50 protein-coding genes are annotated in these 54,884 nt (G+C 60.4%); 31 read left to right on the forward strand and 19 right to left on the reverse strand.

The window, feature by feature from the left end; genetic code table 11:
* Positions 1-363: 363 nt before the first annotated feature.
* The 8 genes from ACIQ39_RS02100 (at position 364) to ACIQ39_RS02135 (ending at position 6,935) form a co-directional block, all read left to right on the forward strand.
* Entirely contained in the window at positions 364-1,095 is a 732-nt protein-coding gene (locus tag ACIQ39_RS02100; RefSeq protein WP_396432955.1) for a hypothetical protein, read from the forward strand.
* Between the two features lie 442 nt (positions 1,096-1,537).
* A complete protein-coding gene (locus ACIQ39_RS02105) occupies positions 1,538-1,756 on the forward strand; it encodes a DUF433 domain-containing protein (RefSeq protein ID WP_396432956.1) in 219 nt (72 codons plus the stop codon).
* On the forward strand, positions 1,740-2,066 hold the full coding sequence (locus ACIQ39_RS02110) for a hypothetical protein (RefSeq protein ID WP_396432957.1): 327 nt from the start codon (positions 1,740-1,742) through the stop codon (positions 2,064-2,066). The genes ACIQ39_RS02105 and ACIQ39_RS02110 overlap by 17 nt, the downstream gene beginning before the upstream one ends.
* A 309-nt stretch (positions 2,067-2,375) precedes the next feature.
* A complete protein-coding gene (locus ACIQ39_RS02115) occupies positions 2,376-2,657 on the forward strand; it encodes a BrnT family toxin (RefSeq protein WP_396432958.1) in 282 nt (93 codons plus the stop codon).
* Between the two features lie 37 nt (positions 2,658-2,694).
* Complete coding sequence (locus ACIQ39_RS02120; protein WP_396432959.1) at positions 2,695-2,889, forward strand: BrnA antitoxin family protein; 195 nt, start codon at positions 2,695-2,697, stop codon at positions 2,887-2,889.
* The gene (locus tag ACIQ39_RS02125) at positions 2,867-3,280 is read left to right on the forward strand and encodes a DUF2784 domain-containing protein (protein ID WP_396432960.1); all 414 of its coding nucleotides are present in this window, start codon (positions 2,867-2,869) and stop codon (positions 3,278-3,280) included. The genes ACIQ39_RS02120 and ACIQ39_RS02125 overlap by 23 nt, the downstream gene beginning before the upstream one ends.
* Before the next feature lie 108 nt (positions 3,281-3,388).
* Complete coding sequence (locus ACIQ39_RS02130) at positions 3,389-6,412, forward strand: UvrD-helicase domain-containing protein (protein ID WP_396432961.1); 3,024 nt, start codon at positions 3,389-3,391, stop codon at positions 6,410-6,412.
* A 46-nt stretch (positions 6,413-6,458) separates the two neighbouring features.
* Complete coding sequence (locus tag ACIQ39_RS02135) at positions 6,459-6,935, forward strand: peptidylprolyl isomerase (protein ID WP_396432962.1); 477 nt, start codon at positions 6,459-6,461, stop codon at positions 6,933-6,935.
* Between the two features lie 13 nt (positions 6,936-6,948).
* Here ACIQ39_RS02135 and ACIQ39_RS02140 read toward each other — a convergent pair whose 3' ends face one another.
* Together ACIQ39_RS02140 and ACIQ39_RS02145 are read right to left on the reverse strand one after the other, a co-directional pair.
* Positions 6,949-7,749 (reverse strand): BPSS1780 family membrane protein, encoded by an 801-nt coding sequence (locus ACIQ39_RS02140; protein WP_396432963.1) that lies wholly within the window; start codon positions 7,747-7,749, stop codon positions 6,949-6,951.
* 5 nt (positions 7,750-7,754) lie between these two features.
* Positions 7,755-8,717, reverse strand: a complete 963-nt coding sequence (locus tag ACIQ39_RS02145; RefSeq protein ID WP_396432964.1) for a homoserine kinase — start codon at positions 8,715-8,717, stop codon at positions 7,755-7,757.
* Positions 8,718-9,053: 336 nt separating this feature from the next.
* Between ACIQ39_RS02145 and polA the strand changes: the two genes are divergently transcribed.
* The 6 genes from polA to ACIQ39_RS02175 all read left to right on the forward strand — a co-directional run bounded on the left by polA (position 9,054) and on the right by ACIQ39_RS02175 (position 21,887).
* Positions 9,054-11,945 carry a DNA polymerase I gene (polA, locus tag ACIQ39_RS02150; RefSeq protein ID WP_396432965.1) on the forward strand — a complete coding sequence of 964 codons (2,892 nt, stop codon included), beginning with the start codon at positions 9,054-9,056 and terminating at the stop codon, positions 11,943-11,945.
* Between the two features lie 596 nt (positions 11,946-12,541).
* A complete protein-coding gene (locus tag ACIQ39_RS02155) occupies positions 12,542-15,742 on the forward strand; it encodes a helicase-related protein (protein WP_396432966.1) in 3,201 nt (1,066 codons plus the stop codon).
* A 160-nt stretch (positions 15,743-15,902) separates the two neighbouring features.
* A complete protein-coding gene (locus ACIQ39_RS02160) occupies positions 15,903-19,349 on the forward strand; it encodes an Eco57I restriction-modification methylase domain-containing protein (RefSeq protein WP_396432967.1) in 3,447 nt (1,148 codons plus the stop codon).
* Positions 19,346-20,476: an AAA family ATPase gene (locus ACIQ39_RS02165; RefSeq protein WP_396432968.1), complete on the forward strand. Its 1,131-nt coding sequence runs from the start codon at positions 19,346-19,348 to the stop codon at positions 20,474-20,476. The genes ACIQ39_RS02160 and ACIQ39_RS02165 overlap by 4 nt, the downstream gene beginning before the upstream one ends.
* Positions 20,473-21,063: a hypothetical protein gene (locus tag ACIQ39_RS02170; protein WP_396432969.1), complete on the forward strand. Its 591-nt coding sequence runs from the start codon at positions 20,473-20,475 to the stop codon at positions 21,061-21,063. Before ACIQ39_RS02165 ends, ACIQ39_RS02170 begins: the two co-directional genes overlap by 4 nt.
* 323 nt (positions 21,064-21,386) lie before the next feature.
* Entirely contained in the window at positions 21,387-21,887 is a 501-nt protein-coding gene (locus ACIQ39_RS02175) for a DNA-processing protein DprA (protein WP_396432970.1), read from the forward strand.
* A gap of 271 nt (positions 21,888-22,158) precedes the next feature.
* Here ACIQ39_RS02175 and kynA read toward each other — a convergent pair whose 3' ends face one another.
* The 6 genes from kynA to ACIQ39_RS02205 form a co-directional block, all read right to left on the reverse strand.
* On the reverse strand, positions 22,159-23,046 hold the full coding sequence (gene kynA, locus ACIQ39_RS02180; RefSeq protein WP_396432971.1) for a tryptophan 2,3-dioxygenase: 888 nt from the start codon (positions 23,044-23,046) through the stop codon (positions 22,159-22,161).
* Between the two features lie 10 nt (positions 23,047-23,056).
* The gene (kynU, locus tag ACIQ39_RS02185; protein WP_396432972.1) at positions 23,057-24,343 is read right to left on the reverse strand and encodes a kynureninase; all 1,287 of its coding nucleotides are present in this window, start codon (positions 24,341-24,343) and stop codon (positions 23,057-23,059) included.
* A gap of 23 nt (positions 24,344-24,366) precedes the next feature.
* A complete protein-coding gene (kynB, locus tag ACIQ39_RS02190) occupies positions 24,367-25,005 on the reverse strand; it encodes an arylformamidase (protein WP_396432973.1) in 639 nt (212 codons plus the stop codon).
* Between the two features lie 68 nt (positions 25,006-25,073).
* Entirely contained in the window at positions 25,074-25,382 is a 309-nt protein-coding gene (locus ACIQ39_RS02195; RefSeq protein WP_396432974.1) for a YkgJ family cysteine cluster protein, read from the reverse strand.
* A gap of 14 nt (positions 25,383-25,396) precedes the next feature.
* Complete coding sequence (argF, locus tag ACIQ39_RS02200; protein WP_396432975.1) at positions 25,397-26,332, reverse strand: ornithine carbamoyltransferase; 936 nt, start codon at positions 26,330-26,332, stop codon at positions 25,397-25,399.
* Complete coding sequence (locus ACIQ39_RS02205) at positions 26,329-27,531, reverse strand: aspartate aminotransferase family protein (protein WP_396432976.1); 1,203 nt, start codon at positions 27,529-27,531, stop codon at positions 26,329-26,331. The genes argF and ACIQ39_RS02205 overlap by 4 nt, the downstream gene beginning before the upstream one ends.
* Positions 27,532-27,741: 210 nt before the next feature.
* Here ACIQ39_RS02205 and ACIQ39_RS02210 point away from each other — a divergent pair, with 210 nt between their 5' ends.
* Positions 27,742-28,062 carry a DUF3579 domain-containing protein gene (locus ACIQ39_RS02210; protein ID WP_396432977.1) on the forward strand — a complete coding sequence of 107 codons (321 nt, stop codon included), beginning with the start codon at positions 27,742-27,744 and terminating at the stop codon, positions 28,060-28,062.
* Positions 28,063-28,359: 297 nt separating this feature from the next.
* Here ACIQ39_RS02210 and rpsT read toward each other — a convergent pair whose 3' ends face one another.
* Complete coding sequence (gene rpsT / locus ACIQ39_RS02215; RefSeq protein WP_396432978.1) at positions 28,360-28,674, reverse strand: 30S ribosomal protein S20; 315 nt, start codon at positions 28,672-28,674, stop codon at positions 28,360-28,362.
* Positions 28,675-28,896: 222 nt separating this feature from the next.
* On the opposite strand from rpsT, the gene murJ reads away from it, so the two are divergent.
* On the forward strand, positions 28,897-30,462 hold the full coding sequence (gene murJ / locus ACIQ39_RS02220) for a murein biosynthesis integral membrane protein MurJ (protein ID WP_396432979.1): 1,566 nt from the start codon (positions 28,897-28,899) through the stop codon (positions 30,460-30,462).
* Positions 30,463-30,472: 10 nt separating this feature from the next.
* A complete protein-coding gene (locus tag ACIQ39_RS02225; RefSeq protein WP_396432980.1) occupies positions 30,473-31,333 on the forward strand; it encodes a SirB1 family protein in 861 nt (286 codons plus the stop codon).
* An 82-nt stretch (positions 31,334-31,415) separates the two neighbouring features.
* Here the strand turns inward: ACIQ39_RS02225 and purM are convergent, their stop codons facing one another.
* Positions 31,416-32,471, reverse strand: coding sequence for a phosphoribosylformylglycinamidine cyclo-ligase (gene purM / locus ACIQ39_RS02230; RefSeq protein WP_396432981.1), 1,056 nt, complete (start codon positions 32,469-32,471; stop codon positions 31,416-31,418).
* Between the two features lie 154 nt (positions 32,472-32,625).
* Here purM and ACIQ39_RS02235 point away from each other — a divergent pair, with 154 nt between their 5' ends.
* The 5 genes from ACIQ39_RS02235 to folK are packed head-to-tail and all read left to right on the forward strand — an operon-like array spanning position 32,626 to position 37,169.
* Complete coding sequence (locus ACIQ39_RS02235) at positions 32,626-33,717, forward strand: AI-2E family transporter (protein ID WP_396432982.1); 1,092 nt, start codon at positions 32,626-32,628, stop codon at positions 33,715-33,717.
* Positions 33,714-34,400, forward strand: a complete 687-nt coding sequence (hda, locus tag ACIQ39_RS02240) for a DnaA regulatory inactivator Hda (RefSeq protein ID WP_396432983.1) — start codon at positions 33,714-33,716, stop codon at positions 34,398-34,400. The genes ACIQ39_RS02235 and hda overlap by 4 nt, the downstream gene beginning before the upstream one ends.
* Complete coding sequence (locus ACIQ39_RS02245; protein WP_396432984.1) at positions 34,397-35,065, forward strand: HAD family hydrolase; 669 nt, start codon at positions 34,397-34,399, stop codon at positions 35,063-35,065. Before hda ends, ACIQ39_RS02245 begins: the two co-directional genes overlap by 4 nt.
* Positions 35,062-36,630, forward strand: a complete 1,569-nt coding sequence (gene pcnB, locus ACIQ39_RS02250) for a polynucleotide adenylyltransferase PcnB (protein ID WP_396432985.1) — start codon at positions 35,062-35,064, stop codon at positions 36,628-36,630. The genes ACIQ39_RS02245 and pcnB overlap by 4 nt, the downstream gene beginning before the upstream one ends.
* Positions 36,631-36,650: 20 nt before the next feature.
* On the forward strand, positions 36,651-37,169 hold the full coding sequence (folK, locus tag ACIQ39_RS02255; RefSeq protein WP_396432986.1) for a 2-amino-4-hydroxy-6-hydroxymethyldihydropteridine diphosphokinase: 519 nt from the start codon (positions 36,651-36,653) through the stop codon (positions 37,167-37,169).
* Positions 37,170-37,264: 95 nt separating this feature from the next.
* Here folK and ACIQ39_RS02260 read toward each other — a convergent pair whose 3' ends face one another.
* Entirely contained in the window at positions 37,265-37,711 is a 447-nt protein-coding gene (locus ACIQ39_RS02260) for a hypothetical protein (RefSeq protein WP_396432987.1), read from the reverse strand.
* Between the two features lie 8 nt (positions 37,712-37,719).
* Positions 37,720-38,241, reverse strand: a complete 522-nt coding sequence (locus tag ACIQ39_RS02265) for a GNAT family N-acetyltransferase (protein WP_396432988.1) — start codon at positions 38,239-38,241, stop codon at positions 37,720-37,722.
* A gap of 138 nt (positions 38,242-38,379) precedes the next feature.
* Here ACIQ39_RS02265 and rpsP point away from each other — a divergent pair, with 138 nt between their 5' ends.
* The 4 genes from rpsP (at position 38,380) to rplS (ending at position 40,598) form a co-directional block, all read left to right on the forward strand.
* Positions 38,380-38,631: a 30S ribosomal protein S16 gene (gene rpsP / locus ACIQ39_RS02270; RefSeq protein ID WP_396432989.1), complete on the forward strand. Its 252-nt coding sequence runs from the start codon at positions 38,380-38,382 to the stop codon at positions 38,629-38,631.
* 11 nt (positions 38,632-38,642) lie between these two features.
* Positions 38,643-39,257, forward strand: a complete 615-nt coding sequence (gene rimM, locus ACIQ39_RS02275; protein WP_396432990.1) for a ribosome maturation factor RimM — start codon at positions 38,643-38,645, stop codon at positions 39,255-39,257.
* A gap of 29 nt (positions 39,258-39,286) precedes the next feature.
* On the forward strand, positions 39,287-40,036 hold the full coding sequence (trmD, locus tag ACIQ39_RS02280; RefSeq protein ID WP_396432991.1) for a tRNA (guanosine(37)-N1)-methyltransferase TrmD: 750 nt from the start codon (positions 39,287-39,289) through the stop codon (positions 40,034-40,036).
* A 178-nt stretch (positions 40,037-40,214) separates the two neighbouring features.
* Positions 40,215-40,598 (forward strand): 50S ribosomal protein L19, encoded by a 384-nt coding sequence (rplS, locus tag ACIQ39_RS02285; protein ID WP_396432992.1) that lies wholly within the window; start codon positions 40,215-40,217, stop codon positions 40,596-40,598.
* Positions 40,599-40,845: 247 nt separating this feature from the next.
* Here rplS and ACIQ39_RS02290 read toward each other — a convergent pair whose 3' ends face one another.
* Together ACIQ39_RS02290 and orn are read right to left on the reverse strand one after the other, a co-directional pair.
* A complete protein-coding gene (locus tag ACIQ39_RS02290) occupies positions 40,846-43,047 on the reverse strand; it encodes a DEAD/DEAH box helicase (RefSeq protein WP_396432993.1) in 2,202 nt (733 codons plus the stop codon).
* A 257-nt stretch (positions 43,048-43,304) separates the two neighbouring features.
* Positions 43,305-43,895, reverse strand: a complete 591-nt coding sequence (gene orn, locus ACIQ39_RS02295) for an oligoribonuclease (RefSeq protein ID WP_396432994.1) — start codon at positions 43,893-43,895, stop codon at positions 43,305-43,307.
* A gap of 132 nt (positions 43,896-44,027) precedes the next feature.
* Between orn and ACIQ39_RS02300 the strand changes: the two genes are divergently transcribed.
* Genes ACIQ39_RS02300 through rsgA form a run of 3 tightly spaced genes read left to right on the forward strand, consistent with a single transcriptional unit; the run spans position 44,028 to position 46,593 of the window.
* A complete protein-coding gene (locus ACIQ39_RS02300) occupies positions 44,028-45,287 on the forward strand; it encodes a M48 family metallopeptidase (RefSeq protein WP_396432995.1) in 1,260 nt (419 codons plus the stop codon).
* Positions 45,284-45,595 carry a 4a-hydroxytetrahydrobiopterin dehydratase gene (locus tag ACIQ39_RS02305; protein ID WP_396432996.1) on the forward strand — a complete coding sequence of 104 codons (312 nt, stop codon included), beginning with the start codon at positions 45,284-45,286 and terminating at the stop codon, positions 45,593-45,595. Before ACIQ39_RS02300 ends, ACIQ39_RS02305 begins: the two co-directional genes overlap by 4 nt.
* A 5-nt stretch (positions 45,596-45,600) precedes the next feature.
* Positions 45,601-46,593: a ribosome small subunit-dependent GTPase A gene (gene rsgA / locus ACIQ39_RS02310; protein ID WP_396432997.1), complete on the forward strand. Its 993-nt coding sequence runs from the start codon at positions 45,601-45,603 to the stop codon at positions 46,591-46,593.
* Between the two features lie 13 nt (positions 46,594-46,606).
* Here rsgA and ACIQ39_RS02315 read toward each other — a convergent pair whose 3' ends face one another.
* Together ACIQ39_RS02315 and ACIQ39_RS02320 are read right to left on the reverse strand one after the other, a co-directional pair.
* Positions 46,607-47,572: a CobD/CbiB family protein gene (locus ACIQ39_RS02315; protein ID WP_396432998.1), complete on the reverse strand. Its 966-nt coding sequence runs from the start codon at positions 47,570-47,572 to the stop codon at positions 46,607-46,609.
* 7 nt (positions 47,573-47,579) lie between these two features.
* Positions 47,580-48,314, reverse strand: a complete 735-nt coding sequence (locus ACIQ39_RS02320; RefSeq protein ID WP_396432999.1) for a CoA pyrophosphatase — start codon at positions 48,312-48,314, stop codon at positions 47,580-47,582.
* 308 nt (positions 48,315-48,622) lie between these two features.
* Here ACIQ39_RS02320 and ACIQ39_RS02325 point away from each other — a divergent pair, with 308 nt between their 5' ends.
* Both ACIQ39_RS02325 and ACIQ39_RS02330 read left to right on the forward strand, forming a co-directional pair.
* Complete coding sequence (locus ACIQ39_RS02325) at positions 48,623-49,519, forward strand: hypothetical protein (RefSeq protein WP_396433000.1); 897 nt, start codon at positions 48,623-48,625, stop codon at positions 49,517-49,519.
* A 286-nt stretch (positions 49,520-49,805) separates the two neighbouring features.
* Positions 49,806-50,054, forward strand: coding sequence for a hypothetical protein (locus tag ACIQ39_RS02330; RefSeq protein ID WP_396433001.1), 249 nt, complete (start codon positions 49,806-49,808; stop codon positions 50,052-50,054).
* Between the two features lie 291 nt (positions 50,055-50,345).
* Here the strand turns inward: ACIQ39_RS02330 and ACIQ39_RS02335 are convergent, their stop codons facing one another.
* From ACIQ39_RS02335 to ACIQ39_RS02345, 3 genes are all read right to left on the reverse strand, one after another.
* The gene (locus ACIQ39_RS02335; RefSeq protein ID WP_396433002.1) at positions 50,346-51,377 is read right to left on the reverse strand and encodes a class 1 fructose-bisphosphatase; all 1,032 of its coding nucleotides are present in this window, start codon (positions 51,375-51,377) and stop codon (positions 50,346-50,348) included.
* Positions 51,378-51,421: 44 nt separating this feature from the next.
* Positions 51,422-54,133, reverse strand: a complete 2,712-nt coding sequence (pepN, locus tag ACIQ39_RS02340) for an aminopeptidase N (RefSeq protein WP_396433003.1) — start codon at positions 54,131-54,133, stop codon at positions 51,422-51,424.
* Between the two features lie 135 nt (positions 54,134-54,268).
* Positions 54,269-54,884: peptide chain release factor-like protein (locus ACIQ39_RS02345; protein WP_396433004.1), on the reverse strand; the 616-nt coding region annotated here is incomplete at its 5' end.

Here is a 54,884-nt window from a genome sequence, read left to right on the forward strand (position 1 = left end):
CATGCAAAGCGCACCAGCAGATTCAGGCCCCAGCGAACATGGCCCGATCACGGGTCAGGGGTGGATACGCGCACTTGTGGGCAAGCTATGGCAAAAGCAGGCGTGCCAGCGAAGCACGCGCCCATGGCAGCGCCAAGACCTTGGGCGTTCATCAAAAAATAGGGTCCAAAGAATTCAAAAATTGGTCTATCGAGCCAAGACATGGGCATAATGAAACCCATGGCGGGGGTTTGAAATATCAATCCCCTATAGCGAAACCCACACACCACCGCCCCTGAGGCGGCTTAGCTCAACATGGTTCATCCGCCGCGAATGACACTGCTGGCCTTGGCTTGGCGCATTGGCGCGGTGGATAAACGCTAAGTGTTGGGCCTCACATTGGAACCCCTGACCAAGAACCTTCCCATTGCATCAGCTGCACTACTCGTGATGTCAGTGGTGCACGACTACTTCTACCTCCAGGCGTTGGGCCTCGAATTTAGTGAGTTACCAACGACTATCTCCGATCATCTTCGCTCCGCGATAGTTTGGCTACCCGGACTCGGGATTGCCATGGCTGTCGGCTTTCTCTTTGGGGCGACCGGTCCGCTACCCTCCGATCGTCCGAAGCTCTCGTTGGAGTCTTTGACCGTAGACCTCATGGCATTTGCCTCGCTCATCGGCGTAGCGATCGCATCAACGCATTTGCAATGGCAGTACACCGCCTGGGCTCTAGCCACCTTCGTTTCACTCGGCATCTTTCGATTTCAGGAAGGCGCCGAGAACATAGACGCTCGGTTTGGAGCGGGAAGCGCAAAGTTGTTATTGCTCATCCCGGCCTTTGCGGTACTAGTTGGTGGGTTCGGGTGGAGAAATGCAGAACAGACAATGGGAGCCAAGAGCGCTCTTGTAAGCGTTCAACTAAAGGTCGGAGCTGATATGCGAACTGTGCAAGTCAACGGCATCCGAAGATTCGAGAGCGCGGCCATCCTGATCAAGCCAAACCGAGTCATTGAGATGGTTCAAACCGCTGACCTGGTCAGCGCGAGGCACACGTCACACAAGAGTGAGCCGGTTCTTTGCCTACTGTTTGGCTACAAGTGCAGTGACGCCTAACGAGTAAGGACAGGTCGCGCGAAGCCACTTTTCTGTCTGTTTTGATCGAGCCCGGTTCCGGGTGGTGGTTTGAGCCCTACAGAAAACATCTTTTTTGTCTTGCCTGTGCGATTGAGCATTCACATGGCTCAAGCGATCTGACGGCAGTGCGCCTTGTGCCATTGCGGCACTTTTGGGCAGTGTGTGGCTGTTTTTGGTCGCGCACATGCTCAGTGCTTTTGGGGCACTGTTGCGCGAGCCTCAAGCTGAGATCGGGATTGTTACTGCTTCGTGGTGGCCTGACTGTGTTGCGGTGGCGGCGCATTGGTCGATGGCAAGATTCGGCGGCGCAGCGCCCTCATGGCACCGGCGCAGCACGCGCACTTGGGGCACTTTCACTGGGGGTTCCTTCAAACACCACCACTGACGGCCACCCCGGGTAAACTCGTTGTTGGAGGTGTTCATGAACGCAAACCTTGTCAGCCGCGACCCCGAGATCATGAGCGGGGCTTTGTGCTTCACGGGCACCCGTGTGCCTGTGAAGAACCTCTTCGACTACCTCGAAGGATCCTCCTCGCTCGAAGAGTTCCTTGAGGACTTCCCTTCAATCTCTCGCGAACGAGCGGTGGCCGTCCTTGAGGCTGCCCGCGAACGCCTTGCTGCAGATGCGCCTGCTGCTTGACGAATGCGTGCCGACGCGGCTGCGCAGGTCGTTGCCCGCGCACCAGGTCTCGACTGTCGTCTGCGAAGTTTGGTCGGGCATCAAGAACGGCAAGCTGCTTGCACTCGCCGCTGAGAGGTTCGACGCTTTCATCACCGTCGACAAGAACCTGCCGTATCAGCAGAACACAGCCGCATTGCCGGTGGCGGTTCTTGTGCTGGACGCAGTGTCGAATGAGTTGCCTTTCCTCTTGCCACTGGTCCCAACGCTGGAGCGTGAGCTGAGTTCTCTCAAGCGAGGAACTTACGTGCGCATCTCAGTTGATGCCTAAGGAGCAAGGTGGGTCGCGGACCGCAGCCTGATCCGTTTGTTGGACAAGCCCGGTTCCGGGCGGTGGTTTGAGCCCTTTTGAAAACTTCTTTTTTGTCTTCCCTGAGAGATTGGGCATTCATTTGGCCTAAGGGGTACGAGGGCGATGCATCGGGTGCCATGGCGGCACTTTTTGAGCTCTGTGTCGCTGTTCTTGGCCGAAATGGGGTGTCGTTCAATGCGTGCTTTGGGACTTGCTACATGTCAACGCGCCCCTGGATTTTCGCTAAATTCAACTTTGTGTTCTATTATTTTGTAGATACTATTCAGTGTGCTCACATGCCACGAACCCAAGCGCAAGCTGAACCTCAAGAATCACGGGCTTGACTTTGTTGGATGCGATGCAATCGGTGACCACTTTACAGCGAGCCGCGAGGATAAGCGGCAAGACTACGGCCAAGAGCGCTTGGTCTGTTTTGCTCTTCTTAAGTTAGAAGCGCTTGTGATGTTTGACACTGAGCGCTCGAAAGGGCCTCAGGTGATTTTGTTGCGAAAGGCAGAAAAACATGGAGCACGCTACGACCGCCAAGTTGCCAAAGAAAACCTCGGCTGAGGTCAACGACCCAGACAATAGCGCATGGACGGAGGGCATGCTGGGTGCGCCAGTGCTGAAGCGGGGCCGTGGGCCGCAGACGACACCCACAAAGGCTCTCACCTCTGTCCGTTTGGATGCGGACATTTTGGCGTTCTTCAAGTCGAAGGGGGCTGGCTATCAGTCGCGGCTTGACTTGGACTTTTTTCGTCGCATAAACCGCTACAGCGATGTTGCATCAACTTGCCGCTGATCTTGTACTGCTGACGCACTTCGCCATCGTGCTGTTCGTCCTGCTCGGCTTACCAGTCATCTTTATCGGAAATGCGCGCGCTTGGCCATGGGTTAACAGCCCTTGGTGGCGCCTACCTCATCTGGCGGCAATCGCAACTGTTGTTGCGCAAGCATGGCTGGGTAAGTACTGCATGCTCACTCATTGGGAATCGAGCCTGCGCACAAAAGCTGGGCAAGTGGGTTACGAATCAAGCTTCATCCAACACTGGGTGCAGGCGCTGCTTTACTTTGATGTGCCGCTTTGGGTCTTTGCATGTGTTTACACCGCATTTGGCGCACTGGTCCTGTGGGCCTGCTGGCGCTATCCTCCGAGGATACGCAAGCACACTGCCGTCACAGGCACCGCTTAGCTCGAAACCCACGCCGCTTTCCCGGCCTGGCAATTTCATACAAGCAGCGCAGCAGTCCCAAATGGGGTGTTGTTCAAGGCGCGGTTTGGGACTTCCTACAATCTACCCATGCCTTTTGAACCATCACTGTCCCCCGATTCCCCCTTGGCCCCATCCAACCCGCTGCTCGCCCAGCTCAACGACGAGCAGCACCGGGCGGTGGCCCTGCCCGCCGAGCACGCTTTGATTTTGGCGGGAGCAGGTTCAGGCAAGACACGGGTGCTGACCACGCGCATTGCATGGCTGCTGCAAACTGGGCAGGTCTCGCCCGGTGGCATTTTGGCGGTGACCTTCACCAACAAGGCGGCCAAAGAGATGAAGCTGCGCTTGCAGTCCATGCTGCCGGTGAACGTGAACGCGATGTGGATTGGCACCTTCCACGGTTTGTGCAACCGGTTTTTGCGGGCGCATCACCAATTGGCGGGCTTGCCGCAGACCTTTCAGATTTTGGACACACAAGACCAGCTCTCGGCCGTCAAGCGCCTGTGCAAGCAGTTCAACGTGGACGAGGACCGTTTTCCGCCGAAGCAGGTGCAGTATTTCATCGCGGGCTGCAAAGAAGACGGCCAGCGCCCGGGTGATGTGCCGGTGCGCGACGAAGAGACCCGCCGCAAGGTGGAGCTGTACCAGCTCTACGAAGCGCAATGCCAGCGCGAAGGTGTGGTGGATTTTGGCGAGCTGATGCTGCGTTCCTACGAGCTGCTGCGCGACAACGTGCATGTGCGCGAGCACTACCGCCGCCGTTTTCGGCACATTTTGGTGGACGAGTTTCAGGACACCAACAAGCTGCAATACGCCTGGCTCAAGCAGCTGGCGGGGCTGCCGGGGGAGGCGGGTCAAGCACCAAGCGGCGGCGCGGTTTTGGCCGTGGGCGACGATGACCAGAGCATCTACGCCTTTCGCGGTGCCCGCGTGGGCAATATGGCCGATTTTGTGCGCGAGTTCCAGGTGCAGCACCAAATCAAGCTGGAGCAAAACTACCGCAGCTTCAGCAACATCCTCGACTCGGCCAACCACCTGATCGGCCACAACAAAACCCGTTTGGGCAAAACCCTGCGCACAGACCAAGGCGCGGGCGAGCCGGTGCGGGTGGTGGAGTCGCCGTCTGACTTTGCCGAGGCGCAATGGCTGATCGAGGAGCTGCGCCAGTTGGTCAAGCAAGACGGTTTTGAGCGCAAAGAGGTGGCCCTGCTGTACCGCAGCAATGCGCAAAGCCGGGTGCTGGAGACCGCGCTGTTCAATGCCGGCTTTCCGTACCGCGTGTATGGGGGCTTGCGCTTTTTTGAGCGGGCCGAGGTCAAGCACGCGCTGGCCTATTTGCGCCTGATGGAGAACCCCAACGACGACACCAGTTTTTTGCGGGTGGTCAACTTTCCGCCGCGTGGCATTGGTGCGCGCAGCATCGAGCAACTGCAAGACGCGGCGCGTGCCGCAGGCTGTTCGCTGCACGACGCCGTGAGCGCTACCACCGGCAAGGCGGGGGCTAACCTTGCCGCTTTTGTGGCCATGGTCGATGTGTTGCGCGAGCAGACTGAAGGGCTCACTCTGCGCGAAATCATCGACTTGGTGCTGGACAAAACTGGCTTGGTGAACCATTACCGCGCCGAAAAAGAGGGCGCGGACCGGGTGGAGAACTTGGAAGAATTGGTCAACGCCGCCGAGAGCTTTGTCACGCAAGAAGGCTTTGGCCGCAGCGCGGTGGCCCTGCCGCAAGCTTTGTCGCAAAGCCCGGCCAGCCAGGGCTTGACGGCAGCAGGAGATGGATCGCCACGCTTCGCTCGCGATGACGACGGCTTATTTGCTGGTGATGACGACGGCTTATTTGCCGGCGATGACGACGAGCGGTTTGTGGGCTTCGCTGGCGATGACGACGCGCGGACACGAGGCGTCGTTGGTGGTGAGGATGATGCCGTCACTGCGAGCCAAGCGCGGCAGTCCATTTTTGGATCATCAAGCGGCGCTCGCGATGCCCAAGAGGCTGTCACTGCGAGCCAAGCGCGGCAGTCCATTCCTGGCGCATCAAGCGGCGCTCGCGATGCCCAAGAGGCTGTCACTGCGAGCCAAGCGCGGCAGTCCATTCCTGGCGCATCAAGCGGCGCTCGCGATGCCCAAGAGGATGTCACTGCGAGCCAAGCGCGGCAGTCCATTCCTGGCGCATCAAGCGGCGCTCGCGATGCCAAAGAGGCTGTCACTGCGAGCGAAGCGCGGCAGTCCATTTTTGGATCGCCACGTCCCTTCGGTCCTCGCGATGACGGAGAAGACGGCGATGACGGAGAAGAGGGAGAAGACGGCGATGACGGAGAAGAGGGAGAAGACGGCGATGACGGAGAAGAGGGAGAAGACGGCGATGACGGCGTCGCGTTCAGCGAAGACGGCGTGACCATGAGCCCGCTGGCGGCCTTCCTCACCCACGCCTCTTTGGAGGCGGGCGACAACCAAGCGCAAGCGGGCGAAGACGCGGTGCAGCTGATGACGGTGCACGCCAGCAAGGGCCTGGAGTTTGACGCGGTGTTCATCACCGGCCTGGAAGAGGGCCTGTTCCCGCATGAAAACGCCATGAACGACTTGGATGGCCTGGAGGAAGAGCGCCGCCTGATGTATGTGGCCATCACCCGCGCCCGCAAGCGCTTGTACCTGAGCCATTCGCAAACCCGCATGCTGCACGGGCAGACGCGCTACAACTTGAAGAGCCGCTTTTTGGAAGAGTTACCCGATGAATGCCTGAAGTGGGTCACGCCCAAAAACGGCGGCTTCTCGAATTTGGGCAATGCAGGTGCAGGTGGCGCTGGTGGGGCAGGCGCTGGAACGGGTGGCGCTTGGCCACAAACCCCGGCCTTCAATCGCCATATCCGCCCGGCCTGGGGCCAAAGCAGCTTGAGCACCGAGACCTACAAAAGCCCGCCTGTGCCGGTGCAAAAAGCCGCGCCCGAGCACGGCATCACGGTGGGCAAAAACGTGTTCCACACCAAGTTTGGTGAGGGTAAAGTGTTGGCGGTCGAGGGCGTGGGGCTTGACGCTCGGGCCCAAGTCAGCTTCCCGCGCCACGGCGTGAAATGGCTGGCCCTGAGCGTGGCCAAGCTCACCTTGGTGTAAAACGCCAGCAGCCCGCGATTCCCATTTCCTTTTCTGAAAGAAGCCCATGAAAATAACGCAAAACACCGTGGTCACCATGCACCACAAAGTCATGAACGCGCAAGGCCAGTTGCTGGACAAAACGCAAGAGCCCACGTCTTACCTGCACGGCGGCTACAACAACACCTTCCCCAAAATCGAGACCGCGCTGGAGGGCCAAGAAGTGGGTTTCAGCACCACCTTGAAACTGGCCCCGGCCGATGCCTTTGGCGAGCGCGATGAAAGCCTGGTGCAGACCATCCCCAAAAGCGAATTCCCCCCGGGCGTGAAAGTGGGCGGGCAGTTGCAGGGGCGCACCCCCGATGGCCAGGAAAAGGTTTTTAAGGTGTTGAAAATCAAGGGTGATCAAGTCATCTTGGACGCCAACCACCCTTGGGCTGGCCAGCACCTGACCTTGAGTTTGACGGTGCAAGAGGTGCGGGCCGCTTCCGCCGAAGAGGTCACGCATCGCCATGCGCATGGCGCGCACGGCCACCACCATTGAGCCGCTGAGGCCTTCAGTCGGGCTGCGCGCCCTGGGGGCTCGACTCGTCGGTCAGGTCGGTGGCGAAGCAATCGCGCACTGAAAACAGCATGGACGTGAAGAACATGGCCGCCACCATGAGGGCCAAAGGTATAAAGGTTGCCGTGGTCAAACCGGGGTTGCCCAGCAGGCTGGAAATCAACAAGGCCAAGACTCCGGTCAACATGAAAATAACGCCCCATGCAAAAACAAACACGGTGAAAGCCTTGAGGTTTCGCCAGCAGGCGATGAAGCTGAAAAACAAGCTTTTGATGGCGGGCATGCTGTACCAATGCACCAAGGCGGGGGCGTGCCAAAACATCATGGACATCGGCACATAAAACAACATGGACACCCACAAGGCTGTTTGAAAAGACTCGGCCTTGACCACCTCGGGTGTCATGGGCGCGCCGCCAAAGTAAACTTTGGCGAAGGTGCCACCATCGGCCAATGTGGAGACCAGCATCACAGTCAAAAACGTCACGGCATAAAGACCGCCCAAGTGCAGCATGGCTTTGCGCTGCGGCCCAGCTTTGAAAGCCACAAACAGCACGCTGGGCATCGGTAATTTGCCCTCAGAGGCCATCTGCGTGGCCGCCATCATGCCCAAAGTCAAGGCCGGTAAGACCATTAGGGCCAAGACACTGCCCAGCACGGGCACGATCGAGACAATCGACACCCCGGCCATGAACAAAAAGAACAAACCAGACAGGGCCAGCGGTTGACGCCAAAAAGTCGCCATGCCTTGACGCACCCATTTGAGGCCAGTGCTGGCGGGAACAATTTTCAAATTCATGGTGGTCAGTCGAGGTCGTACAGGGTCATGGGGTGGTGGGAGCGTTCGCGCAAAACGCGTTCGAAATGGGTCGGGTCGTGCGGTTTGAGCATGGATGCTTGTCTGGGCAGATGGTAGTCCCACAGCCGGGAAATCCAGAACCGCAAAGCCCCGGCCCGCAAAAGGGCGGGCAATAAAGCGCGCTCTGGGGCCGTCAAGGGGCGCTCTTGAGCATAGGCGTGCAGCATGGCCCCGGCGCGTTCGGCGACGTGGCTGCCCGTGGGCAAGTCGATGCACCAGTCGTTCAGGCACACCGCGAGGTCAAACAACCAAGTGTCGACACCCGCAAAGTAAAAATCAAAAAAACCCGTGACTTGCGCACCCTCAAACATCACGTTGTCGCGAAACAGGTCGGCGTGCACCGGGCCACGGGGCAAGGCGGCATAGGCAGCGCTTTGGGTGATGTGGTTTTGGTAAGCCAGCTCGCTGCGCAGCAAGGCCGCTTGCGCTGCGTCAATATGGGGCAGGACCACCGGGACGGTGTCGTTCCACCAGGGCAGGCCGCGCAAATTGGGCTGGCTGCGCGGGTAGTCGGCCCCTGCCAGGTGCATGCGCGCCAGCATTTGGCCTACAGCGGCGCAGTGCGCGGCCTGTGGCTGCAATTGGCTTTTGCCCGCCAGTTTGTTGACCACGGCGGCCGGTTTGCCGTTCAAGGTGTGCAGCACATCGCCATCGCGGTTGGCGGCCGGATCGGGCACCGGGATGCCACGGTTTGCCAAGAATTTCATCAAGAGCAGGTAAAAGGGCAGTTGTTCGTGGGTCAGGCGCTCAAACAAGGTGAGCACATACTCACCTTGGGTGGTGGTGGCGAAGTAGTTGGTGTTTTCAATGCCACCTTCGATGCCGCGCAAGGCCGTGAGCTGGCCCAGGTTCAGGGCTTGCATCAGGTCGTTGGCCTGGGTTTCGGTGACTTCGGTGAATACCGCCATGGGGGAGAAAACCGTCAAAGCGCCAGAGGGGGGCTGGCTGGATGAAAAAGAACGATTGTAGAGGCCGAAAAGCCAACAATGACCCACAAAGGGCTGACTGCGCGGGGCCGATGTGGCAAAGCGAAGCGCCTCTGAGGCCCCGCGCAGTCAGCCCTTTGCGGGTCTGCCTTCGCCAGAGAGCGATGGTGTGTGGGGCCTGCGCTGAGGTTGGGGGGACCGGGGGCGGGGCCTGTGCCAGGGTTCAGAGGCGCTTCGCTTTGCCACATCACCCTGACACAGGCCCAGCCCCCGGTCCTTCTTGGTCACTTGGGTGTGAAGCCGGTACACAATTGGGGGATGATCGAAAACACCCCTGACACCGACACCACCCCCGCCCCTGTTCAGCCCAGCCTCTTGCTGGTCGACGGCTCCAGCTACCTGTACCGCGCTTTTCACGCCATGCCCGACCTGCGGGCCGTGCCGGGGGACCCGACGAGCCCCGCCACGGGCGCCATTCGCGGCATGATCAACATGATGGAGCGGCTGCGCAAGGATGTGCCCGCTGTCTATGCCGCCTGCGTGTTCGACGCCAAAGGTCCGACATTTCGCGACGAACTGTACCCCGCGTACAAAGCCAACCGCAGCCCCATGCCGGACGATTTGCGCAGCCAAATTGAGCCGATCCATGAGTTGGTGCGCCTGATGGGTTGGACCGTGCTGGACGTGCCCGGCGTGGAGGCCGACGACGTCATCGCCACGCTGGCCCATGTGGCCGCGCAGCAAGGCATCACCGTGACGGTCTCCAGCGGCGACAAAGACCTGAGCCAGTTGGTCAATGCGCACATCACCATCATCGACACCATGAACGGCAAGGTGCGCGATGTGGCAGGTGTCGAGGCCGAGTTTGGTGTGCCGCCCGCGCTCATGATCGACTACCAAACCCTGGTGGGCGACACGGTGGACAACGTGCCCGGTGTGGCCAAAGTGGGCCCCAAGACCGCTGCCAAGTGGTTGATGGAATACGGCTCGCTCGACAAGCTCATGCAAAACGCCCACGACATCAAAGGCGTGGCGGGCGAGAACCTGCGCCAGGCGGTGGACTGGCTGCCCCAAGGCCGCGCGTTGGTGACCATGAAAACCGATTGCGACCTGACCGCCTGGGTGCCCGATTTGCCGTCCTTGGCCGCTTTGCATTTGCACGAGCCGAACAAAGACAAGCTGCTGGCTTTCTACCAAACCTATGGTTTCAAAGGGCTGGTGCAGGCACTCGGCGGGGCTGTGCCAGCGCCTGTGACAAAAAAGGTCACCAAGCCGCAAAGTCGGGTGGACACCGGCATGGGCGACTTGTTTGGCGAGCCCAGCGCCACGCTGACTGAGGCGGTCATTGCGAGCGAAGCGCGGCAATCTACAGAACATCCAGACTTACAGCATCGCCATGACGTGCTGGTGTTGAACTACGTCACGATCAATGACTGGCCCACTTTCGAGCAGTGGCTCGCGCGCATCGAGCAAGCCCCACTCACCGCCATCGACACCGAAACCACGTCTTTGGACGCCATGCGTGCCGAGATCGTGGGCATTTCGCTCAGCGTCAAGCCCGGCGAGGCTGCATACATTCCGCTGGCCCACAACGGCCCGGGTGCGCCCGCGCAACTGCCCTTGGCCGAGGTGTTGGCCCGGCTCAAGCCCTGGCTCGAAAACCCGGCCCGCCACAAGCTGGGCCAGAACATTAAATACGACCGCCATGTGTTGGCCAACCATGGCATCGAGGTGCAGGGCTACGCGCACGACACCATGCTGCAAAGCTATGTGCTCGAAGTGCACAAGCCGCACGGCCTCTCTAGCCTCGCCGAACGCCATGTGGGCCGCCGGGGCGTGACCTATGAAGACCTGTGCGGCAAGGGCGCGCACCAGATCCCGTTTGCGCAAGTGGACGTGGACAAGGCCGCGCACTATGCGTGCGAAGACTCGGACCAATGCCTGGACGTGCATCTGGCCTTGTGGCCGCAGATCGAGGCGCATGCGGGTCTCAAGTACGTTTATGAACTGGAAATCCAGACCAGCGAAGCGCTCTACCGCATCGAGCGCAACGGCGTGCTGATCGACGCGCCCACGCTGGCCGCGCAAAGCCAAGCTTTGGGCGAGCGCATCGTGCAGCTCGAAACCGAAGCCTACGAGATCGCCGGCCAGCCCTTCAACCTGGCCAGCCCCAAGCAGCTGGGCGAGATCTTTTTTGACAAGCTGGGCCTGCCCGTCATCAAGAAAACCGCTACGGGTGCGCGCAGCACCGACGAAGAGGTGCTGGAAAAACTGGCCGAAGACTACCCGCTGCCCGCCCGCATCCTGGAGCACCGCAGCCTCTCCAAACTCAAAGGCACTTACACCGACAAACTGGCCCAGCTGGCCTTGCCGCGCACGGGCCGGGTGCACACGCATTACGCGCAGGCGGTGGCGGTGACCGGTCGCTTGTCAAGCAACGAGCCCAACCTGCAAAACATCCCGGTGCGCACCTTGGAGGGGCGCAAGGTGCGCGAGGCCTTTGTGGCCCCCGCAGGCTGCGTGATTGCCAGCGCCGATTACAGTCAGATCGAGCTGCGCATCATGGCCCACCTGAGCGACGACCCGGCCTTGCTCAAGGCTTTCCACGAAGGCCTGGACGTGCACAAGGCCACGGCCGCCGAGGTGTTTGGGGGGTCGCCCGACACGGTGAGCAGTGAGCAGCGCCGTTACGCCAAGACCATCAACTTTGGTCTGATCTACGGCATGAGCGCCTTTGGCCTGGCCAAGGCGCTCTCCATCGACAACACCGCCGCCAAAAACTACATCACCCGCTACTTTGAGCGTTTTGCCGGGGTCAAGCACTACATGGACGCGACCCGCGAACAGGCCAAGGCCATGGGTTATGTCGAGACCGTGTTTGGCCGCCGCTTGGTGCTGCCCGAGATCAACAGCCCCAACGGCCCGCGCCGCGCCGGGGCCGAGCGCGCCGCCATCAACGCGCCCATGCAGGGCACAGCGGCCGACCTGATCAAGCTGAGCATGGTGGCGGTTCAAAAAACGCTGGACGAACAGGGCAAGGCCACCAAAGTCATCATGCAGGTGCACGACGAACTGGTGTTCGAGGTGCCCGCATCAGAAGTGGAATGGCTGCGCACCGAGGTGCCGCGCATCATGGCCGGTGTGGCCGACCTGAAGGTGCCGCTGCTGGCCGAAGTGGGCTTTGGGCCGAACTGGGAGCAGGCGCACTGAAACGCATTGGGGTGCATTGGGGCGCCCTCAGGCGCTTCAAAGCTGCGTGCGCAAGCTCCAAATTTCTGGGAACAGCACGGTGTCTAAAGCGCCTTAGGCATTACTTCAGCTCCTGGGCCGCCGCTGTGGCATGGCGACTATCAACGCATCAGTTGGCGAGGGGGGTACAGCGAGATGGCTATTGCGGGGTGCCTACATGCCTCTGGCACTCCTCAAAAAATATAAATGTTGTCAATGTCAGCACATCTCATGCAGTTGCATGGATTGTCGGCGGTCTCTCAGGTATCGGTGCCTTCGCCGACTTCGTTGGCGCACAAGATCAGGCAGTGCCGTTCCACGGGGCAATTCCTCAAGCCCTGGCATTTTGTCAAGGCACAATGCATAACAGAGGAAGAACCCGCAGAAAGCGCTCAATGTCCCGCATTTTCGACAACATCCAACAAGAACTGCTTCAGGCCCTTCGGGCAACGCTTGAAGTCTCCAAACGTGCTGACTTCTGCATCGGTTACCTTAACCTACGGGGTTGGCAGGCTATCGATGAAACTATTTCTAAATGGGACCCAGCCAGAGAGCAAGTGTGCCGAGTTCTGGTTGGAATGCAGCGCCCACCCCACGATGAAATTCGAGCACTGTACCGACAGTCTAACGAAGAAGGGTTGATCGACAACGCCACCGCCAGTCGTCTCAAGTCCCAGTTTGCCGCCCACTTGCGTGAGCAAATCACGCTGGGAATTCCCACCGGTCAAGACGAAGCCGGGTTGCGCCGCCTGGCCAAACAGCTTCGAGCGGGTCAGGTCGTCGTCAAGTTGTTTCTGCCGTACCCGTTGCATGCCAAGTTGTATTTGTTGTTTCGGGACGATGCCAATAACCCCATCACCGGGTTTGTCGGCAGTAGTAACCTCACCCTTGCAGGTTTGTCCAAACACGGCGAGTTGAACGTTGATGTGCTGGACCACTTGGGCACTGAAAAACTCGCGGGTTGGTTTGCAGACCGCTGGGACGAGCGCTGGGCCTTGAATGTATCTGCCGATCTGGCAGCCATCATTGAGGGCAGCTGGGCGCGTGAAGAGGCCATACCTCCGTACCACATCTACCTGAATATGGCTTACCACCTCAGCACGGAAGCGCGGGCAGGGTTGAGTCAGTTCCGTTTGCCAGGCCGCTTTGAACAGGAGCTGTTTGAGTTCCAAAAGAGCGCCGTCAAGATCGCTGCGCGTCACCTTCACCGCCGGGGCGGCGTGATGATCGGTGACGTCGTCGGCCTGGGCAAGACCATGATGGCCACGGCCTTGGCCCGTATGTTTGAAGACGATCTGGGCTACGAGACGCTGATCATTTGCCCCAAGAATCTGGAGCCCATGTGGGAGCGCTACCGAACCGAATACGGGCTGCGCGGTATGGTGTTGCCCGTGTCACAGGTGACAAAAAAGTTGCCCAGCCTCAAGCGTTACCGCTTGGTGTTGATCGACGAAAGCCATAACCTGCGCAATCGTGAAGGCAGGCGTTACAAAGCCATCTCGGAATACATCAAGAGCTGCGACGCCAAGGTCATCCTGCTCACTGCCACCCCCTACAACAAGACGAAACACGACCTTTCGGCTCAGCTTCGCCTGTTCATAGACGAAAAGACCAACATCGGCATTCGTCCCGAGCGACACATGCGCAAGTTTGGCATCAGCGAGGCCGAGTTCGAGCGCAAGCACCAGTGCCGCGTCAACTCCATCCTGGCCATTGAAAAGAGCGAAGAATTCGACGACTGGCGCGAGCTGATCCGCCTGTACATGGTGCGCCGAACGCGCAGCTTCATCCTCCAGCACTACACCGAGGCAGACAACCACGGCCGCCGCTTCATAGCGGGCAGCGACGGCGAGAAGCGCTATTTCCCCTTGCGCAAACCGTTGTCAGTTACCTTCGCGGTGGACGAAAATGACCCTTCCGACCGCTATGCCCGTCTTTACTCAAGCGATGTGGTCAACCAGATCAACGGCCTTCACGTGCCCCGCTATGGACTGGGTCTGTACGTCAACCCTCAAGAAGAGAAGCAAGCAACGCCTGCCGAGCGCAAGCTGATCGATAACTTGGGCAAAGCCGGTAAACGCCTGATGGGTTTTTGCCGCACTAACCTGTTTAAACGTCTCGAATCCAATGGCTTCTCGTTTCTTCAGTCGATTGACCGGCACATCTTGCGCAACCAGATTTACCTCTATGCCATCGAAAACGGGCTGGACCTGCCCATTGGCGTGCTTGACGCTGGCTTGCTCGACATAGAGCGGGTGGACGAAGACGCAGAGGGCATTGAAGGCGAAACAGAAGACCTGCTGGACGGCATGTTTGAAGCCATCGCAGAAGAAGATGGCCTGCCCGTCGGCATGGCCCGCGCCAAGACGGTGTACGACCAGTACGACAAGGAGTATCGCAAGCGTTTCAAGTGGGTTCGTCCCACGCTTTTCAAGGCCAAACTGGCCGAAGACTTGGCACAAGACACGCAAACGCTTTCCGAGCTGCTGAACAGCCAGGGTGCCTGGGAGGCAGAGAAAGACCACAAGTGGCAGGCGCTGCACAAGCTGATTTCGCAGGCCCACGGCAAAGACAAAGTGCTCGTTTTTACCCAGTTCGCCGACACGGCCCGCTACCTTACTCGAGAGGCGCGCAAAGCCGGCATCACCCAAGTTGAAATGGCCTCGGGTGCCAGCGCCGACCCTTACAGCCTTGCCTGCCGCTTCAGCCCCAAGTCCAACGGCAAAGTTGTTTCCAAGGCCGACGAGGTACGTGTGCTGATTTGTACCGATGTGCTCTCTGAAGGCCAGAACCTGCAAGACAGCAACGTAGTCGTCAACTTCGACCTGCCTTGGGCCATCATCCGCCTCATCCAACGCGCGGGCCGAGTGGACCGCATAGGGCAGCGCGCTGAAGAGATCCACTGCTACTCATTCTTGCCTGCCGACGGTGTGGAGCAACTCATCCAGCTGCGCTCGCGCATCCGCCAGCGGCTGCAAGAAAACGCAGAAGTCGTGGGCACCGACGAAGCCTTCTTCGAAGACGACGAAGCGGCCACCATCCGCGACCTTTACACCGAAAAACAAGGTGTGCTTGATGACAGCGACGAAGAAGTAGATTTGGCCTCATACGCTTGGCAAATCTGGAAGCAGGCCACGCAAGACAACCCAGACCTTGCCCGAGCGGTGGAAGCGCTTCCGCCCGTGGTCTATTCGGCCAAAGCGTTCCAGTTGGACGAGAGCCGCTTACCGCTGCTGGGCGCAGATGCTGCCAAGGGTGGCGCTCTGGTGTACGTGAAGTCCCCCGAAGGCAACGACCACTTGGCCTGGGTGGGTGCCAATGGTAAGACCGTAACTGAATCGCAATTCACCGTGCTGCGCGCCGCTGAATGCGAGCCCGAAACCCAAGCCGTGCAGCGCTTACCACAACACCACGAACTGGTTGCTACCGGTTTGCAACTCGCTGTGAGCCAAGACAAAGCCGTGGGTGGCGGCCTGGGCCGCCCCAGCAGCCCGCGCCGGCGCACCTACGAGCGCCTCAAGGCTTATGCGACCGAACAGATGCAAACCTTGTTCCGCGACGAAGAATTGGAGCGCGGTCTGGACGACATGTACCAGCGCCCTCTTCTGGATACAGCGGGCGATCTGCTCAACCGTCTGATGCGCAGTGGAGTGAACGACACCGAGCTGGCTGACGCAGTAAAGTCGCTGCGCGAAGAGGGTCGGTTGACCTACGCCGAAGACGACAGCGCGTTGCGGGAGCCGCGCGTGGTGTGCTCCATGGGATTGATTGCAGAATAATGAAGCTATGACCCCACTCGATTTCTCCGCCTTTGAAACTCACCTCAAGGCCTTCGACTTCCAGCGCCTTTTCCTGGACGTGCTGGGCTGGAACGGGCCTGTAGCGGGCCGCGACTGGCAGGCGACCCAAGCCGGCTACACCGCCTACAGCCACCGCACCGTGGCCGAGCTGGGCGGTGTGGTCGCTATCCAGGTGGTGGTGGACGGCGGCTGGCCAGACGAAGCCCAGCGCCTGCGGGTGTGGAAACACGTGGCCCACAGCCACGCTGAAAACCTGCTCATCTTCACCAACCAGCAGACCAACGCCAGCCAAAGCCAGTGGTACTGGGTCAAGCGCGACAAGCACCCCGGGACAGGCAAGCCCCGCCTCACCTCGCGCCGCCACGACTACTTCAAAGGCCAGCCGGTTGACCTGTTCGCCTCCAAGCTGCAGGCCATGGTGGTCGAACTGTCCGAGCTGGACACCGCGGGTCGCCTGCCCGTGCTGGAAGCGGCGCGGCGCATCCAGGCCGCGCTGGACGTGGAAAAAACCACCAAGAAATTCTTCACCGCCTACCAGCAGCAACACTTGGAGCTGCTGGGCCACATCCAGGGCATTGAAAACGAACGCGACAAACGCTGGTACGCCAGCGTGCTGCTCAACCGGCTCATGTTTGTCTGGTTCATGCAGAAGAAATTTTTTCTGGACGGTGGCAATGCCGACTACCTGCGCACCAAACTGATTGAGAGCCAGCAACGCGGAAATGACCGGTTCTTTGGCGAGTTCCTCAATGCTCTGTTTTTTTCTGCCTTCGCCAAACCCGAGGCCGACCGCAGCCCTGTAGCCAAGGCTCTGACCGGCCAGGTGCCTTACCTGAATGGTGGCCTGTTCCTGCACCACAAGCTGGAGTTGGACGCCAACCACACCCCACGTGTGGGCACCACCCTGCGCGTGGCCGACGCCGCGTTTGAAGGCGTCTTCAAGCTCTTTGCCAGTTTCTCCTGGCATCTGGACGACACGCCCGGCGGCACTGCCGACGAGATCAATCCCGACGTGCTGGGCTACATCTTCGAAAAGTACATCAACCAGAAGGCCTTCGGCGCCTACTACACCCGGCCCGAAATCACCGGCTACCTGGCCGAGCGCAGCATCCACAAGCTGATCCTGGAGCGCATCCACGAGCCTGCCATGCCCGAGCTGGGCCTGAAGGAGGTGAATTTCGACAGCGTGCCCGACCTGCTCGCCAAGATGGACGCGCGCACCGCCTTGAAGTTGGTGGGCGAGGTGCTGCCCAGCATCACCATTCTCGACCCCGCCGTAGGCTCGGGCGCCTTTCTGGTGGCCGCGCTCAAGTGCCTCATCAACGTGTATTACGCCGTGGTGGGCCGCGCCGAAATGGGTGCCAGCAGCGAGCTAAAGGCTTGGCTGACGGGCATCCAGAAAAACCATCCCAGCGTCGGCTACTACATCAAGCGCCGCATCGTCACCGACAACCTGCACGGCGTGGACATCATGGAAGAAGCGTGCGAAATCGCCAAGCTGCGCTTGTTCCTTTCAATGGTTTCAAGCGTGCGGCGGGTGCAAGACCTGGAGCCCCTGCCCAACATCGACTTCAACATCCTGCCGGGCAACTCGCTTGTCGGGCTGATGCGCGTGAACGAGGTGGAGTTCAATCACAAGGAGGACGATCTTTTCAAGCCGCCATATCGCAAGCTGGTGGAAGAAAAGAACCGCTTGCTCACGCTCTACCGAGACACCGCGATGGACCTGGGCCGCGAAATGAGCCTGCGCGAGCTGCGCGACAAGATTGACACCGAAATGACGCACGCCAACGGTGTGATGAACGAGCTGATGCGCGATCAGTTCGAAGCCCTGGGGGTGAAGTTTGAAGAAGCCACATGGGACGTTGCCAAGAAAGACCTGGGCAAACCCAAGAAACGGCGCATCGAGCGAAAAGACCTCGACGCTCAAACGCCTTTCCACTGGGGCTACGTGTTTGACGACATCGTGCAGCGGCGCGGCGGTTTTGACATCATTTTGGCCAACCCGCCTTGGGAGGTGCTCAAGCCGCAAGCCAAAGAGTTCTTTGCCGAACACTCTGCGTTGGTCAGCAAGAACAAGATGACCATCAAGGAGTTTGAAAAAGAACAAAGCAAGCTGCTGAAAGACCCAGAGATACGGACGGCCTGGTTGGCTTACGAAAGCCGTTTTCCGCACCTGAGCGGTTGGTTTCGCGCGGCACCGGAATACAAGAACCAGAGCGCCATCGTGGCTGGCAAGAAGACGGGCAGCGACCTCAACCTCTACAAGTTGTTTGTCGAGCGTTGCTTTCACCTGTTGCGCGCGGGCGGCCACTGCGGCATCGTCATTCCCAGCGGCATCTACACTGATCTGGGGGCCAAGGGCCTGCGTGACTTGCTGTTTGGGCATACGCAGATTGAAGGCCTGTTTTGCTTCGAGAACCGTAAAGAGATTTTTGAAGGCGTACACCGCAGCTTCAAGTTCGTCGTGCTAACTTTCGAGAAGGCGGCAGCTGCCCGACTGCAAGCAGTGGGTGAGTGCAACGCCAGTGCGCCACCAGATGACTTGCTGGCCGCTCAGGCAGTCGAGGCGCAAGGCGGATCCACGGGCACCACGCGCTTCCCGGCAGCGTTTATGCGGCACGACGTGGCAGAGCTTTCGCGCTTTCCTGAAGAGGGTGCGTTATGGCTGGAGGTGGAACTTATCAAACGCCTCACACCTGATAGCCATTCGGTGATGGAGTTCAAAAGTGCGCTGGATGTGCAGATCGCTGAGAAGATGCTGAAGTTCCCGCTACTGGGGGAGCGGATACCGAACTCGTGGAACGCGAAAATGATGCGTGAGTTTGATCACACTGCGGAAGACGTGCGGGATTTTTTACTCAGCAAAACAGCTGATAAAACTGTACCGCTTTTGGAAGGCAAGATGATTTGGCAGTTCGATGCAAATTACGCTGGACCTCAGTATTGGTTGCCTGAAACCAAGGCGCTTGCTTGGCTGAAGAAGAAAAAATCGGATAAAAACGGGCGCCCATACGCCGACACATATCGAGTGGCGTTTCGTAGGCAGTCGGCCAGTACTAATGAGAGAACACTTATTGCGACTGTCATACCAAAACGTTTACATGACGACAATTTGGCAACTTTTATGCCTAGAGATGATAGCGGTCTAAGTTTATCGAGCGAGAAAGAACGCGTTTACTTGTGTGCACTCCTTAATAGCTACTGCATTGATTTTTGCATTCGCTCCCGCGTCACCACTAATTTGAATTTCTTTTTTCTGGAGCAATTGTCTGTTCCCCGACTTTCCGAATTCCACCCTCAGTTTAGTCCGATCGTCAGGCGCGCCGCCCGCCTCATCTGCACCACCCCCGAATTCGACGACCTCGCCCAGTCCGTGGGCCTCAAGGGCTACCACGACGGAGCGACCGACCCCCACGAACGAGCCCAACTGCGCGCCGAGCTGGACGGGCTGGTGGCGCACCTGTACGGGCTGGACGAAGACGAATTCGCCCACATTCTCAAGACCTTCCCGCTGGTGGTTGAGCCCGTGAAAGTGGCGGCGCTCAACGCCTGGCGCGATGTGAAGAAAGGGTTGATTTCATGAGCCTACAAAGCCTGCGCGTGCGCAACTTCAAAGCGGTGGTGGACAGCAAGACCTTGAAGCTGGGGCCGCTGACCGCCTTCATTGGCAACAACGGTGCCGGCAAGTCCAGCTTGATCGAAGCACTCGAAACCTACCAGGCCATCGTGCGCGACGGGCTGGACGTGGCCATGCAGCGTTGGCTGGGCATTGAGCATGTTCGGCACAAAGGTCAGGAAGCCAAAGGGCGCATGGGCGAGGTGGTCAACCCCATTTCGTGGGAGATGGCGCTGGGGACCAGCCCGCGCAAAGTGCAGCGCCTGGCCATGACGGTGAACAACGATCCGGCGGCCAACCGCATGTTCATTGCGTCGGAGCGCATCACCGACCTAGCCGGGGACTTCACAGAGCGCGACGCGGTCGGTGCGTTGATGTCCTATGGCGCGGGGCGCTCGATCCTGGGCACATCGGCGACCATGGTCCACACCGTGCTGGCCATGGAGGTGTTGGACTGGCAGTTTTTGACCCTGAGCCCCGAGCGCATGGGCTTGCCGGTTCCGCAGCAACGCACCAAGGGCTCGGTCCGTTTGGCCAGCGATGGGTCGAACGTGGCGGACTTTCTGCTGGACCTGCGGCGCCAGAGCCCGACTGCGTTCGACGGCATCGTCGAAACCATGGCTTATGTGTTGCCCTATGCCAAAGACATTCAGCCCACGTTGTCCTCGTCGGAAATCGAGCGCAAGGCCTGGCTGCAGTTGAGCGAAGACACCTACAAGGTGCCGGGCTGGCTGTTGTCCACCGGCACGCTGCGCATGCTGGCTTTGTTGGCGCTGCTGCGACACCCAACCCCGCCGCCGTTAATCGTGGTGGAAGAGATTGAAAACGGGCTCGATCCGCGCAGCATTCACCTAATCGTGGAAGAGATTCGCAGTGCGGTCTTGGCCGGCGCCACGCAGGTCATCATCACCACCCATTCGCCGTACCTGCTCGATCTGTTCACGCTGGAGCACCTGGTGGTGGTGGAGCGCGATGCGAAGGGCCACCCGCGCTTCAACCGGCCAGCAGACCATGACAACCTGCAACGGTGGGCGCAGGAGTTTGCACCTGGCAAGCTTTACACCATGGGCAGCCTGACGGGGCTGTCCGCATGACCATCGGTTTTGTTTTTGAGTGCGGGCCGCAGGGCGCGGACAAGCTGGTCTGTGAATACTTGGCCAGTCAACTGAAGCCGGGCGAGAACTTCATCTCGCGCACCTTGGACAACAAGCTCAGGTTGCTGGAGGAGGCACCCAGCGTGGTGAAGAAGCTGCTGACAGAGGGCTGTGATCGAGTATTGATCGTGTGGGATTTGCGGCCTGCCTGGCCCGACAAAAAAGACAAGCCTTGCCGTGCAAAAGAACGCCAGACCTTGCTCGATGGGTTGGCCAACGAGGGTTTGCAGGGTGCCCCTGTCTTTTTGGTTTGTGTGGAGCAAGAGCTGGAAAGTTGGCTGCTGGCCAGCGACCACGCCATCAGCGCGTTCCTTTCGACCGATGCGCATCCCTATCAGGCGGATCGGGTCAGAAAGCCAGATCGGGTACGCAATCCCAAGGCCGTGATGAACAACCACTTCAAAGCCGCCAGAGGTGCAAGGTACGAAGACTATGTTCACGCCGTCAAGGTGCTCAAGGCCGCTGCCGTGGATTGGCGGCGGTTGCGGCGCTCTGAAAGCTTTGCTCGCTTTGAGGCCAAGCTGTGACCGCGTTTCATTGTCTTTGGCTCAAGATGATCAACGGTAACGCAATGTGGCGCCTTGTGCTGGAGTCCCTGCGCGGCGGTCTCTCGCCCGAGCGGGTACGCGAGCGGAGCGGTTGCCCAAGGTTGGAGTGTGCGGGCACTGGATCGGCAGATCAGCACCTTGTTTTATGAGCGTCCAGCTACACCAAACCCGAGCTTTTCGAACAGGCCCAACTGTCTGGTTCATTATCTTTAGGCTTGGATAATGAAAATTAAAAATCCAAAAAATCGTTTTAAATCAATGATTTAGCCTGCTCGTCATTTTTTTCCACTGTGTTTTCATCCATGAAATCCTGGCAATTTACCCGGCAAGAGAAAATATGGATGGGCCTCGGCAATCAGGCCTTGCTGGATGCGCCTTTGACAGCATTTTTCTCCTCTCGTCAGTGCCCAGGCGTTGCCATTCGCGCGGCCATGAGCTGGGCACTGGAGCAGGCTCAGCAGCGGCAGCCTGTCGTCAGCGGGTTTCATTCGCTGTTGGAACAGTCGGTCCTCAAGGTCTTGCTGCAGGCGCGTTGCCCGGTGGTCGTGGTGCTAGCTCGGCCGGTGGCTGGTGCGCGCTTGCCGACCGAATGGGCCGAGCCGCTGGCCCAAGACCGTATGGCGGTGGTGAGTGCAGCTGCCAGCAGCGGCCGACTGACCGAAGAGCTGGCCGCTCAGCGCAATGAGTGGGTGGCGGCACTAGCCAGCCAGATCGTGGTGGCGCACGCCAGCCCAGGCGGGCGGTTGGCGGCTTTGTGTGATGGGTGGGGTTACAAAGGGCAACGCATCCGGTGGTTGGGTTGAAGTCGGCTCAGGTCTTGTTCATTATTTTTTTTGATTCGATAATGAAGTTATAAACCAGAAAAAGTCGTTTAAAAACAATGATTTACTAATTTTTCCATTATCTGGCTGCCAGTTTTTTGAAGCCTTCTGTCTTATGGGTCGGCCCACGAAAATCGGTGACCGAGGAGCACCGATTGGGTAAGCGATCTTCGACGGTGGGGGTGACCTGCCATGGTGGCGGAATGGCTTTGTGCGCTTGACGATGTCCTTGCCGCACTGGTGCGTAAGACATTCACAGCTGCGTGCGCAAGCTCCAAATTTCTGGGAACAGCACGGTGTCCAGCATCTTGCGCAAATAGCTCACGCCGCCGGTGCCGCCCGTGCCGCGCTTGAAGCCGATCACGCGCTCCACCGTGGTCACATGCCGAAAGCGCCACAGGCGAAAAGCGTCTTCCAAGTCGGTGAGTTCTTCGCCCAGTTGGTACAGGTCCCAATGTTCCTTGGGCTTGCGGTAGACCACCAGCCAGGCGTTTTCCACAGCAACGCTTGCCGGGTAGGGCTCGCGCCAGTCGCGTTGGGTGTGGCTGCTCGGCACATCCAGGCCACGGCGTTGCAGCAGCCGCAAGCATTCGTCGTACAGCGAGGGCGCTTCGTAGGCCGCTTGCACGGTGGCCGACAGGTCGGGGCGGTGCGCGTGGGGCTGCAGCATGGCGGCGTTTTTGTTGCCCATCGCAAACTCAATGCAGCGGTATTGCCAGCTTTGAAAGCCGCTGGACTGGGCCAGATAAGGCCGGATGGCGCTGTACTCGGGCGGCGTCATGGTGGCCAGCACGTCCCAAGCGTGCACCAGCTGCGCCATGATGTGGCTGACACGGGCGAGCTTTTTGAAGGCGTCGGGCAATTGGTCTTGCGCGATGCCCGCCATGGCGGCCTGCAGTTCGTGCAGCATCAGCTTCATCCAGAGTTCGCTGGTTTGGTGCTGCACGATGAACAGCATTTCGTTGTGATCGGGCGAAAGCGGGTTTTGCGCGTTCAAGATGGCGTCGAGCTGCAGGTAGTCGCCGTAGCTCATGCGGCCGTCAAAGTCGAGCTGGGCTTTTTCGTCGCGCACGGTGCGCTCGCCTGGCGCTGCGCTGGCGCTGGCCACGTGGGCGTTGGATGAGAAAGGGCAGGCACTCATGGCGGGCGTTTCAGGTCACGGCGTTCTTTTGCGCAAAGCGGGCTTCTTGCCACTCGCCGCTTTGCATGACTTGGACCAAGTGGTCAGCGGCGCGCCAGACATCGGCATAGCCGATGTACAGCGGCGTGAAGCCAAAGCGCAAGATGTCGGGGTGCTGGCCGCCATCGCCCGCCCTAAAGTCGCCAATCACGCCGCGCGCGATCAGGGCCTGCACGATGGCGTATGCGCCTTCGGCGCGGGTCAGGCTCACCTGTGAGCCGCGCCGGGCTTCTTCAGCCGGGGTGGCGATGCCAAAGCCGTGGCCGTGCAAGCGCGTGCGCACCAACTGCATGAACAGGCCCGTGAGGGCCAAAGATTTTTGGCGCAGCGCGGCCATGCCGCCGAAAGCTTGCGCGCTCAAAAAAGCGTCCAGGCCGCAGTCGAGTGCCGTGAGGCTCAAGATGGGCTGGGTGCCGCACTGGTAGCGGGTGATGCCCTTGGCGGGCTGGTAGTCGGGCGTGAAGGCAAAAGGTGCAGCATGGCCCCACCAGCCGGCCAGGGGTTGCCAAAAACGGTCGGTGTGCTTTGGGCGCACCCAGACAAAAGCCGGTGCGCCCGGGCCGCCGTTCAAATATTTGTAGCCGCAGCCCACCGCGAAGTCGGCCCCTGAGCCGTTCAGGTCGACGGGCACCGCGCCTGCGCTGTGCGCCAAGTCCCATACCGTGAGGATGCCTTGCGCGTGGGCCTGCGCGGTCAGGGCCTGCATGTCGTGCATGGCGCCGGTGCGGTAGTTCACATGGGTGAGCATGAGCACCGCCACATCGGCTTGCAATGCGGCGGTGATCTCGTCGGCCTCGACCAGCTGAAGCGTGTAGCCGCGTTCTTGGCACAGGGCCTCGGCGATGTACAGGTCGGTGGGGAAATTGCTGCGTTCGCTGACGATTTTGGTTTTGTGCGGGTGGTCTGCGGCGGCGATGTGCAGGGCTGCGGCCAGCACTTTGAACAGGTTGATCGAGGTGCTGTCGGCAGCGATCACTTCGCCGGGCTGCGCACCGATGACGCGGGCGATTTTGTCGCCCACGCGCTGGGGCAGGCTGAACCAGCCTGCGCTGTTCCAGCTTTGGATCAGCTCGTGCCCCCATTCGTGGCTGACGGCATGGGCCACGCGGGCTGGGGCGTTTTTGGGCAGCACGCCCAGCGAATTGCCGTCCAGATAAATCACGCCAGCGGGCAGTGCAAATTGCTCACGCAGAGGGCGCAAGGGGTCTTGCGCGTCCAGCAGTTCGCAGTCTGGCAGGGTGGGGGTGAGGTTCATCATGGTGGTGGGTCCCTGAATGGTTTTTAAAGTTCGCGCAAGACCGCACGCACCGGGCTGGCGTCGGCGCTCATGAGTTTGAGGGGCAGGGCGATGAGTTCGTAATCGCCTTCGGGCACGTCATCGAGCAGCAGGTTTTCCAGCACGCGTAAGCCGCGCTGGCGAATCACTTGGTGGCTGGGCAGCAGCTTGCTGCCTGCCGGGTCGATGCTGGCGCTGTCGGTGCCGATCAGCAGCACGCCCAGATCGGCCAGGTGCTGCACACAGCCCGGGTCAAAGCCGGTGAGCTGGGTGTCGAACTGCGCGAGAGGAAATGCGCGGTAAGTGCGCACCAGCACGCGTGGGGGCAGATCGGCCAGGGCGTGCTGCAAGTGGGCCAGGGTGATGAGCGGGCCTGCGTTGAGCGCATGGATCACGCGGCAATGGCCTAAAAAGGGCAGCAGCGCCAAAGCACCCACGGCCGCGCCTTGCGGGTCGTAATGCAGGGGTGCATCGGCATGCGCGCCCACATGCGGCGACAGCGTGATGGCGCTCACGTTCACGGGGCAGCTGTCTGACAGCGTGGCCGCCCATTGCTGGGTGTAGGGCGTGTCGCCCGGAAAGACCGGGCTGTGCGCATCCACAGGCGGGGATATATCCCAAAGTGGGTCACTGAGCTGTTTCATGGTGTGCGAAGTTAGCACCGCCCCAAAAACCGTGGTGTCGGTTATTCCCAACACTGGGTAAAAAGACTTCAGGCGTTCAGTGCAGGCAAGCCGTGACGGCGGCGCGCTTGTTCGCAGGCCGGGCTGCCTTCTTCAAACTCACGGCAAGGCGAAGGCCGCCATTCGTAGATGCCGCAAATGGCTTTTTCGCCCGTTTTGCCATAGAGCGCAGCGCAGCGCGGCGGGCTGTGGTCGGTGCCGCGCATGCGGCAGCTGTGCTCGGTGATGGACGAGGCCAGCCCAGCAGGCACATCGCCGCCGCCTTCTTCGTACTCAGTCACGGAAAAGTCCACCCGAAAACTCACGCAGCAAGCGCCGCAGCTGGTGCAGGCGGACATGTCAGGCGGAATTGTTAAGAGTTCACGCGGCCCAAGAGCAAAAACTCCATGAGTGCTTTTTGCACATGCAGGCGGTTTTCGGCTTCGTCCCAGACCACCGATTGCGGCCCGTCGATGACTTCGGCGCTGACTTCTTCGCCGCGGTGCGCGGGCAGGCAGTGCATGAACAGGGCGTCGGGCTGGGCTACTTGCATCATGGCTTCGTCCACGCACCAGTCGGCAAAGGCTTTTTTGCGCGCTTCGTTTTCGGCCTCAAAGCCCATGCTGGTCCACACGTCGGTGGTGACCAGGTCTGCGCCTCGGCAGGCGTCTTCGGGGTCTTTGAAAATTTTGTAGCTGGCGCTGCTGCGCAAACCGGCCACGGCCTGATCGACTTCGTAGCCGCTGGGTGTGCTCAGGTGCACGGTGAAACCCAGCAAATCGGCCGCTTGCAGCCAGGTGTTGGCCATGTTGTTGCCGTCGCCGACCCAAGCCACTGTCTTGCCTTGGATGTCACCCCGGTGCTCGATGTAGGTGAAGATGTCGGCCAGGATTTGGCAGGGGTGAAACTCGTTGGTCAGGCCGTTGATGACCGGCACACGCGAGTGCGAGGCAAAGCGCTCGATCTTGTCCTGGCCATAGGTGCGGATCATGACGAGGTCGGTCATGCGGCTGATCACGCGGGCGCTGTCCTCGATGGGTTCTGCGCGGCCCAGCTGGCTGTCGCCGGTGGTCAGGTGCACCACCGAGCCGCCGAGCTGGTACATGCCGGCCTCAAAGCTCACACGGGTGCGGGTGCTGGCTTTTTCAAAGATCATGGCCAGCGTGCGGTCGGCCAAGGGGTGGTATTTTTCGTAGGCCTTGAACTTGCGCTTGATCTCGGCCGCGCGTGCAAACACATGCGCGTACTCGTCGGCGCTCAGGTCGGTGAACTGCAGGTAGTGCCGCACGATTGCTGGGGTGTTGCTCATGGCGCTTCTGCCAAAAATTGCTGGATCAAGGGCACCAAAATGGCAACCACTTCGTCGGCTTCGGCCTCGCTCATGATGAGCGGCGGCACCAAGCGGATCACGCTGTCGGCCGTCACGCTGAGCAGCAAACCGGCTTCGGCCGCGCGGCTCCAGATGGGGCCGCAGGGGCGGTTGAGTTCAATGCCCAGCATCAGGCCTTGACCGCGGATTTCCTTGACGCCTTGAACGCCAGCCAGCGCTTTTTCAAGGGCAGTGCGCAAATGCTCACCGACCCGCGCCGCGTTGGCCATCACACCGTCTTTTTCCATGATGCGTATGGTCTCCACCCCCGCGCGCATGGCCAATGGGTTGCCACCAAAGGTGGTGCCGTGGTTGCCGGGCTGGAAGATGTGGGCGGCTTTGGGGCCGGCCACCACCGCGCCAATGGGTACGCCCGAACCCAGGCCCTTGGCCAGCGGCATGACGTCGGGCACGATGCCTGACCATTGGTGGGCAAACCATTTTCCGGTGCGGCCCATGCCGCACTGCACTTCGTCCACCATCATCAGCCAGTCTTTTTCGTCGCACAGGGCGCGCACTTGCTGCAGGTACTCGATGCGCATGGGGTTGACGCCGCCTTCGCCCTGGATGGTTTCCATGAACACCGCCACCACATTGGAGTTGCCTTCGGTGGCTTTTTTCAGGGCCGCGATGTCGTTCACCGGCACGCGCAAAAAGCCGTCGAGCATGGGGCCAAAGCCTTTTTTGAGTTTTTCGTTGGCGGTGGCGCTCAGGGTGGCGATGCTGCGGCCATGGAAGGCTTTTTCGTAGACCACGATTTCGGGCTTGTCGATGCCCTTGTCGTGGCCGTATTTGCGCGCCAGCTTGATGGCTGCCTCGTTGGCCTCTAGGCCCGTGCAGCAGAAAAACACATTCGTCATGCCTGACATTTCCACCAGCTTGGCCGCCAGCACTTCGGCGTTGGGCACATGGAAGTAGTTGCAGCTGTGGATCATTTTGGCCAACTGGTCTTGCAGCGCGGGCACCAAGTCGGGGTGGTTGTGGCCCAGGGTGTTCACCGCAATACCGGCCAATGCGTCGAGGTACTGCTTGCCATTGACGTCCCAGACTCGGCAACCCTGACCATGGCTGAGTGCAATCGGCAGTCGGCCATAGGTGTTCATGGTGTGCGGTGAGGCGGCTTCAATGTGAGCGGTCATGCGTGAACTCCAACAATAAAAATCGGCCCAACGAAGGGGGCCGCTGAAAGCAGATTTTAGGGGCAGAAAGGGCTGGAATCGGGGCGTTCATTTCGGTCTCGCACCCAGGGCTTGAAGGGGGCTTCAAGTCTTATATAAGATACAATACTTGGCCAGGTCAGAGGTCGGCGATCCCGAACTCTGTGTTCCCTTGACTAACCCCTCTATCCGATGGTCTCCAACCCCGCCAAAGAAGTCTTCATTCAGGGCATCACCCATGACGGAAAGACATTCAGACCCAGCGATTGGGCGGAACGCTTGGCAGGCGTGATGAGCCCATTTCGCCCGGGTGGCGCGGTGCCCGGCAGTCACTTGAGCTATTCCCCTTGGTGCATTCCCACCACCATGGGCAACGTCAAATGCGTGGTGGTGCACCCTGACCTGCGCGATCACGATGTGATGGCCTGGGACTTTGTGATGAACTTTGCGCGCGACAACGGCTTGCAAGTGGCCGAAGCTTGTTTGTTGCCCGACCCGCCCCCCCAAAAGTAAAACCCAAGAACCGACCGCCCCAGGGCGGTTTTTTGTTGCCAACGAGCTTGGACTCGGCAAATGGCAATGCGCCTCGCTGAGTTGGGGCCATCGCCGGGTGACGATTTTTGCGAGCAAAGCGAGTCATGCGGAGCCCGGCGATGGCCCCAACTCAGCCTTGACCCAGCGGATGACGAGCGCCCATGAAAAAACCGCCCTTGGTTTGCACCTGGGCGGTTCAGTGTTCGCGGACAGCGCACCCGTTTCAAACGGCAGCGAGGACAAAGCCTCGCCGGGCTGTTGATCTGGTGGAGCGGATCAGGCTGCAGCAGGCGCTGCTGCAAGGGCCAAAGTTTTCACTTTGGCGCTCAGGCGGCTCTTGTCGCGAGCGGCCTTGTTTTTGTGGAAGATGCCCTTGTCGGCAATGATGTCCACCACGGTCTGCATCTTGGCAAACAGCTCGGTGGCTTTGGTCTTGTCGCCCGCCAAAACGGCTTTTTCGACGTTTTTCACAGCGGTGCGGTATTTGGAGCGCAGCGAAGAATTCGCAGCGTTGATTTTGACGTCTTGACGGACGCGTTTGCGGCCTGAAGCAAGACGGGGGTTTTTCTTTTTGGGTTTAGCGGATGCCATGGATAAGGTTCTTTCAGTGTCTGAGGATGATGTCCGGCGAACCGGGCATTCTAGCAGAGCCCTTTGGCCGCTCAGGTAGCGATTTGTCCGGCGGTCGTGCAACATGCACGCGGTTTGAAAGGGACTTTGTTCACCACGCCCGTCGCTGGGCATGCAAACAGCCCGCTCATTGCTTGGACGCCCCCCCAAAGTCTTGCCGGGTGGCCGCTACACTCGCCCACTGTGAGCCTCCTCCGATCTGCCTCTGTCGTGTCGATTTTTACCCTGGCTTCCCGGGTGACGGGGTTGGTGCGCGAGTTGCTGATGGCCTCCATGTTCGGGGCCAGCGCCATGACCGACGCCTTCAATGTGGCTTTTCGCATTCCCAATCTGTTTCGCCGCTTGTTTGCTGAAGGTGCCTTTAGCCAAGCTTTTGTGCCGGTGCTGGCGGCCAGCCGAGCCCAGCACGGGCAAGAGGCCACCCAGCAAGTGATCGACAGCGTGGCCACGGCCCTGGCTTGGTCGGTGTTGGCTTTGTCGGTGTTGGGGGTGTTGGTATCGCCATGGCTGGTTTGGGCGCTGGCCAGCGGTTTGCAGCAAGATGCGCGTGGTTATGACGCCGCGGTGAACATGACGCGCTGGATGTTCCCTTACATCGCTTTCATGTCGATGGTGGCCTTGTCGGCCGGTATTTTGAACACCTGGAAGCGTTTTGCCGTGCCCGCAGCCACACCTGTGTTGCTCAATGTGAGCGTGATCGCAGCAACTTGGTATTTGTCACCTTGGTTGGCCAAACAAGGCATTGAGGCGATCTATGCCTTGCCCGTGGGCGTGATGCTTGGCGGGGTGCTGCAGTTGCTGGTGCAAATTCCGGCATTGCATCGTTTGGGTTTGCTGCCCCGAGTGGGCATGCGCCCCAGCGCTGTGAAAAAGGCTTGGACCAACCCCGCCACCTTGAACATACTGCGGCTCATGGGGCCGGCCTTGCTGGGGGTGGGTGTGGCGCAGATTTCTTTGCTCATCAACACACAAATCGCCTCGCACCTGGCCCCGGGCAGCGTCAGCTGGCTCACCTATGCCGACCGCTTGATGGAGTTTCCGACCGCGATTTTGGGTGTGGCACTGGGCGTGGTGTTGATGCCGCAGCTGGCAGCAGCCAACGCCACGGGCGACCGTGAGCGTTATGCCGCCATGCTCGACTGGGGTTTGCGCTTGGTGCTGCTGCTGGCCTTGCCTTGTGCGGCGGCTTTGTTGGCGTTTTCGCAGCCATTGGTGTCGGTGCTTTACCACTACGGTGCTTTTACCGACCGTGACGTGCAGCAGACCACTTTGGCTTTGACGGGTTATGGTGTGGGTTTGCTGGGTCTGGTGGCGATCAAAGTGCTGGCACCCGGTTACTACGCCAGCCAAGACATCCGCACGCCGGTGCGCATTGCGGTTGTTGTTTTGGTGCTCACGCAAGTTCTGAATGTGTTGTTGGTGCCCTATTTGGCCCATGCCGGTTTGGCCCTGTCAATTGGTTTGGGCGCTTTGGTCAACGCTGCCTGGTTGTTGGTCGGCTTGCTGCGTCGGGGCAGTTACAAGCCCCAGCCGGGTTGGTGGCGTTTTGCATTTCAGGTGTTGCTGGCCACGGGCTTGGTCACGGCCTTGCTGTGGTTTGCCGCCAACCAGCTGTCTTGGGTGGCCATGCGGCAGGACGCTTGGCAGCGCATCGGCTGGATGGTGTTGATTTTGACCAGCGCGGCCGTGCTTTATTTTGGCGTGTTGTGGACCACGGGTTTGCGGCTCAAAGCCTTTCTCCGGCGTTGAAGGATTTCACATGAGCTTGACCTTTCCAGTCCCCACCCCTTTGAGTTACTTTGCCAGTCTGGTGCAAAGCGATGCAGATTTTCCTTTGCTGGAGGCTGCGGCCAGTCTGGCCCAAGACGAAGAACCCACACTCGATGTGCAACAGGTGTTGGACGATGTGGCGCGCTTGCTCAAGCGGGTCACTGCGCGCGTGCCCGAGGGCGCGGATGACTTGACCCGCTTGGCCATTTTGTCGCAAGTTTTCTTCAAGGACTTGGGCTTTGGCATGAATGCCAACAACTATTACGCGCCAGAAAACAGCTACATCAGCGAAGTGCTGCGCACGCGCAGAGGGATTCCGATTTCGATGGCGGTGATTTGGTTGGAGCTGGCCCGGGCGCTGAATTTGCAGGCGCAAGGCATCTCATTTCCAGGCCATTTTTTGGTCAAGGTGGCTTTGGAGGGGGGCTTGGTGGTGTTGGACCCCCTGACGGGGGAGTCCTTGGGGCTGGACAGTTTGTCTGAGCGCTTGAGCCCTTACCGCGAGCCTGCAGACCAGGCCGCAGCGCCCGATCTGGATGAAGGTGAAACCCCTTTGGGCTTGTATTTGCAAGCCTGCCCGCCCCGAGACATGCTCGCGCGCATGTTGCGCAACTTGAAAGAGATTTTCCGCTCGCAAGAAGATTGGCCCCGCATGCTGCAGGTGCTCGACCGTTTGGTGGTTTTGTTGCCCGAGTTTTGGACCGAACGGCGCGACCGAGGCCTGGTGCACGCCGAGTTGGGCCATGTGCATGAGGCCTTGCAAGACTTGCGTTTGTATTTGGAAGCCGTGCCAAGCGGACCCGACACCGTGGCCCTGCGCAATCGGGTCAGCGAGCTGTCAGAGCGTTGATGCTGTTTTGCCAGCGCCTAGGCCCACCCGCCTTGGGTGAAGCTCGGTGCGCACCCAGCTGTTTGTTGATTCAGGCCTTCATTCACTCAACAAGCACCTGTGCGCCTGCGCCCTGAGCAGCGATGCGGCCCATGCTGAACACCTGCTCGCCCATGGCGCGCAGGGTTTGGGCGCAGGCCTCGGCTTGGGCCGCGCCCACCACAACCACCATGCCGATGCCGTTGTTAAAAGTGCGGTTCATCTCGGTGTCGTCAATGCCTGCCGTGGCCTGCAGCCAGGCAAACAACTCGCTTTGCGGCCAGCTGCCTTGGGTCAAGTGCGCGGCCAGGCCATCGGGTAAGACGCGGGGGATGTTTTCCAGCAGACCGCCGCCGGTGATGTGGGCCAGCGCTTTGATGCCCGAGGACGAGCCCGGGCTGGTCGGAAAAGCGGCCAGTGCGGCCAACACGTTCAGCACGTACAGGCGGGTGGGGGCCATGAGGGCCTGCTTGAAGGGCATGCCGTCGAGCGTGGCCGGGGCCTTGCTGCCCGCGCGTTCGATGCACTTGCGCACCAGGCTGAAGCCGTTGGAGTGCACGCCGCTCGAAGCCAAGCCCAGCACCACGTCACCCACCTGCACGTTTTGCCCCGTGAGGATTTTGGACTTTTCGACCGCACCGACCGCAAAACCGGCCAAGTCGTATTCGCCCGGGGGGTACATGCCGGGCATCTCAGCGGTTTCTCCGCCGATCAGGGCGCAGCCCGACATCTCGCAGCCTTTGGCGATGCCGCCCACCACGGCGGCTGCGGTGTCCACATCCAACTTGCCGCAGGCGAAGTAATCCAAAAAGAACAAAGGTTCGGCACCTTGCACCAGCACGTCGTTCACGCTCATGGCCACCAAGTCAATGCCCACGGTGTCGTGCATGTTCCATTCAAACGCCAGTTTGAGCTTGGTGCCCACGCCGTCGGTGCCGCTCACCAGCACCGGTTCTTTGTAGCGTTTGGGCACTTCAAACAAGGCACCAAAGCCGCCAATACCGGCCAACACGCCTTCACGCATGGTTTTTTTGGCCAAGGGCTTGATGCGCTCGACCAAGGCATCGCCCGCAACGATGTCAACACCGGCGTCTTTGTAGGAAAGGGGAGTTTGGCTCATGGAGGGTGCCCAAAAAGGGGCCAGTAAAAAAAACGCAGGGCCAATGACGGGACTGGCAGCTTAAAATCGAACTCTATTTTAAAGCCAGGCCCGAATCCCTTGGGCAGGCCTTTGCCGCACAGAGATGCCTTTGAAACCACCCTTGCCTTTTTTCATGAGTCGCCTGAGCGCTTGGTTGGGCGTGGCTTTGGCGTTGGCCTTGGTCTTTTGGCTGCTGGCTCCTGTGCTTGCGCCGTTCGTGATCGCGGCAGTCATGGCCTACGTTTTGCACCCTTTGGTGCTCAAGCTGGAGGGCTTGGCAGGCCCCCGCTTGCCGCGGGCCTTGGCCGTGGTGCTGGTCGAGGGCTTGGCCATTTTTGCTTTGTTGGGCTTGTTTTTGTTGTTGGTGCCCATTTTGGTGCGCGAATGGCCTTTGCTGCAGCAGCAGCTGCCGCTTTTGCTCGATCGTTTGGGCGACTTGGTGAACCCTTTGCTGGCCCAACTCGGTCTGGATGTGTCTTTGAACTTGGACGACTTGCGCAACCAGCTGATGGCCTACTTGAGTGCCCACCGTGAAGACTGGTGGGCCCCGCTGATGTCTTCGCTCAAGCTGGGTGGCAGTTTGGCGCTGGCTTTGGTCGGCTACGCTGTGCTGGTGCCAGTGGCTTTGTTTTACATGCTTTACGACTGGACGCGCTTGGTCAACACTGTGCTTGAGTTGGTGCCACCGGCTTGGCGTGGCCACTTTGACAGTTTCATGCACGACAGCGACCTGGTTTTGGGCGAGTACCTGCGCGGGCAGTTGCTGGTCATGCTGGCGCTGGCGGTGTTTTATGCCGCAGGCCTGAGCTTGTTTGGGCTGGATCTGGCCTTGCCCATTGGCGTGTTCACGGGCCTGGCCGTGTTTGTGCCGTATTTGGGTTTCGGCATTGGTTTGGTGCTGGCTTTGTTGGCTGGCTTGCTGCAGCTGGAGCCTTCGCAAGCCGTGCTCATGGTGGCGGTGGTGTATGGCCTTGGGCAGTTGGTTGAGAGCTTTGTGCTGACACCACGTCTGGTCGGTGAGCGCATCGGATTACACCCCTTGGCGGTGATTTTGGCCTTGATGGCGTTTGGGCAGTTGCTGGGTTTTGTGGGCGTGTTGATCGCCTTGCCTGCCAGCGCGGTTTTGTTGGTGGCTCTGCGCCGCCTGCGCCAACAGTACTTGCAAAGCGAGTTGTATCAAAAAAGCGGATCGGCTGTGTCAGAGCAAGGCGCTGATCGGGCATGAAGCAATTGGCACTGGACATCGGTTTGGCCTCTCGGCCCACCTTGGCCAATTTTTTTGCTGGCCCCAATGCCTCGGCTGTGAACCACTTGCGTTTGTGGACATCCTCTGCCCAACGCGCCCCTGTGCCCAGCTATTTGTGGGGTGGGCCCGGTTCAGGCAAAACCCATTTGCTGCAAGCGGTGCACCATGCTTTGCAAGGGCAGGGCGCGCAGGTCGGCTGGCTCGATGCCCACAGCATGGACCCACCCGATTTCAATCCCGATTGGGCCGCCGTGCTGATGGACGATGTGCACCAATACAACCCCGAACAACAACACACGGCCTTCAACTGGTTTGTCAACGCACTGAGCCCTCGCATGGGCTTGCCGCGCTGGGTTTTGGCGGCCGGTGCCCTGCCGCCGACCGACTTGAAGCTGCGGGACGATTTGCGCAGCCGCTTGGGCTGGGGCCATATCGAGGCTTTGCAGGTTTTGAGCGAACCCGAGCGCCGCGCTGTGCTGCGCCAAGCGGCTGACGCCCGGGGCCTGTTTTTGAGCGACGAGGTCATGGCCTACATGCTCAAGCGCTTTTCACGGGATCTGGCCAGCTTGATGCAGTTGCTGGACCACCTGGACCACTATGCTTTGCAAACGCAACGCGCCCTGACCATTCCCCTGGTGCGCGCCATGCTGGAGAACGAATGAAACTTGCGCTGTTTGACCTGGACCACACCTTGCTGCCGCTGGACTCGGACCACACCTGGGGCGTGTTCACCACCGAGCTGGGCTGGAACGATCCGGCCGAATTCACTCAGCGCAACGACGCTTTTTACGCCCACTACCAAGCGGGCACGCTGGACATCCACGCCTACGTGCGCTTTGCCACCCGCGCCGCGCGCGAGCGCGGGGCCACTGCGGCGGCCCAGGCCCACGCCCGCTACATGAAAGAGGTGATCCGCCCGCGCATCACGCCAGAGGCTTTGGCGCTGGTGCGAGCCCACCAACACGCGGGCGACACGGTCATCATCGTGACCGCCACCAACGAGTTCGTGACCCGCCCGATTGCGCAGGCCTTTGGTGTCAAGGAATTGATCGCGGTTGATCTGGCGCGCGATGCCAGCGGCTGGATCACCGGCGAGATCCAGGGCACCCCTTCCTTTCGAGAGGGTAAAGTCACCCGTGTGGCCGAATGGCTGGCCCAGCAGGGGCTGGGCTGGGGCGAGGTGGACATCACGTTTTACTCGGACTCCATGAACGACCTGCCCCTGTTAGAAAAAGCCCACCATCCGGTGGCAACGAACCCTGACGCTCGTTTGCGTCAACTGGCCACCGAGCGTGGTTGGCGCATCCTCGAACTCTTTCCAGAATGATCAAACAATTCATCGACAAGCTGATGGGCAAAACGCCCAAAAGCAGCACCCCCCACTTTGGCCGTCGCACCGAGGTTCCCGCATCTGTGCACGGCATCGACCCGAATTTGGTCGATGAACGCGCCATCCACGTGACCCACACCCTGCAGCAAGCCGGATTTGAGGCCTACATCGTGGGTGGTGCAGTGCGCGACCTGTTGCTCGGCCTGCGCCCCAAAGACTTTGATGTGGCCACCAATGCCACGCCCGAGCAGGTCAAGGGGCTGTTTCGCCGAGCCTTCATCATCGGGCGGCGTTTTCGCATCGTGCATGTGGTGTACGGCCGGGGACGTGACAACGAGGTGATCGAGGTCTCGACCTTTCGCGCCCACTTGGACAATGTGGCGGCCGAGCAAGTCAAAGGCAATGAGCGCACCAGCAAGCGCCAACTCGAAGGCATGCAGCACGCTGTCGATTCGAGTGGCCGGGTGCTGCGCGACAACGTCTGGGGCCCTCAAGACGAAGACGCCACGCGCCGCGATTTCACCGTCAATGCCATGTACTACGACCCCGAGTCGCAGATCGTGGTGGACTACCACGGCGGCATTCAAGATGCGAAAAAGCGCGTGCTGCGCATGATTGGCGAGCCGGTGGCGCGTTACCGCGAAGACCCGGTGCGCATCATCCGCGCCGTGCGCTTTGCCGCCAAACTCAACGCGCTGGGCTTCAAGATCGAAGCCAAGACCGCCAAACCGCTCTCGCAGTCAGCCGCTTTGCTGGCCGATGTGCCGCAAAGCCGCTTGTTTGACGAGATGCTCAAGCTCTTGCAAACCGGGCACGCCCTGGCCTCGATTGCTCAGCTGAAACACCTGGGCTTGGCCACAGGCATTTACCCCTTGCTGGACGTGGTGGTGCAGCGGGCCGACAGTGCTTTTGTGCAGGTGGCGCTGGTCGACACCGACCGCCGAGTGGGCGAGGGCAAGCCGGTCGCGCCGAGCTTTTTGCTGGCCTGCGTGTTGTGGGCCGATGTGCATGCCGCTTGGGACGCCCGATTGGCCCGCAAAGAGCACCCCCATCCGGCCCTGCAAGACGCGATCGACGAGGTGTTTGACGCCCGCATTGGTGACGTGTCAGGGCGTGGCAAATTGGCCGCCGACATGCGCGAAATCTGGATGATGCAGCCGCGCTTTGAAAAGCGCGTGGGCAGCACCCCGTTTGGCCTGGTCGAGCAGCCCCGCTTTCGTGCAGGTTTTGACTTTTTGCGCCTGCGCGCCGACATCGACGAAGTGGACATCCGTTTGGCCGACTGGTGGCAAGAGTTCAGCATGGCCAGCGACGCCGAGCGCGAAGATTTGCTGCAGACCGCCAAGGCCGAACAACAGGCTTTGCAAGCGGCCAAGCCCCGAGTGCGCCGTGCACCCCGGCCAGACGGTGCAGCCGCTCCAGCACCGGTCGCCCCGGCCGCCCGCCCCGGCCCTGCAGAACCAGACATCGGTCTCGAGGGTGCACCGAAAAAGCGCCGCCGTCGCCGCCGCAAACCTGGCGAGGGCGGCAACGCCACGGGCGATTCGGCTCACGCGGCCTGATTCCCAAGCAGCGCCCTGCCATGGCCCACTTGCCGCGCCCTGCAGTGGACGTTCACGGCACGCCCCAAGTGGTGACGGCCTACGTGGCGATCGGGGCCAATTTGGGCGATGCCCGGCAAACGGTGTTGCGCGCCTTGGATGCGCTCGCCCGCTTGCCCAGCAGCCAACTCACCGCCCGCTCTGACCTTTACCGCACAGCGCCGCACCAAGCGCAAGGGCCAGACTTTGTGAATGCCGTAGCCCGCATGGCCACCGGCTTGATGGCTCTGGATTTACTGGACGCGCTGCAGGCCCTGGAGAGCGAAGCCGGGCGTTTGCGCCCGTACCTGAACGCCCCGCGCACCTTGGACTTGGACCTGCTTTTTTATGGTGATGCCCAGATGCACAGCCCCCGCCTGACATTGCCGCACCCGCGCTGGCGCGAGCGGGCCTTTGTGCTCTACCCCTTGGCCGATGTGTGGCCTGAGCGGGTCACACCCGAAGACTTGCGCCGTGTTGCTGGGCAAGGTGTCGAGCGTTTGCCCAAGCTTGCACCCTGAGCGGGCATGGCCTGTTTGGCCGCCGTACCACCTTGACTTGACCACCTTGACTTGACCGCTTGTGCTGCCAAGCGCTGCGCTCGCTGCGCGCTGACTCATTGGCTGATCAAACGGGCCGCTTCAATTTGGTATTCAAAATAGCGCTGAAAGCTGAACACCAAGCTCGCCATCAACACGGTCGTGCCCACCAGCAGCGCGGTGACAATGCCAATCACTGTGCCCCAGTGGGTTCGACCTGCAGGGCTGAGTTCCTCGGCTTGGGGGTTGAATTTGGCATTCCATTTCTCCATCGAACTCAGTCCGTAAACAATCGCGTTCAAAGCGCAGCCAGCTATGGTGAATCCCAGCAAGGGAATCAAAATCCAGCTGAGCGTGTCGTCTTGGCCAAATGATTGAACACGCTCCAGTCCATAAAACCCCAAGGCTGTGGGAATGGGCAACAACCAGCCCAGCATGTCGGTCAAACCATAGAGGTAAAACCGGTGAAGCCCCAAAGGACCGCCCCAAAAAGTCAACCAAGTCGCGAGGGTTTTGTTTTTCATGAGGCCGATTATTGCGGAGCGGTGCTGTCACCTGCGCCCAAAGGCTTTTCCATCATCACCACATCCAGCCAGCGGTCAAATTTCCAACCGCACGACTTCAATACACCGACATGACTGAAACCCACTGAACGGTGGACACCGATCGAGCCCGTGTTGGCCGAATCGCCGATGACCGCCAAAAATTTGCGCACGCCCGCGCGTTCGGCCTGAACGCACAGCTCGGCCAAGAGGGCTCGCCCCATGCCTTGGCGGTGCGCATTTGGGGCCATGTAGATCGAGTCCTCGGCAGAAAACCGATAGGCTGGACGTGGTTTGAACCAATTGCAATAGGCAAACCCCATCACCTGGCCATGCTCCTCAATCACCAGATAGGGTAAAGCTTTGGCCAGCACATCGGTGCGCCGAGCGGCCATGTCGGCCTCGGTGGGCGGATCGATCTCGAAGGTGCCTGTGCCTGTGAGCACATGGTGGCGGTAAATGGCGGTGATGGCGGCTATGTCTTCGTCGCGGCTGGGTCGGATCAGAGGCAATGCAAGGCTCCCGTTGTATAATGATGGGCTTTTCAGTGTGTCACTGGCCGGGTGGCCAGTTGCGTGTCTCAAACGCTGAAAGAAAAAAGGATTTCCCGGCATTTGTACCGGAAAAGTCCAACCACCCAAGGATAAATCATGGTTGTTATTCGTCTGAACCGCGGCGGCTCTAAAGCACGTCCTTTCTTTAACATCGTCGTCGCCGACAAGCGCGTGCGCCGCGATGGCCGCTTTTTGGAGCGCATTGGTTTTTACAACCCTTCAGCCACTGGCGGCGAAGAAGGTTTGCGCATCGCTCAAGACCGCTTGACCTACTGGAAGAGCGTGGGCGCTCAGGCTTCTCCCACCGTGGAGCGCCTGATCCGCCAAGGTGCCAAAGCCGCAGCCTGATCGGCCAAGTCATGCGCCCCGCTTTGGATACAGCCGTGTTACCGGTTGATGCCATCGAAGTCGGGCGCATCTTGGACGCCTGGGGCATCAAAGGCTGGTTCAAGGTCTTGCCCCACAGCGCCTCGCCCGAGGCGCTTTTTGCTGCCAAAGAGTGGTTCTTGATGCCGCCTGAGCGGCCCATGAAACCCCCGCGTGGCACCGACACCCCTGCTGCAAGCCCAATGTCCACCTGGACAGAGCCCTTGCTGCTGCCCATCCAAGAGGTGAAAAACCACTCTGACACGGTGGTGGCCTGCGCTCAAGGTCTGGGCGACCGCAATGGCGCCGAGTCGCTGCGCGGCGCACGCATTTTTGTCTCGCGCGCCCGTTTTCCGGCGGCGGCCGATGGCGAGTACTACTGGGTGGACCTGCTGGGCCTGCAGGTGGTGAACCGCGAAGGCCTGCTGTTGGGCCTGGTGCGTGACCTCATGTCCACCGGGCCGCAAACCGTGCTGGTCATCGAGTCTGCCCCAGAGGCCGAAGGCGGCAAACCTGTCGAGCGCATGATCCCTTTTGTCGCGGCCTTCGTTGACGCGGTCGATTTGCCGGGCCGACGCATCACGGTCGACTGGCAACCCGACTACTGACCGCCGCCCGGCCGTGCAGGGCCATCCCCATGCGCTTTGACATCATCACCCTGTTTCCTGAACTGTTCGCGCCGTTGCTGACCAGTGGCATCACGCGCCGCGCCTACGATGGCGGTTTGGTCGATGTGCGTTTGTGGAACCCGCGTGACCATGCACAGGGCAACTACCGCCGCGTGGACGACCGGTCTTTTGGCGGCGGCCCCGGCATGGTCATGCTGGCCGAGCCCTTGTTCCAGTGCCTGAGCGCCATCCGTGCCCAGCGCCAAGAAGAGGTGCCCGCGCCCTTGGTGTTGTTCTCGCCGATGGGCCAGGCGCTGAACCACAGCGCTGTGGCGCAATGGTCACTCAGCGCGGGGGCGGTGTTGCTGTGTGGCCGCTACGAAGGCGTGGACCAGCGCTTCATCGACCAATACGTGGACCAACAAATCAGCTTGGGCGACTTTGTGCTGTCGGGCGGTGAAATCGCGGCCATGGCCTTGCTCGATGCGGTGGCCCGTTTGCAACCGGGCGTGCTGAACGACGCGGGCAGCCACCAATTGGACAGCTTCAACCCGGCAATTGATGGATTGCTGGACAGCCCGCATTACACCCGCCCCGAGGTCTGGCAAGGCCATGCCGTGCCGCCTGAATTGATGTCGGGCCACCATGCGCACATCGAACGCTGGCGTCGCGAGCAAAGCCTGCGCTTGACGGCTTTGCACCGGCCTGAGCTGCTGGCGCAAGCCCGAGAGCTTGGCAAGCTCAGCCGCGAGGACGAGGCTTTTGTGCGAGGCCTTTGAAGCGGTGTGCTGCGCCCAGCGCACAGACCAACTTCTGAGCGTTGCTGGGAAGACGTTATAATCAGAGGCTTTTCGATCCTCTACCCGCCGCGATTTGGCTCAGTCATGCCCAGAGCATGGCCCCTACAGCACAGACCGCCCCTTGTGTAGCGAGGCATGATCGGACGGAGTTCAAAAAATGAATTTGATTGAAACCCTTGAGCAGGAAGAAATTGCCCGTTTGGGCAAAGTGATTCCTGAGTTTTCCCCCGGCGACACCGTGATCGTCAGCGTCAACGTGGTGGAAGGTGCGCGCAAGCGTGTCCAAGCTTACGAAGGTGTGGTGATCGCCAAGCGCAACCGTGGTCTGAACAGCGGCTTCACGGTGCGCAAGATCTCCAGTGGTGAAGGTGTGGAGCGTACGTTCCAAACCTACAGCCCCGTGATCGCCAGCATCGAAGTCAAGCGCCGTGGCGATGTTCGCCGCGCCAAGCTGTACTACCTGCGTGACCGCAGCGGCAAGTCGGCTCGCATCAAAGAAAAGTTGCCCCAGCGCAAAGCAGCCCCTGCTGTCAAAGCCTAAAGCCTTTTCGGCCCCACAAAACAACCGCCCGGGTTTGCGCCCAGGGCGGTTTTTTTGTGCCCTGCTGCGCCGCAGCTCGGGTGTTTCAGCCTTGGCAGGAGCCGCCTTGCACGCCCCAAACGCCCAGGAGTGCAGGGCGAAAAAAAGGCCTTGCAGGGGCATGCAAGGCCTTAGGGGGCGGGCGAACTCAGTCGCCGATGGCTCTTGAGCGCTGGCTGCCTTGGAGCGACCCTGAGCGCGCCGTGGGTCAACCGCGTGTGATTTTCAGCACGCGCGTGCCGCCGCGCTTGGCAGGGCCTTCGCCTGCAGCGGCGTGGGGCTTGAAGTTGCTGGCACCAAAAGGCTTGGGGCCGCGTGCAAACTTGTCACCGGCACCGGCACCGGCACCGGCACCGGCACCGGCACCGGCACCGGCAGCGCCGCGCGGGGCGGGGCGGGCGGCGTTGCGGTTGTCACCGCCGCGCTCTTCCCAACGGCCAGCTTGACGTGGACCGTCTTGGCGGGCATCTTGGCGCGGGGCAGGGCGGCTGTCGCCCTTGTCCCAAGGGTGCGCAGGCGCAGCGCGCTGCTCAAAGCGGTCACCACCACGTGGCTCGGGACGGCTGTCGCCACGGGGTGCTTCAAAACGGCCCCCCTCTTTGCGGGCATCAAAGCGGGGTTCGCTGCGCTGCTCAAAGCGGGGTGCTTCGTCGCGGAAGTTGCCACGCGGGGCGCGGTTGTCAAAACCACCACCGCCACCTGCATCGCGGTCACGGTTGCTACCGAAGTCGCGGCCACCGGCAGCAGGACGGCCGCCGCGGAAACCACCACCGGCGTTGGCGTAGTTGCGCTCGCCGCCAAAGCGGTCACCGCCACGGCCCATGGGCTTGCGCGCTTCGGGCATGCGCACTTTGGGCTCCAGGCCAGGAATCACTTCGGCTTTGAAAGGCTGGCGTGTGTAGGCCTCGATGTCACCGATCTTGCGGCGGTCACGGATCTCGGCAAAAGTCACCGCCAAGCCGTCGCGCCCGGCGCGGCCTGTGCGGCCAATGCGGTGGGTGTAGTCCTCGGCCTTCATCGGCAAACCAAAGTTGAACACGTGGGTGATGGTGGGCACGTCGATGCCGCGCGCCGCGACGTCGGTGGCCACCAAAATTTGCACTTGGCCGTTGCGCAGCGCCATCAGGCGGCGGTTGCGCATGCCTTGGCTCAAGGCACCGTGCAGGGCCACGGCCGAGAAGCCGTCTTGCTGCAAGTCAGCGGCCAGACCGTCGCACTCGATTTGGGTGCTGGAGAACACGATGGCCTGGTCGATCGTGGCGTCACGCAACCAGTGGTCGAGCATCTGGCGCTTGTGCTGGGCGTTGTCGGCCCAGAACAGCACTTGCTTGATGTTGTTGTGCTTTTCTTGCGGGTTGTCGATCTGGATTTTCTGCACCGATGAGCCGCCGTCGTGCATCACGCGCATGGCCAGCTGCTGAATGCGTGGGGCAAACGTGGCGCTGAACATCATGGTCTGGCGGCGCTGGCTGGTCATGTCGTTGATGTCGGCCAGGTCGTCCGAAAAACCCAGGTCGAGCATGCGGTCGGCTTCGTCCACCACCAAGAACTGCACTTGGTCCAGCTTGATTTGCATGGAGCGCTGCAGGTCGAGCAAACGGCCGGGCGTGGCCACCACCAAGTTGGCGTTTTGCAGCTTGGCAATTTGCAATTGGTAAGGGATGCCGCCGACCACGTTGGCCACGCGCAAACCGCGTGTGTGCTTGACCAATTCGATGGCGTCTTGGGCCACCTGCTGGGCCAATTCACGGGTCGGGCAAACGATCAAGGCGCCCGGTGCGGGGGCTTTGAAGTTGCGGGGGTTGGTGGGGTCTTTGCGCTTGGAGCGCTTGGGGGCGGGCTCGCCCTTGGCCGCAGCGTCGGCGCAGGCTTGCTCAAACTCGGTGCGCTCGGCAGCCTCTTGCTCGGCCATTTGCTGGATCAGGGTGTGCAGCACGGGCAGCAAGAAAGCGGCGGTTTTGCCACTGCCGGTTTGGCTCGACACCATCAAGTCGGTGTAGCCTTTGGACTTGCCGTCTTTGGCGCTGCCCGCAGTGGGCAGGGCCAAAGGAATGGTGCGCAACTGCACCGCGGTGGGCTGGGTGTAGCCCAGATCGGCCACGGCTTGCACCAGTTCAGGGGCCAGGCCCAGCGCCACGAAACCGTTGGGCACATCGGCGACGGCCTCTGTGTCCATGGCATCTTCGGCCTCGTCGCCATCTTCAGTCGATTGCGCGGTGAGCTGGGCGGTGGTGTCAGGCACGATCTCGGCCGCAGCCGCGACCATGATCTCGGTGGCCAAGTTGGTCGGTGCAGCGGGAGTTGCAGCGGGCGTTGCAGCCGGAGTTGCAGGGGAGGTCGACTCGTTGGTCGGGATGCTGATTTCGGCAGGCGACAAGTCGTCCTGCACTGCGTTGAAAGTGTCGGTCATGTGTGTGTAAAAACTCGCACGGAACAACGGCATTCAACAGGTGTTGAAAGAGGCCGTGGGCACCGCAAGGTTGAAAAAACATCAACCATCAAACGGTGCTCGCGAGGGGCGCTGGGCGTGGAGCCTGGCCGCTGAGAGTGACCCTATCTTTGGGTCAAGGCATGAAGGGAGATGTGAGAAATGCTGCAATCAAGATGCAGCAAGCCAGCGATTATGGCACGGTCTTTGGAAAACGCTAGGGTTTTCCCGCAAAAATATCACAGGCGGATGAAATGCTCGCGGTAGTGCGCCAATTCATCGATGGATTCGTGCACATCGGCCAGGGCGGTGTGCTTTTGTTGCTTTTTGAAACTGGCGTAAACCTCGGGCTTCCAGCGGCGTGACAGCTCCTTGAGGGTGCTCACATCCAAATTGCGGTAATGGAAAAACGCTTCGAGCTGGGGCATGAATTTGACCAAAAAGCGGCGGTCCTGGCTGATGGTGTTGCCGCACAGCGGCGAGCTGTTCTTGGGCAGGTATTTTTTCAAGAAAGCCAAAATCTGCGCCTCGGCGTCGGCCTCGCTGATGGTCGAGGCCTTGACTTTGTCGATCAGGCCGCTTTTGCCGTGGGTGCCTTTGTTCCACTTGTCCATTTGGTTCAGCAAGGCCTCGCTTTGGTGGATCACCAACACCGGGCCTTCGATGCGGGGTGTCAGGTGCGGGCCGGTCAAGATGACCGCAATCTCTAGCAAGCGTTCTTTTTCGGGGTCAAGGCCCGACATTTCGCAATCGATCCAGACCAGGTTTTGGTCGGACTTGGCCAATTCAGTGGCCTCGCAGGAGAGGGGGGTGGTGTTCGCATCAAGCATACGCCGATTGTCGCCGATGCCGTGTTCAGATCGTGCAAGGGCTTGACCGACAAAGCCAGGGCAGAGGCCGCCTCTTGAAGCCCCAAACCCTTGCAGCCAAGAACTTGAAGCTGCCCCTCCTACAATCTGGGCATGAACCCTTCGATGACCCTGACCTTGTCACTGGTGCTGGCCCTGCTGGCGCATGTGGCGCTGAAATTTTGGCTCAATGCCCGCCAGGTGCGGCATGTGGCGCGCCACCGCAGTGCGGTGCCGCCGGCCTACGCCAACACCATGGTCTTGGCAGACCACCAAAAAGCGGCCGATTACACCTTGGCCAAAGCCCGCTTGTCACAAATTGACATCGCTCTGGATGCGGCCGTGCTGCTGGGCTGGACGCTGCTGGGCGGCCTGCATGCGCTGAACCAAGTGTTGCTGGAGTGGATGGGGCCGGGCATGGCGCAGCAAATCGCGCTGGTGCTCGCTTTCACTTTGGTGGGCGGACTGATCGGCTTGCCCTTGTCGCTGATGCAAACCTTTGGTGTGGAGCAGCGTTTTGGCTTCAACAAGACCACGCCCGCCTTGTGGCTGGGCGACATGGCCAAGGGGCTGGTGCTGGGTCTGGCGCTGGGCCTGCCGCTGCTGTGGGTGGTGCTGTGGCTGATGCAGGCGGGCGGCGCGTGGTGGTGGCTTTGGGCTTGGGGCGTGCTGGTGGTTTGGCAACTGTTTTTGATGGCGATTGCCCCGAATGTGATCATGCCGCTGTTCAACAAGTTCACGCCGCTCGAAGACGAGTCGCTCAAAGCGCGTGTGCAGGGTTTGATGCAGCGCGCGGGCTTCACCGCCAAAGGTTTTTTTGTGATGGACGGCAGCCGACGCTCGGCCCACTCGAACGCGTTTTTCACCGGCTTTGGGGCCAGCAAGCGCGTGGTGTTTTTTGACACGCTGCTCAAGCAATTGAGCCCGGCCGAAATGGAAGCGGTGCTGGCCCATGAGTTGGGTCACTTCAAGCACAAGCACATCTTGAAGAGGCTGCTGACCGGTTTTGCCATGAGCTTGGCCGGCTTGGCTTTGCTGGGCTGGTTAATGCAGCAAATTTGGTTTTACACCGGCTTGGGTGTGCTGCCCAATTTGACAGGCAGCAACAACGCCTTGGCGCTGGTCTTGTTCATGCTGGTGACGCCGGTGTTCACTTTGTTTTTTGCGCCCTTGTCGTCTTGGCGCTCGCGCCAGGCGGAGTTTGAGGCCGATGCCTATGCGGTGTCGCAAACGCCGGGCGCAGACCTGTCGTCGGCCTTGCTCAAGCTCTACCAAGACAATGCCTCGACCCTCACGCCCGACCCTTGGTATGTGAAGTTTTACTACTCACACCCCCCGGCCAGCGAGCGCCTGCACCGGATGAAGGCCGCATGAGCAGCGCACCCGTGCGCGCCCTGCAAGCCACCGAGGTGATCGTGGCGCTCAGCCAACTGTCGGGTTGGCGTTTGTCGGGCGATGGCGACAACGTCGCCATCGAAAAAAGCTTCACATTTGCCCAGCACACGCACGCTTTGCTGTTCGTCAACAGCGTGGGCTGGTTGTCTGAAAAACTCCACCACCACCCCGAGATGGTGCTGACTTACCAGCGCTGTGTGGTGCGCTGGAACACCCACGACGTGCGCGGCCTGAGCCGTTTGGATTTTGAAGCCGCCACGCAAACCGACGCCTTGTGGCCGGTTTGAGCGGCATGCACAAAGCCAAATCTCCCCCCACCCTGGCGGCCGCTGCTCACCTGGAACCGGGCTTGGTGGTCGCCACCTACGGCCGCCATTGCTTGGTCGAAACCCCCGAAGGCCGCCGTTTGATTTGCCACCCCCGTGGCAAGAAAAACCAAGTGGTGGTGGGCGATCAGGTGCTGTGGCAAACCGCAGGCGACGAGGGCAGCATCGAACAGCTGCAAGCGCGCCGCAACCTGTTTTACCGGCAGGACGAAATCCGCACCAAATCCTTTGCCGCCAACTTGGACCGTGTGCTGATCCTGATCGCGGCCGATCCCGAATACTCCGAGAGCCAGCTGTCACGCGCGCTGGTGGCCGCCGAGGCTGAGCGCATCACGCCCATCATCGCGCTCAACAAAAGCGATCTGGCCCAACCCTTTGCCCAAGCTTGGGCGCGTTTGGCCCCTTACCGGGCCATGGGTTACAGCGTGATGCCCATCAGCCTGAGCCCCCGCAGCCCGGTGGCAGACGATGGTGTGGCCGCCTTGTGCAAGCATTTGCAGGGCTTGACCAGCTTGGTGCTGGGCCCGTCGGGCAGTGGCAAGAGCACCTTGATCAACCGCTTGGTGCCCGGTGCCCAGGTGGAAACCGGCGAGATTTCTCTGGCGCTGAACTCGGGCAAACACACCACCACCAGCACCCGCTGGTATTGGGTGCCCGCGCTGGACAGCTCGGACGATGCCGACGCCTTACCAGGTGGCTTGCGCGGCGCCTTGATCGACTCGCCGGGCTTTCAAGAGTTTGGACTGAACCACATCGAGCCCAAGAGCCTGGCCGACTGCATGCCCGATTTGCGCCAGCATCTGGGCGGCTGCAAGTTTTACAACTGCACACACCTGCACGAACCGGGTTGCGCTGTGTTGGCACAGGTGGAAAGCGAACAACACCCCGGCACCATCAGCCTGCGACGGCACCGCATTTACGCGCAGTTGTTCGAAGAATTGGGCCAGCAGCGCTGGTGAAGGCAAGGGCTTGTCAGCCCACCAAGTTGGCCATGGTCAGCAAGGCCAGCAGCAGCAACCACATGGTCACGGTGCGCCAGACCAAGCCAACCACTTGCGCAAAGTGCGCCGCGCTGGGTTCACGGCCCGGTGTGCTGCGGCTGTCAGGCTTTTCTGTCGGCGCTGCTGCGTCATCTGTGGCTTGCAAAGCCGTGCCACCCAAGCGGATGTTGATGGCCCCAGCCGTTGCGGCCAAAACAACGCCATCGTTGTCGGACGGGAAGTTTTGAGCGTGGTGTCGCCAGCCATCCATGGCATCTTCGAAGCTGCCGACCATGGCAAAACCCAAAGCCGTCATGCGCGAGGGCAACCAGTCAAGTGCTTGCCAAGCCCTGGCAGAGACCGAGCGCAGCACTTCGCTGGGCAAGGAGCCGTCTGCAGAGGGTTCTTGCCAGCGTCGCTGCGCAAACTCGGTGAGTCGGTAAATCACCGCGCCCACAGGCCCTAAACCGACCAAGGACAAGGCGGTGTACCAAAAAAACACGCCGAACACATGGCGGTGCGCGGCGATGATGGAATATTCGATCAAGTGCCGCACAATTTCACTGCGCGGAATTTGCCCCACTTGCACTTGCTGCCATTGCGCGAGCAGCTCACGGGCTTGCTCTTCATCGCCGTTTTCGAGCGCATCGCGGATGCCCGTGAAGTGGTGGCTGAACTGCCGAAAGCCCAGCGTCACATACAACACCGCCACATTCCAAGCAACAGCCAACCACCAGCCCACGCCCCAGGCCAGTGACCAGTGCACCAAAACCACCAACAAAGCTGGACTGAGCACCGTGATGCCCCAAGCGATCCAAGCTTGCGGGCGTGTGCCTGCATCAAAAATGCGCACAACCCAGGCCGACCACAGGTGCACAAAGTGGAAAAACTGGCTGCCGTTTTTGAGGGGTCGCACTTGTTCAAGCACCAAAGCCAGCAAAATCGCAAAAAAGTTCATGGCAATCTCAAGTGCAAGGTTGGGCCACCAAAAAGCGGTAGAAGTTGCGCAGCATACCGGCCGTCGCGCCCCAGATGAAACGCTCGACCAGCATCGGGTCGCCATTGGCTGCGGTGCGATTTTCTTGGTAAGGCATGGAAAACCACTGCCGCTGAGCCCCTTGCCACTGACTGGCGTGACGCCGATGGTTGGCCGGATTCATCAAAAACGACAAAGGCACTTCGAAGACATCGTCCACTTCTTGGGCGTTGGGGCGCAACTCAAAATCCGGTGAAACCAAGCCAATCACAGGCGTCACCCAAAAAGAGGTGCCTGTGATGTAGGTGGGCAACTCCCCAATCACCTGCACATGCTTGGCCTCTAGCCCCACCTCTTCATGGGCCTCGCGCAAAGCGGTTGCTTGCATGTTGAGGTCTTGCGGGTCAACTCTGCCGCCCGGAAAAGCAATTTGTCCCGAATGGGTCGTCATGTGCGCCGATCGCCTGGTCAACAACACCGTGGGCGTGGATGCCGCTGGGCCGCGCAAAACAAGAGGCACCAAAACAGCGGCTTTGGCGGGTGCTCTGTCAGAGGAAAAACCATCTCTCTCAATCTCAGGATGCCAAACCGGCGGGCGCGCAAACCTGGCCTTGATGGCCTCAGGTTGCAGGCAGGCAGGGGGCACAGCTGGCAGATCGTGATCGGTCTGCCAAGCAGAAACTTGCCGGGGGTCAAAGTGAGAAATGGAAGACACAGGCGGCATTTATAACCCACCGAGGATCTTTTTTGGCCGAGCAAACCTGTTTGGCCGGTGTTTTGATGCCCGTTGAGCCGCGCGCAATGGCGCGCTTGACGCGTGGTTCACCTGCGCAGCACCCAGGCTGACGGTGCTTGTACCGTGTGGCATGCACCCCACGGTGTCCAAAAAGACAGGCAGGCACTGTTGCCAAAATGCCCATTTCAGCAAGCCCAAGCCGCCAGCGCGAAGATCGGCTTGCGCTAAGTCGTAAAATGGCCCAGTTGCGATATTTAGCAACGTTACCGGTTACAACTATGGATACCCCTCAATTTATGAAACGCGACTACTTTTCTCATGATCCACGTTCTGATCGCCGTTTTGGCGAATACCGGGGCGGCTCTTGCATGGCGCTGATCGACGGACGGTTTTTGATTTGGCTGGCCCAGCAAGGGGCTGTGGGTGCCTCGGGCGAATCGGTCAACCGCCAGGGCTTGTTGGGGCTGCTGTCACAGGCCCTGACAAACGCCGCGCTGGATGTGGACCTGCGCAGGATTTACTGGTACAGCGATCGCACGGACGGTGTGGCCATTGACGACCAAATCGTGCGTTTGGTCCAGGCCCACGATGCGGATGGCGGCGCTTCCTTGTTGCGCGCCATGGGCCACGACCTCAAGCAGTTGGCCGACCACCACGCCTGTGACCATGTCTTGGTGGCCAGCGACGACGAGCGCTTTTTGTCCACCATTGACGAGGCCCAACTCAAAGGCGTGAGTGTGCATTTGCTGGCCGATGAGTCGGCACGCAACATGCCGCAAATGGCGCGCACCGATCCGGGCTGGGCGCGCTTGTTGTCTCAAGGCGACCGGCGCGTGGTGGTCAATTCGCAGGCCTTGACCGACATGCTGCAAGGCAAGTTACCGATAGGAATGGGCGTTGCCTTGGAGGAGGTGCAAGCCCTGCGCGCCTCCATGCAAGAGGTCATCACCGAATGGTGGACCGACGAGCCCGAAGATCTGCGCGAAGACTTGCGCGACGCGCTGCAAGTGAGCCGGGGTATTCCGCAAGAGGTTGACCGCCAGCTGTTGTTGCGCATGCGCCAGCGTTTGGCCCGCGCCTTGAGCTTGCCTGAGAAAAAAATGTTGCGCGAAACCTTGCGTGCCGTGGTGGCAGTGCCCGCCGCCCCCGACGCGATGCTGGACGACAATTTGATGCCCGAATTCAACGCGTGACGCAACTTCACGCGGCTTCACGCGTCGCAAAGCCTTGGGTCTTGGCCCAGCTGTTTGACCCTGGCCCAAGGCTTTGATGGCCAACCCAGCATGCCTGGCCGGGCCCGCTTGAGGGCAGCGGGCAGAGCAGGGCTTGTGATGGCTGTTTGGGGTGGGCACGGACATGCGCATTGGCGCTATTGCCAGTAATTGCAATTTGTTGCAATTTAATATCATTAAAGTATTAAATTTGAATAATTGCTGGTAAATTTGAGCCCTTCTACAGGCATCTCAAGGCGCAAGCACCATGAACACCATCCCCCAGTTGTCGCAGTTGAACAAGCGCAAGTTCAGCGCATGCGCGCAGCCAGACCACTTCACACTGGCGATTCACCAAGAGGCCGAAAACGCCTTGTCCATGGCGCTGCACCACCTGCGCTCGGGCGGTGGCAACTTGCCCAGTGCCAAGCTCAAGGTCGCGCAAGCTTTGGGCGCTTTGAACCGTCTGGAAATGTTGAGTTTGCGATTGGGCGAACCCGCCGCAGATCGCGCTTGAAAAACCCCTGTAAGCGCTTTTGATTTGCAGTTGGCCATGGTGATGGGGCTGGCTCAAGACCCGTACCTTATTGATCCGGCCCTGTGAAGTTTGAAATGGACGGGCTCAAGCCACTTTTTTGCACGCCGTGCTTTATTGCTGTCATGCCGACCCCGAGCTGGAACCCAGAGAGCACATGGGGTGTGCGCAAAGGGCCGCTGTGTTCAATGGGTCTTGGATTTACGCCCGGGATGACAAAAATGCCCGGGATCACAAAAAACAGGCTGACAGCGCATGGCGCATGGCCAGTCATCAGTTGGGGGTGTGGTAGCGCGTGACGCGTTCGACCTCGTTTTTGGAGCCCAGCACCACGCTCACGCGTTCGTGCAGTTGGGTGGGTTGCAGGTCCAGGATGCGCTGTTTGCCATTGGTGGCCGCGCCACCGGCTTGCTCGATCAGCCAGCTCATGGGGTTGGCCTCGTACAGCAGGCGCAGCTTGCCCGCCTTGTGCGGTTCGCGCTTGTCCCAGGGGTACAAGAAGACGCCGCCACGGGTCAGGATGCGGTGCACATCGGCCACCATGCTGGCGATCCAGCGCATGTTGAAGTCTTTGCCGCGTGGGCCGTCTTTGCCCTGCAAGCACTCGTCGATGTAGCGGCGCACCGGTTCATCCCAGTGGCGCATATTGCTCATGTTGATGGCAAATTCCTTGGTGTCCGGGGGCACTTGCACGTTTTCTTGCGTCAAGACAAACGAGCCTTGTTCGCGGTCCAAGGTGAACATGGCCACGCCATCGCCCACCGTGAGCACCAGCGTGGTTTGCGGGCCGTAGACGCAATAGCCTGCAGCCACTTGTTGTTTGCCCGGTTGCAAAAAGTCTTGCTCGGTCACGCCCGAGACCTTGAGCGGGTCGTGTGCATTCACACCATCGGCTTTTTTCAACACGCTGAAGATGGTGCCGATGCTGACGTTCACGTCGATGTTGGAGGAGCCGTCCAGCGGGTCAAACATCAACAGGTACTCGCCCTGGGGGTAGCGGTTGGGCACCAGGTAAATGCTGTCCATTTCCTCGCTGGCCATGGCCGCCAAGTGACCGCCCCATTCGTTGGCTTCGAGCAGCACCTCGTTGGCGATGATGTCCAGCTTCTTTTGCACCTCGCCTTGCACGTTCTCGCTGTCGGCGCTGCCCAGCACCCCGCCCAAAGCGCCTTTGTTCACCGCGTGGCTGATGCTTTTGCAAGCGCGCGCCACGACTTCGAGCAGCAGGCGCAAATCGGCCGGGATATGGCCCTTGTCGCGTTGCTGTTCCACAAGGTAGCGGGAGAGGGAGATTTTGGAGCTCATGTTCATTCCTTGGGTTCAGGCGTTTCGAGACATGGCCTTGGTCATCAGTCTGCACTCAGGGCGCGGCTGATCACTTCACGCACATCGTTGGACAGGTCGGCTTTGGCCGCCACGCGCTCGATGGCGACTTTGGCCGCGCTGCGGTAGGGCTCGGCCAGGCGGCTCCAGCGGTCCATGGCGCGGGCCAGGCGGGCTGCTACCTGGGGGTTGATGGCGTCCAGCGCCAACACCTGATCGCTCCAGTACACGTAGCCTGCCGCGTCCAAGCGGTGAAAGGCCGCCGGGTTGGCGCTGCAGTAGCTGGAGATCAGGCTGCGGGCGCGGTTGGGGTTGCGCAGGCTGAAGTCTGCGTGCAGCATGAGTTGGCGCACGCGCGGCAACACGTCGCCCGCGCGGTCGGGCGCACCCGCTTGCAGGGCGAACCATTTGTCAATCACCAAGGCCTCGTTTTGGAACAGTTGGTGGAACAAGGCCAGGGCGTCTTGCGCCAAAGCATGGCCACTGACCACCAGCGCCGACAGGGCGTTGAAGCGGTCGGTCATGTTGCTCGCGTCTTTGAACTGCTGGTAGACCCGGCCGGGTGTCATGGCATCGCCATGGTGCACGGCGGCCACACACAACATGCCCATGGCCAGACCGGCCAAAGCGCGGCGGCCACTGGACAGTGCGTCGGGCGAGTAAGCGCCCTTGTGTTGGTGCGCCTCCCAGGCCCATTGCCAATCGGCTTGCAGGGCCACGGCCAGTTGCAGGCGCATGTTCTCGCGCAAGGCGTGTACGCGCTGCGGGTCGACCACGTCGAGTTGGTCGGCGATGTAGTTCTCAGACGGCAGCGTCAGCGCCAAGTCCTTGAAGGCCGCATCCAGCGCCGGGTGGCGCAGCACATGGCGCAGCGCGTCGATCAAGGCCTCAGACAGCACGGGCTGGCCCGTCAGGTCTTTGTTTTGCTGGATGGCGTCCAGCGCGCTTTGCAGCATCAGGCGCTGCCCCGCTTCCCATTGGTTGAAGGGGTCGCTGTCGTGCGCCAGCAAGATCAGCAAATCATCGGCTGACAAACCGTCCTCCAGCAGCACCGGGGCGCTGAAACCGCGCAGCAAAGACGGCACCGGCTCGCTGTCGATGTTCTCAAAACGGTAGCTGGCGCTGGCCTGCGACAGCACCACGGTGTGCTGTGGCAGCGCATCATGGCTGCCTGCCAATTGCAAGGGCAGGGCTTGGCCATCGCGGCTGAGCAAGCCCAGGGTGACTGGGATCACAAACGGCGCTTTCACCGCTTGGCCGGGCGTGGCCGGGCAGCTTTGGCTGAGGGTCAGGGTGTAAGCGCGCTCGGCCGCGTTGTAGGCCCCTGTCGCCTGCAGGCGGGGCGTGCCCGCTTGGCTGTACCAGTGCTTGAAGACGCCCAGTTGCTGCGCGAGCGCCGAGCCGGGGTTGGCGTCGGCGATGGCTTGGGCAAAATCGTCGCAGGTCACGGCCTGGCCGTCATGGCGCTCAAAATACAGCTTCATGCCTTTGGCAAAGCCGTCGCGCCCTTGGCTGTCCGCCGCTGAGGCCACCAGGGTTTGCATCATGCGAACGACTTCCGAGCCTTTTTCGTAGATGGTGACGGTATAAAAGTTGTTGATCTCCACATAGCTGTCGGGCCGCACCGGGTGGGCCATGGGGCCTGCATCTTCGGCGAACTGCGCGGTGCGCAAAACACGCACGTCCTCAATGCGCTTGACCGCGCGGGCGCTGGCCGTGCCGGCCATGTCTTGGCTGAACTCTTGGTCGCGGAAAACCGTCAAGCCCTCTTTGAGCGAGAGCTGAAACCAGTCTCGGCAGGTGATGCGGTTGCCGGTCCAGTTGTGGAAGTATTCATGGCCCACGACCGATTCGATGTGGGCAAAATCCAGGTCGGTGGCGGTGGTCGGGTTGGCCAACACGTACTTGGTGTTGAAGATGTTCAGGCCCTTGTTTTCCATCGCGCCCATGTTGAAGTCGCTGGTGGCCACGATCATGAAGCGTTCCAAATCGAGCGGCAGGCCAAAGCGGGCTTCGTCCCAGGCCACGCTGGCCATGAGCGAGTTCATCGCGTGTTCGGTCTTGTCCAAGTCGCCGGGGCGCACAAACACCTGCAGCAAATGCTCGACCCCGCTGCGGCTGGTGATGCGTTGTTCGCGGGCCACCAGTTGCCCTGCGACCAAGGCAAACAAATAGCAGGGCTTTTTGTGCGGGTCGACCCACTTGGCAAAGTGGCGTCCGTCGTCCAGTGCGCCTTGCTCGACCAGGTTGCCGTTACTCAGCAGCACCGGGTACTGGGCTTTGTCGGCGCGCAGCGTGACGGTGTAGCTGGCCATCACGTCCGGGCGGTCCAGGAAGTAGGTGATGCGGCGAAAACCCTCGGCCTCGCACTGGGTGAAGAAGGAGTCGTTGCTGACGTACAGGCCCATCAGCTGGGTGTTTTTTTCGGGGTTGCAGGTGGTGAAGATTTCCAGATCAAAGGGCTGGTGACCTTCGGGCAGGTTTTCCAGCACCAACTGCCCACCCTCTATCTTGAACGAGGTGCCCGCACCGTTGACCAGCACCCGCGCCAGGTTCAGCTCTTCGCCATCCAGGCGCAGCGGCTGCGCCGCCACGTCGGGGTTGCGGCGCAGGCGCATTTTGTTGAGCACGCGGGTTTTGGCCGGGTCCAGATCAAAGGTCAAATCGACCGTGTCGATCCAAAAAGCCGGGGCGGCATAGGCTTCCCGGCGAATCGCTGTGGCTTGTCCTTCACGCATCACATGTGTCCTGTCTTGGTCGTTGGTTCGTCATCGCGAGCGCAGTGTGGCGATCCAGGAAACTGGACGGCCATGCTGCGCTCGCAGCAATGGGCTAAGCAGCGGTTTGTTGCTCATTGACCCTTGGCATTTTGCTCAGAGGCCTTGTTTCAGTGAGGCTTCGATGAACGCATCGAGGTCGCCATCGAGCACTTTTTGGGTGGCCGATATTTCGACGTTGGTGCGCAAATCCTTGATGCGGCTGTTGTCCAGCACATAGCTGCGGATCTGGTGACCCCAGCCCACATCGGTCTTGGTGTCTTCCAGTTTTTGCTGCTCTTCCATGCGCTTGCGCATCTCAAAGTCGTACAGGCGCGAGCGCAGGCGTTGCCAAGCGACGTCGCGGTTGCTGTGTTGGCTTCGGCCGTCCTGGCACTGCACCACGATGCCCGTGGGGATGTGCGTCAGACGCACGGCCGAGTCGGTCTTGTTGATGTGCTGACCGCCCGCGCCGCTGGCACGGAAGGTGTCGGTGCGCACGTCTGATGGGTTGATGTTGATCTCGATCGAGTCGTCGATTTCGGGGTACACAAACAGCGAGGCAAAAGACGTGTGGCGGCCGCCTGACGAGTCGAACGGGCTCTTGCGCACCAGGCGGTGCACGCCGGTTTCGGTGCGCAGCAAGCCAAACGCGTATTCGCCTTCGATCTTGATGGTCGCGCCCTTGATGCCCGCGGTGTCGCCCGGGGTTTCGTCTTCCACCGTGGCCTTG

It is taken from the genome of Limnohabitans sp., assembly GCF_044361645.1.
Taxonomy (GTDB): Bacteria; Pseudomonadota; Gammaproteobacteria; order Burkholderiales; family Burkholderiaceae_C; genus Limnohabitans_A.

Excerpts from the sequence above, each read along its gene's own strand:
- ACIQ39_RS02105 (WP_396432956.1), top strand. The coding sequence starts at position 1,538 with ATGAACGCAAACCTTGTCAGCCGCGACCCCGAGATCATGAGCGGGGCT.
- ACIQ39_RS02110 (WP_396432957.1), top strand. The coding sequence starts at position 1,740 with ATGCGCCTGCTGCTTGACGAATGCGTGCCGACGCGGCTGCGCAGGTCG.
- ACIQ39_RS02120 (WP_396432959.1), top strand. The coding sequence starts at position 2,695 with ATGCTGGGTGCGCCAGTGCTGAAGCGGGGCCGTGGGCCGCAGACGACA.
- ACIQ39_RS02125 (WP_396432960.1), top strand. The coding sequence starts at position 2,867 with ATGTTGCATCAACTTGCCGCTGATCTTGTACTGCTGACGCACTTCGCC.
- ACIQ39_RS02130 (WP_396432961.1), top strand. The coding sequence starts at position 3,389 with ATGCCTTTTGAACCATCACTGTCCCCCGATTCCCCCTTGGCCCCATCC.
- ACIQ39_RS02135 (WP_396432962.1), top strand. The coding sequence starts at position 6,459 with ATGAAAATAACGCAAAACACCGTGGTCACCATGCACCACAAAGTCATG.
- ACIQ39_RS02140 (WP_396432963.1), bottom strand. The coding sequence starts at position 7,749 with ATGAATTTGAAAATTGTTCCCGCCAGCACTGGCCTCAAATGGGTGCGT.
- ACIQ39_RS02145 (WP_396432964.1), bottom strand. The coding sequence starts at position 8,717 with ATGGCGGTATTCACCGAAGTCACCGAAACCCAGGCCAACGACCTGATG.
- polA (WP_396432965.1), top strand. The coding sequence starts at position 9,054 with ATGATCGAAAACACCCCTGACACCGACACCACCCCCGCCCCTGTTCAG.
- ACIQ39_RS02155 (WP_396432966.1), top strand. The coding sequence starts at position 12,542 with ATGCAGCGCCCACCCCACGATGAAATTCGAGCACTGTACCGACAGTCT.
- ACIQ39_RS02165 (WP_396432968.1), top strand. The coding sequence starts at position 19,346 with ATGAGCCTACAAAGCCTGCGCGTGCGCAACTTCAAAGCGGTGGTGGAC.
- ACIQ39_RS02170 (WP_396432969.1), top strand. The coding sequence starts at position 20,473 with ATGACCATCGGTTTTGTTTTTGAGTGCGGGCCGCAGGGCGCGGACAAG.
- ACIQ39_RS02175 (WP_396432970.1), top strand. The coding sequence starts at position 21,387 with ATGAAATCCTGGCAATTTACCCGGCAAGAGAAAATATGGATGGGCCTC.
- kynA (WP_396432971.1), bottom strand. The coding sequence starts at position 23,046 with ATGAGTGCCTGCCCTTTCTCATCCAACGCCCACGTGGCCAGCGCCAGC.
- kynU (WP_396432972.1), bottom strand. The coding sequence starts at position 24,343 with ATGATGAACCTCACCCCCACCCTGCCAGACTGCGAACTGCTGGACGCG.
- kynB (WP_396432973.1), bottom strand. The coding sequence starts at position 25,005 with ATGAAACAGCTCAGTGACCCACTTTGGGATATATCCCCGCCTGTGGAT.
- ACIQ39_RS02195 (WP_396432974.1), bottom strand. The coding sequence starts at position 25,382 with ATGTCCGCCTGCACCAGCTGCGGCGCTTGCTGCGTGAGTTTTCGGGTG.
- argF (WP_396432975.1), bottom strand. The coding sequence starts at position 26,332 with ATGAGCAACACCCCAGCAATCGTGCGGCACTACCTGCAGTTCACCGAC.
- ACIQ39_RS02205 (WP_396432976.1), bottom strand. The coding sequence starts at position 27,531 with ATGACCGCTCACATTGAAGCCGCCTCACCGCACACCATGAACACCTAT.
- ACIQ39_RS02210 (WP_396432977.1), top strand. The coding sequence starts at position 27,742 with ATGGTCTCCAACCCCGCCAAAGAAGTCTTCATTCAGGGCATCACCCAT.
- rpsT (WP_396432978.1), bottom strand. The coding sequence starts at position 28,674 with ATGGCATCCGCTAAACCCAAAAAGAAAAACCCCCGTCTTGCTTCAGGC.
- ACIQ39_RS02225 (WP_396432980.1), top strand. The coding sequence starts at position 30,473 with ATGAGCTTGACCTTTCCAGTCCCCACCCCTTTGAGTTACTTTGCCAGT.
- purM (WP_396432981.1), bottom strand. The coding sequence starts at position 32,471 with ATGAGCCAAACTCCCCTTTCCTACAAAGACGCCGGTGTTGACATCGTT.
- ACIQ39_RS02235 (WP_396432982.1), top strand. The coding sequence starts at position 32,626 with ATGAGTCGCCTGAGCGCTTGGTTGGGCGTGGCTTTGGCGTTGGCCTTG.
- hda (WP_396432983.1), top strand. The coding sequence starts at position 33,714 with ATGAAGCAATTGGCACTGGACATCGGTTTGGCCTCTCGGCCCACCTTG.
- ACIQ39_RS02245 (WP_396432984.1), top strand. The coding sequence starts at position 34,397 with ATGAAACTTGCGCTGTTTGACCTGGACCACACCTTGCTGCCGCTGGAC.
- pcnB (WP_396432985.1), top strand. The coding sequence starts at position 35,062 with ATGATCAAACAATTCATCGACAAGCTGATGGGCAAAACGCCCAAAAGC.
- folK (WP_396432986.1), top strand. The coding sequence starts at position 36,651 with ATGGCCCACTTGCCGCGCCCTGCAGTGGACGTTCACGGCACGCCCCAA.
- ACIQ39_RS02260 (WP_396432987.1), bottom strand. The coding sequence starts at position 37,711 with ATGAAAAACAAAACCCTCGCGACTTGGTTGACTTTTTGGGGCGGTCCT.
- rpsP (WP_396432989.1), top strand. The coding sequence starts at position 38,380 with ATGGTTGTTATTCGTCTGAACCGCGGCGGCTCTAAAGCACGTCCTTTC.
- rimM (WP_396432990.1), top strand. The coding sequence starts at position 38,643 with ATGCGCCCCGCTTTGGATACAGCCGTGTTACCGGTTGATGCCATCGAA.
- trmD (WP_396432991.1), top strand. The coding sequence starts at position 39,287 with ATGCGCTTTGACATCATCACCCTGTTTCCTGAACTGTTCGCGCCGTTG.
- rplS (WP_396432992.1), top strand. The coding sequence starts at position 40,215 with ATGAATTTGATTGAAACCCTTGAGCAGGAAGAAATTGCCCGTTTGGGC.
- ACIQ39_RS02290 (WP_396432993.1), bottom strand. The coding sequence starts at position 43,047 with ATGACCGACACTTTCAACGCAGTGCAGGACGACTTGTCGCCTGCCGAA.
- orn (WP_396432994.1), bottom strand. The coding sequence starts at position 43,895 with ATGCTTGATGCGAACACCACCCCCCTCTCCTGCGAGGCCACTGAATTG.
- ACIQ39_RS02300 (WP_396432995.1), top strand. The coding sequence starts at position 44,028 with ATGAACCCTTCGATGACCCTGACCTTGTCACTGGTGCTGGCCCTGCTG.
- ACIQ39_RS02305 (WP_396432996.1), top strand. The coding sequence starts at position 45,284 with ATGAGCAGCGCACCCGTGCGCGCCCTGCAAGCCACCGAGGTGATCGTG.
- rsgA (WP_396432997.1), top strand. The coding sequence starts at position 45,601 with ATGCACAAAGCCAAATCTCCCCCCACCCTGGCGGCCGCTGCTCACCTG.
- ACIQ39_RS02315 (WP_396432998.1), bottom strand. The coding sequence starts at position 47,572 with ATGAACTTTTTTGCGATTTTGCTGGCTTTGGTGCTTGAACAAGTGCGA.
- ACIQ39_RS02320 (WP_396432999.1), bottom strand. The coding sequence starts at position 48,314 with ATGCCGCCTGTGTCTTCCATTTCTCACTTTGACCCCCGGCAAGTTTCT.
- ACIQ39_RS02325 (WP_396433000.1), top strand. The coding sequence starts at position 48,623 with ATGAAACGCGACTACTTTTCTCATGATCCACGTTCTGATCGCCGTTTT.
- ACIQ39_RS02330 (WP_396433001.1), top strand. The coding sequence starts at position 49,806 with ATGAACACCATCCCCCAGTTGTCGCAGTTGAACAAGCGCAAGTTCAGC.
- ACIQ39_RS02335 (WP_396433002.1), bottom strand. The coding sequence starts at position 51,377 with ATGAGCTCCAAAATCTCCCTCTCCCGCTACCTTGTGGAACAGCAACGC.
- pepN (WP_396433003.1), bottom strand. The coding sequence starts at position 54,133 with ATGCGTGAAGGACAAGCCACAGCGATTCGCCGGGAAGCCTATGCCGCC.